The 57,671-nt window shown below is 33.5% G+C and carries 49 protein-coding genes (2 of these 49 cut by a window edge); 18 read left to right on the top strand and 31 right to left on the bottom strand.

The annotated features are described in order from the left end of the window. A protein-coding gene (locus tag H7355_RS09560; RefSeq protein WP_186646892.1) for a heavy metal translocating P-type ATPase crosses the window boundary here: on the bottom strand, window positions 1-596 show its beginning. It extends 1,858 nt beyond the left edge of the window; only the first 596 of its 2,454 coding nucleotides appear in the window; it begins with the start codon at window positions 594-596; the stop codon falls past the left edge of the window. Here H7355_RS09560 and H7355_RS09565 point away from each other — a divergent pair. After that, window positions 577-1,254, top strand: a complete 678-nt coding sequence (locus H7355_RS09565; RefSeq protein WP_186646894.1) for a sulfite exporter TauE/SafE family protein — start codon at window positions 577-579, stop codon at window positions 1,252-1,254. The genes H7355_RS09560 and H7355_RS09565 overlap by 20 nt on opposite strands. On the opposite strand, the gene H7355_RS09570 is transcribed toward H7355_RS09565, so the two are convergent. From H7355_RS09570 to ccoN, 3 genes are read right to left on the bottom strand one after another with little or no spacing between them, the layout of a single operon-like run. Next, complete coding sequence (locus tag H7355_RS09570; RefSeq protein WP_186646896.1) at window positions 1,251-1,826, bottom strand: cytochrome c; 576 nt, start codon at window positions 1,824-1,826, stop codon at window positions 1,251-1,253. The genes H7355_RS09565 and H7355_RS09570 overlap by 4 nt on opposite strands. Further along, a complete protein-coding gene (locus H7355_RS09575) occupies window positions 1,816-1,974 on the bottom strand; it encodes a hypothetical protein (RefSeq protein WP_186646898.1) in 159 nt (52 codons plus the stop codon). The genes H7355_RS09570 and H7355_RS09575 overlap by 11 nt, the downstream gene beginning before the upstream one ends. Next, the gene (gene ccoN / locus H7355_RS09580; RefSeq protein ID WP_186646900.1) at window positions 1,971-4,118 is read right to left on the bottom strand and encodes a cytochrome-c oxidase, cbb3-type subunit I; all 2,148 of its coding nucleotides are present in this window, start codon (window positions 4,116-4,118) and stop codon (window positions 1,971-1,973) included. The genes H7355_RS09575 and ccoN overlap by 4 nt, the downstream gene beginning before the upstream one ends. A 377-nt stretch (window positions 4,119-4,495) precedes the next feature. Here ccoN and H7355_RS09585 point away from each other — a divergent pair, with 377 nt between their 5' ends. Beyond that, window positions 4,496-6,037 carry an ATP-binding protein gene (locus tag H7355_RS09585; RefSeq protein WP_186646902.1) on the top strand — a complete coding sequence of 514 codons (1,542 nt, stop codon included), beginning with the start codon at window positions 4,496-4,498 and terminating at the stop codon, window positions 6,035-6,037. Between the two features lie 785 nt (window positions 6,038-6,822). On the opposite strand, the gene H7355_RS09590 is transcribed toward H7355_RS09585, so the two are convergent. The 5 genes from H7355_RS09590 to H7355_RS09610 all read right to left on the bottom strand — a co-directional run bounded on the left by H7355_RS09590 (window position 6,823) and on the right by H7355_RS09610 (window position 11,478). Next, window positions 6,823-7,977, bottom strand: coding sequence for a branched-chain amino acid transport system II carrier protein (locus H7355_RS09590; protein ID WP_186646904.1), 1,155 nt, complete (start codon window positions 7,975-7,977; stop codon window positions 6,823-6,825). Window positions 7,978-8,108: 131 nt separating this feature from the next. Next, the gene (locus H7355_RS09595) at window positions 8,109-8,957 is read right to left on the bottom strand and encodes an alpha/beta fold hydrolase (protein WP_186646906.1); all 849 of its coding nucleotides are present in this window, start codon (window positions 8,955-8,957) and stop codon (window positions 8,109-8,111) included. A gap of 326 nt (window positions 8,958-9,283) precedes the next feature. Next, the gene (locus H7355_RS09600; protein ID WP_186646908.1) at window positions 9,284-9,907 is read right to left on the bottom strand and encodes an HNH endonuclease; all 624 of its coding nucleotides are present in this window, start codon (window positions 9,905-9,907) and stop codon (window positions 9,284-9,286) included. A 160-nt stretch (window positions 9,908-10,067) separates the two neighbouring features. Beyond that, window positions 10,068-10,301: a hypothetical protein gene (locus tag H7355_RS09605; protein ID WP_186646910.1), complete on the bottom strand. Its 234-nt coding sequence runs from the start codon at window positions 10,299-10,301 to the stop codon at window positions 10,068-10,070. Next, window positions 10,285-11,478, bottom strand: coding sequence for a tRNA-dihydrouridine synthase family protein (locus H7355_RS09610; protein WP_186646912.1), 1,194 nt, complete (start codon window positions 11,476-11,478; stop codon window positions 10,285-10,287). The genes H7355_RS09605 and H7355_RS09610 overlap by 17 nt, the downstream gene beginning before the upstream one ends. A gap of 94 nt (window positions 11,479-11,572) precedes the next feature. Here H7355_RS09610 and H7355_RS09615 point away from each other — a divergent pair, with 94 nt between their 5' ends. From H7355_RS09615 to H7355_RS09625, 3 genes are read left to right on the top strand one after another with little or no spacing between them, the layout of a single operon-like run. Then, window positions 11,573-12,622, top strand: coding sequence for an NAD-dependent epimerase/dehydratase family protein (locus tag H7355_RS09615; RefSeq protein WP_186646914.1), 1,050 nt, complete (start codon window positions 11,573-11,575; stop codon window positions 12,620-12,622). A 15-nt stretch (window positions 12,623-12,637) separates the two neighbouring features. Continuing rightward, window positions 12,638-13,759: a lysophospholipid acyltransferase family protein gene (locus H7355_RS09620; protein WP_186646916.1), complete on the top strand. Its 1,122-nt coding sequence runs from the start codon at window positions 12,638-12,640 to the stop codon at window positions 13,757-13,759. 9 nt (window positions 13,760-13,768) lie between these two features. Next, on the top strand, window positions 13,769-14,620 hold the full coding sequence (locus H7355_RS09625; protein WP_186646918.1) for a ParA family protein: 852 nt from the start codon (window positions 13,769-13,771) through the stop codon (window positions 14,618-14,620). A 3-nt stretch (window positions 14,621-14,623) separates the two neighbouring features. On the opposite strand, the gene rlmD is transcribed toward H7355_RS09625, so the two are convergent. The 3 genes from rlmD to H7355_RS09640 all read right to left on the bottom strand — a co-directional run bounded on the left by rlmD (window position 14,624) and on the right by H7355_RS09640 (window position 17,977). Continuing rightward, window positions 14,624-16,051: a 23S rRNA (uracil(1939)-C(5))-methyltransferase RlmD gene (gene rlmD / locus H7355_RS09630; RefSeq protein ID WP_186646920.1), complete on the bottom strand. Its 1,428-nt coding sequence runs from the start codon at window positions 16,049-16,051 to the stop codon at window positions 14,624-14,626. A 131-nt stretch (window positions 16,052-16,182) separates the two neighbouring features. Further along, window positions 16,183-17,133 (bottom strand): hypothetical protein, encoded by a 951-nt coding sequence (locus H7355_RS09635; protein WP_186646922.1) that lies wholly within the window; start codon window positions 17,131-17,133, stop codon window positions 16,183-16,185. Between the two features lie 55 nt (window positions 17,134-17,188). Further along, on the bottom strand, window positions 17,189-17,977 hold the full coding sequence (locus H7355_RS09640; RefSeq protein WP_186646924.1) for an ImmA/IrrE family metallo-endopeptidase: 789 nt from the start codon (window positions 17,975-17,977) through the stop codon (window positions 17,189-17,191). A 221-nt stretch (window positions 17,978-18,198) separates the two neighbouring features. Between H7355_RS09640 and H7355_RS09645 the strand changes: the two genes are divergently transcribed. The 4 genes from H7355_RS09645 to H7355_RS09660 all read left to right on the top strand — a co-directional run bounded on the left by H7355_RS09645 (window position 18,199) and on the right by H7355_RS09660 (window position 23,699). Next, the gene (locus H7355_RS09645) at window positions 18,199-19,044 is read left to right on the top strand and encodes a flagellin N-terminal helical domain-containing protein (RefSeq protein ID WP_130609970.1); all 846 of its coding nucleotides are present in this window, start codon (window positions 18,199-18,201) and stop codon (window positions 19,042-19,044) included. A gap of 8 nt (window positions 19,045-19,052) precedes the next feature. Beyond that, window positions 19,053-19,736, top strand: coding sequence for a hypothetical protein (locus H7355_RS09650; RefSeq protein WP_186646926.1), 684 nt, complete (start codon window positions 19,053-19,055; stop codon window positions 19,734-19,736). A gap of 99 nt (window positions 19,737-19,835) precedes the next feature. Beyond that, window positions 19,836-21,593: a gamma-glutamyltransferase gene (ggt, locus tag H7355_RS09655; protein ID WP_186646928.1), complete on the top strand. Its 1,758-nt coding sequence runs from the start codon at window positions 19,836-19,838 to the stop codon at window positions 21,591-21,593. Window positions 21,594-21,728: 135 nt separating this feature from the next. After that, the gene (locus H7355_RS09660; RefSeq protein ID WP_186646930.1) at window positions 21,729-23,699 is read left to right on the top strand and encodes a hypothetical protein; all 1,971 of its coding nucleotides are present in this window, start codon (window positions 21,729-21,731) and stop codon (window positions 23,697-23,699) included. 2 nt (window positions 23,700-23,701) lie between these two features. Here the strand turns inward: H7355_RS09660 and H7355_RS09665 are convergent, their stop codons facing one another. Next, complete coding sequence (locus H7355_RS09665) at window positions 23,702-25,210, bottom strand: methyl-accepting chemotaxis protein (RefSeq protein WP_186646932.1); 1,509 nt, start codon at window positions 25,208-25,210, stop codon at window positions 23,702-23,704. Window positions 25,211-25,271: 61 nt separating this feature from the next. Next, complete coding sequence (locus tag H7355_RS09670; RefSeq protein WP_186646935.1) at window positions 25,272-26,288, bottom strand: pyridoxal phosphate-dependent aminotransferase; 1,017 nt, start codon at window positions 26,286-26,288, stop codon at window positions 25,272-25,274. A gap of 137 nt (window positions 26,289-26,425) precedes the next feature. Here H7355_RS09670 and H7355_RS09675 point away from each other — a divergent pair, with 137 nt between their 5' ends. Beyond that, window positions 26,426-27,364: a DUF1338 domain-containing protein gene (locus H7355_RS09675; RefSeq protein WP_186646937.1), complete on the top strand. Its 939-nt coding sequence runs from the start codon at window positions 26,426-26,428 to the stop codon at window positions 27,362-27,364. Here the strand turns inward: H7355_RS09675 and murI are convergent. After that, complete coding sequence (murI, locus tag H7355_RS09680) at window positions 27,361-28,248, bottom strand: glutamate racemase (RefSeq protein WP_186646940.1); 888 nt, start codon at window positions 28,246-28,248, stop codon at window positions 27,361-27,363. The genes H7355_RS09675 and murI overlap by 4 nt on opposite strands. Then, window positions 28,245-29,117 (bottom strand): HAD family hydrolase, encoded by an 873-nt coding sequence (locus H7355_RS09685; protein ID WP_186646942.1) that lies wholly within the window; start codon window positions 29,115-29,117, stop codon window positions 28,245-28,247. The genes murI and H7355_RS09685 overlap by 4 nt, the downstream gene beginning before the upstream one ends. A gap of 77 nt (window positions 29,118-29,194) precedes the next feature. On the opposite strand from H7355_RS09685, the gene H7355_RS09690 reads away from it, so the two are divergent. Next, a complete protein-coding gene (locus tag H7355_RS09690) occupies window positions 29,195-29,947 on the top strand; it encodes a PilZ domain-containing protein (RefSeq protein ID WP_186646951.1) in 753 nt (250 codons plus the stop codon). 446 nt (window positions 29,948-30,393) lie between these two features. Here the strand turns inward: H7355_RS09690 and fliS are convergent, their stop codons facing one another. Both fliS and fliD read right to left on the bottom strand, forming a co-directional pair. Further along, window positions 30,394-30,957 carry a flagellar export chaperone FliS gene (gene fliS / locus H7355_RS09695; protein WP_186646953.1) on the bottom strand — a complete coding sequence of 188 codons (564 nt, stop codon included), beginning with the start codon at window positions 30,955-30,957 and terminating at the stop codon, window positions 30,394-30,396. A gap of 48 nt (window positions 30,958-31,005) precedes the next feature. Continuing rightward, complete coding sequence (gene fliD / locus H7355_RS09700) at window positions 31,006-32,355, bottom strand: flagellar filament capping protein FliD (RefSeq protein ID WP_186646955.1); 1,350 nt, start codon at window positions 32,353-32,355, stop codon at window positions 31,006-31,008. Between the two features lie 198 nt (window positions 32,356-32,553). On the opposite strand from fliD, the gene H7355_RS09705 reads away from it, so the two are divergent. The 6 genes from H7355_RS09705 (at window position 32,554) to H7355_RS09730 (ending at window position 39,296) form a co-directional block, all read left to right on the top strand. Then, window positions 32,554-33,720, top strand: a complete 1,167-nt coding sequence (locus tag H7355_RS09705) for a glycosyltransferase family 4 protein (protein WP_186646957.1) — start codon at window positions 32,554-32,556, stop codon at window positions 33,718-33,720. After that, window positions 33,721-34,857: a dTDP-4-amino-4,6-dideoxygalactose transaminase gene (gene rffA / locus H7355_RS09710; protein ID WP_186646959.1), complete on the top strand. Its 1,137-nt coding sequence runs from the start codon at window positions 33,721-33,723 to the stop codon at window positions 34,855-34,857. Window positions 34,858-34,956: 99 nt separating this feature from the next. Next, on the top strand, window positions 34,957-35,610 hold the full coding sequence (upp, locus tag H7355_RS09715) for a uracil phosphoribosyltransferase (protein WP_186646961.1): 654 nt from the start codon (window positions 34,957-34,959) through the stop codon (window positions 35,608-35,610). 21 nt (window positions 35,611-35,631) lie between these two features. After that, entirely contained in the window at window positions 35,632-36,237 is a 606-nt protein-coding gene (udk, locus tag H7355_RS09720; protein ID WP_186646963.1) for a uridine kinase, read from the top strand. 78 nt (window positions 36,238-36,315) lie between these two features. After that, a complete protein-coding gene (locus H7355_RS09725; RefSeq protein WP_186646965.1) occupies window positions 36,316-37,404 on the top strand; it encodes a thioredoxin domain-containing protein in 1,089 nt (362 codons plus the stop codon). 413 nt (window positions 37,405-37,817) lie between these two features. Further along, a complete protein-coding gene (locus H7355_RS09730) occupies window positions 37,818-39,296 on the top strand; it encodes a methyl-accepting chemotaxis protein (protein WP_186646966.1) in 1,479 nt (492 codons plus the stop codon). Window positions 39,297-39,402: 106 nt separating this feature from the next. Here H7355_RS09730 and H7355_RS09735 read toward each other — a convergent pair whose 3' ends face one another. The 6 genes from H7355_RS09735 to H7355_RS09760 form a co-directional block, all read right to left on the bottom strand. Further along, window positions 39,403-40,173 (bottom strand): hypothetical protein, encoded by a 771-nt coding sequence (locus H7355_RS09735; protein WP_186646969.1) that lies wholly within the window; start codon window positions 40,171-40,173, stop codon window positions 39,403-39,405. Between the two features lie 222 nt (window positions 40,174-40,395). Beyond that, window positions 40,396-41,487: an MFS transporter gene (locus H7355_RS09740; RefSeq protein WP_222435693.1), complete on the bottom strand. Its 1,092-nt coding sequence runs from the start codon at window positions 41,485-41,487 to the stop codon at window positions 40,396-40,398. Between the two features lie 388 nt (window positions 41,488-41,875). Continuing rightward, window positions 41,876-44,215 carry a chemotaxis-specific protein-glutamate methyltransferase CheB gene (gene cheB / locus H7355_RS09745; protein WP_186646973.1) on the bottom strand — a complete coding sequence of 780 codons (2,340 nt, stop codon included), beginning with the start codon at window positions 44,213-44,215 and terminating at the stop codon, window positions 41,876-41,878. After that, a complete protein-coding gene (locus H7355_RS09750) occupies window positions 44,215-46,449 on the bottom strand; it encodes a methyl-accepting chemotaxis protein (protein WP_186646975.1) in 2,235 nt (744 codons plus the stop codon). The genes cheB and H7355_RS09750 overlap by 1 nt, the downstream gene beginning before the upstream one ends. 9 nt (window positions 46,450-46,458) lie before the next feature. Beyond that, the gene (locus H7355_RS09755; RefSeq protein WP_186646977.1) at window positions 46,459-46,950 is read right to left on the bottom strand and encodes a chemotaxis protein CheW; all 492 of its coding nucleotides are present in this window, start codon (window positions 46,948-46,950) and stop codon (window positions 46,459-46,461) included. Further along, on the bottom strand, window positions 46,947-48,701 hold the full coding sequence (locus H7355_RS09760) for a chemotaxis protein CheA (RefSeq protein ID WP_186646979.1): 1,755 nt from the start codon (window positions 48,699-48,701) through the stop codon (window positions 46,947-46,949). Before H7355_RS09760 ends, H7355_RS09755 begins: the two co-directional genes overlap by 4 nt. Before the next feature lie 158 nt (window positions 48,702-48,859). Here H7355_RS09760 and H7355_RS09765 point away from each other — a divergent pair, with 158 nt between their 5' ends. After that, the gene (locus H7355_RS09765; protein WP_186646981.1) at window positions 48,860-50,458 is read left to right on the top strand and encodes a HAMP domain-containing methyl-accepting chemotaxis protein; all 1,599 of its coding nucleotides are present in this window, start codon (window positions 48,860-48,862) and stop codon (window positions 50,456-50,458) included. Window positions 50,459-50,461: 3 nt separating this feature from the next. On the opposite strand, the gene H7355_RS09770 is transcribed toward H7355_RS09765, so the two are convergent. From H7355_RS09770 to H7355_RS09800, 7 genes are all read right to left on the bottom strand, one after another. Then, the gene (locus tag H7355_RS09770) at window positions 50,462-51,958 is read right to left on the bottom strand and encodes an MlaD family protein (protein ID WP_186646984.1); all 1,497 of its coding nucleotides are present in this window, start codon (window positions 51,956-51,958) and stop codon (window positions 50,462-50,464) included. A 49-nt stretch (window positions 51,959-52,007) separates the two neighbouring features. After that, the gene (locus H7355_RS09775; RefSeq protein ID WP_186646986.1) at window positions 52,008-52,787 is read right to left on the bottom strand and encodes an ABC transporter ATP-binding protein; all 780 of its coding nucleotides are present in this window, start codon (window positions 52,785-52,787) and stop codon (window positions 52,008-52,010) included. 1 nt (window position 52,788) lies between these two features. After that, window positions 52,789-53,568: an MlaE family ABC transporter permease gene (locus H7355_RS09780; RefSeq protein WP_186646989.1), complete on the bottom strand. Its 780-nt coding sequence runs from the start codon at window positions 53,566-53,568 to the stop codon at window positions 52,789-52,791. Between the two features lie 8 nt (window positions 53,569-53,576). Next, window positions 53,577-54,677, bottom strand: coding sequence for an ArsA family ATPase (locus H7355_RS09785; protein WP_186646992.1), 1,101 nt, complete (start codon window positions 54,675-54,677; stop codon window positions 53,577-53,579). 28 nt (window positions 54,678-54,705) lie between these two features. Beyond that, window positions 54,706-55,701, bottom strand: coding sequence for an ArsA family ATPase (locus tag H7355_RS09790; protein ID WP_186646995.1), 996 nt, complete (start codon window positions 55,699-55,701; stop codon window positions 54,706-54,708). Continuing rightward, on the bottom strand, window positions 55,673-55,915 hold the full coding sequence (locus H7355_RS09795) for a Sec-independent protein translocase subunit TatA/TatB (RefSeq protein WP_186646997.1): 243 nt from the start codon (window positions 55,913-55,915) through the stop codon (window positions 55,673-55,675). The genes H7355_RS09790 and H7355_RS09795 overlap by 29 nt, the downstream gene beginning before the upstream one ends. Before the next feature lie 116 nt (window positions 55,916-56,031). Continuing rightward, window positions 56,032-57,671 carry the 3' portion of a heterodisulfide reductase-related iron-sulfur binding cluster gene (locus tag H7355_RS09800; RefSeq protein WP_186646999.1) on the bottom strand. It continues 442 nt past the right edge of the window, so the window shows 1,640 of its 2,082 coding nt (coding positions 443-2,082); its start codon lies off the right edge, out of view; the stop codon is at window positions 56,032-56,034.

The raw sequence follows: 57,671 nt of genomic DNA on the forward strand, positions 1-57,671 counted from the left end.
CGCTCTTTTTCATAGTTTGAGCGAAATTCTTTTGAAGATAAAAAAGGGAGCGGTAATACATCGTATCCAGCAGATATCAACATGCGAGCAGCTTTTTCAAGCGACTTTTCATCTTTATTAATAAAAGAAAAACTCACAGTTCTATCTATTAAATTGACTGATATATCTGAAATATTAGAGTCTCTAGAAAGAATTTTCTCAATTAACCAGATACAGGCTGCACACTTAATTTCAGGCACAAAAAATGCCCATTTATCGACTTTGTATTTAAATATGGAGTTTAAATTATTGTCGCGAAAAATTGAGAAGTGTGACTCATTAAAATCTTGCGCTTGCGTCGGTTGCTCACCAACGAGCTTCATAATTTCATAATATTTGTTTAAGTCTTGCGCTTTTAAAAAATAAAAAACTGAATAGCATCCCTTACAACAGAAAGAATAATTTACTCTTTTTTTATCCAAAGAATTTTGGCAGTGAAGACAAAATTCAGGCAATTTATTTTCTAAATTTATTTCTTGATCACTTCTATTTTGTGTTATTAATATATTGTTTTGTTCATATTGGGAGTCTTTTTTTATGAGTGAATTTTTAGACATTATCGTTCCTTTATCATCGGTCGCCATCTTTGGCTTTTCTGGATCTCTCCACTGCCTAGGAATGTGTTCTCCAATGGTTGCCACATGTCATAAAAAGACTTGGCAATATTTCATGTTTCGGTTGTTTTCTTACACAACTATCGGTGTTTTATCTGGATTTTTTGGATTGTTCTTTTTTGAAAAGTTCTTAGGTTTATCTGCTAGAAAAATCGCTTGGATAGTAGCAATCGTCTCTCTACTTCAAATCTGTTACCTTCTTAAAAAATCATCCTTTGATCAGTCTATAATTTCACAAAAAATCTTAAATAAATTAATGAAATACTCCCCCTTATCTTATTCAGCAACTCTTGGAATTGTCACTGCTTTACTACCGTGTGGATTTTTATATGCAGCTATACTTATGTGTATTTCATATGCTAACCCCGTTATCAGCGGCCTTGGAATGCTGACATTTTCAATCGTAACCTCACCAGTTCTTATTGGTGGTAAAGGTGTCTTTATTTTCCTGACTCGAAAAAATGTTCATATTGCAAAATATGTTTCAATATTATTACTTTTAATTGTTGCTATTTTTGCACTTATGCGAGGAGGTGTTTTTAAAGACTTCTTTAATCATTCACATGAACAGCCCACAGAACATAAGGTAAATTGCCATTAATGCAATTTACCGGGTTTCCCTTCAGGCTTTTTAGCTCCTGGAGGATTGGTTCCTTGAATGGAAGCAATATAAAGAACGAGGTCTTGAATTTTCTTCTCACCTAAAATTGCTTTCCAGCCAGGCATACCCTTTGCAGGTTCTCCGTCTTCTATTATCTTTTGAACGTCAGCATAAGTGTCGCCTGCTATCCAATAATCATCCGTCAGATTTGGACCTACGGTGCCTTGCCCGCTCATACCATGACAAGAAGCACAGTTTGAGGCATATATTTTCTTTCCATTCTCTATTTTTTCAGCATCCTTAAGAAAGTTTTTATAATCGAATGGAGCATCCCCACCGGCCTTTTCAGGGCTATCTTGCCCCATAGATATGAGATAATCTTTTTTAATTGTGCCGCCACCTTTATAAACTTGATAATATAATAAATAAGCAGCAGCAAAAATAATAGTACCGAAGAAAATACAATGGAACCAAAGCGGAATTGGATTGTCGAGTTCTTTAATACCATCGAAATCATGCTCTAAAAATTTTGCTTCTTTTTTATTTTTTTTATCTTCATTCTCAGTCGTCATTTTTTGGCAAATCTCCACAATGTTTTATATATTTTTTACTTAAAATTGAAGTCCAAATCATCCAAATTATATAAAGTAAAAATGTTCCCCCAAATACAATTGCAGTGAGAAATACATCTGAATGATCCGAGGCAAGCTCACGTATCATTTTTTACTTTCCTCTTTATTTTTTTGGGATTGTTCAAATGTATTTCCGTCGACACCAAGCCTTTGCAGATATGCAATCAGCGCAATCATTTCGGATTGTGAGCTGATATTAACTCCCTGCGAGACCAGACCTTTTTGGATTTCTTCTGCTTGTTTAATCAATAGAGCATTTGCATTTTCGATTTCTTCAGCAGAATAGGGAACACCCAATTTAGCCATGACTTTCATTTTGTCGCTTGTATAAGAAGTATTTAAAAGATCTTTTGCAAGCCAATCATATTTAGGCATAGTGCTGTCAGGAGTCATTGTGGTTGGATCCATCATATGATTATAATGCCACAAATCACCATATTTTTTACCCAGCCGATGTAAATCCGGACCTGTTTGTTTAGATCCCCAAAGATGCGGGAAGTCATATTCAAATTCACCAGCCTTAGAATAAGGACCATAGCGCATAACTTCTTCTTTAAATGTTCTAACCATTTGCGAGTGACAATTGCTACAACCTTCACGGATATAGATATCGCGACCTTCCAATTCAAGTGGAGAATAAGGTTTAAGAGTAGGAATTCTTTCTTCGGTTGAATGTGAAATTAAAATCGGAAGGATTTGAATAATTCCACCGACTGAAACAGCAATTAAAGATAGCATTCCCATTACGAGACCTAAATTTTCTGCTGCTTTTTGTAATGAACCAAAAGTGGTTTTATTGTGCTCGATATTTGAAAATGGTACCGCTTCTGCTTCGGTATCTGGTACCTTACCCGCCAAACGAATTGTTTTAAATAAAATATAAGAGCCAACGATAAAACCAATTAAATATAAACTGCCACCAATAGCACGGATATAGTGATATGGTAAAATTGCTTTAGCCATTTCCATATAATTTGGATAAGTTAACACACCATCCGTAATGCTTTCCCGAGCGAATCCTAAATAAATACCAGCTATCCACATAGGTACAATATAAACAAGTATACCAATAAAAGACACCCAGAAATGCACATTTGCTAATTCTTTACGATAAAGGGTGGTTTTATATATATTAGGAACCAGCCAATAAAGCATGGCAAAGATAAGGTAACCATTCCAGCCTAAAGCTCCGCCATGAACATGGGCAATGATCCAATCGGTGTAATGTGCAACACGATTGATATCTTTAAAAGAAAGAATAGGACCTTCTAATGTTGCGATAAGATAAAATATAATTGCAGCTAAAAAGAATTTAATGGAAGGATGATCCTTCATTTCTTTCCAAGCGCTTTTAATTGTTAAAATAAAGTTAATCCCACCTCCCCAAGATGGCGCGATTAGCATGACAGAAAAAACAACGCCCAAAGATTGCAGCCATTCTGGAAGAGCAGTGTATTGGAGATGGTGCGGACCTGCCCACATATAAATAAATATAAGCGACCAAAAGTGAAGTATAGAAAGGCGATAAGAATAAATAGGCCGATTGACTAATTTTGGAATATAATAATAACCCATTCCTAAGAAAGGTGTAGTTAGAACAAAGGCAACAGCATTGTGACCATACCACCATTGCACGAGGGCATCACGCACACCCGAATAAGCTGAATAGCTCTTAAAAAGTGATACTGGTAGAGAAATATGATTTACAATATGCAATAATGCAATTGAAATAATAGTTGCTATATAAAACCAGATAGAGACATACAAAACTTTTTCACGACGAACAGCAATAGTCATAAAATAATTAAAAGCAAAAACGACCCAAACGAGGGTAATTAAAATTGCTATTGGCCATTCAAGTTCTGCATATTCTTTTGATGTGCTGATACCCAAAGGAAGAGTGATCGCAGCTAAAACAATAATGAGCTGCCAACCCCAAAAATGTACCTTTGATAAAAAATCGCTATACATTCTCGTTTTTAACAGACGTTGAGATGAATGATATATTCCTGCAAAAACACCATTTAAACAGAAAGCAAAAATAATTGCATTTGTATGAAGAGGCCGTAATCTACCAAATGTTAACCATGGTATGTCAAAATTAAATGGCCGAAAAAAAAGTTGGATTGCTATTATAACTCCAACTAACATTCCGACAATGCCCCAAATGATTGTCGCTATTATAAACTTCTTAACAATATCATCATTGTATCGAAACCGTTCTAAACTCATCCGCAACTCCTACAACTCTTTTTAATCAATAAAAAGAAAAATACAATATCGATATTATATTTAATTATTTAAAAATATATTTCAAGGTAACTGGGAAATTATGTTTGACTTATTATTGTCAGAGCTGACGAAAATATGACATTATTATTGAGAATCATTCTCAATTGTTTTTTAATAACTTACCAATTTTTACAATTTTAAAAAATTATTGATTTTTTTCTATTAAATTAAAAACAAAAAAATGAACAAATTTTTACTTTTTGCTCAAAAAATGATCGGCTTATTTAAATTGATTCGAAAGTGGTAAATTTTATTTTCCAACTGATTTTCTGATCGGTTTTAATCAAATTAAATATATTTTATTCAAGAGGTTTTCATTGGCTAAAACATATTCATGCACTCTTGTAGGAGTTAAAGTCATTCAGGTTGAAATAGAAACCGTTGTCGGCAGCGGTTATTCAGGTCTTAATATTTTAGGGCTCAGCCCAGACATTACGAGAGATATGCGTGAGCGCATTCGCTCTGCATTAGAGTGCATTGGCATACCTATACCAGCACGTAGAGTTGTTGTGAATATTAGTCCAGCAAGTTCACTCAAATTAGCTCGCACACCAGCATCTCAGTTGGATTTCCCGGTCGCTGCCTCAATTATATATGCATTATTCCAAGACAATAAAAAAGGAGCAAAACTTTTACAACCAGAAAATGAATTTCTAGCTGGAGAAATTTCACTGTCTGGACATTTAAAAGCAATAGAAAATCCATTAGTCTATTTTGCAGCTCTGCATTCCATGAGCAAAGAACAAACAACTTTTTGTTTACCTTATACTAATAAGGAAAACCAATTATTAACTCCTACACAAAACTTAATTTTCTATAGATCCCTCAGTGAATGGATTGCAGCCCGGAAAACAAACAAATCTGAAAAAAGACACACGAATCATGCGCCTACAAATTTTCAGCATAAGGAAAATTCAAGTTTTTTATCCGTGAAAAAAGTATCAAATAATATAAATGTATTAGCAAAAAATCCCAAAATTTGTGTCGCCATTCTCATTGCAGCTTTAAGCCGATCCCATATTTTAATTGCAGGGGAGCCAGGGGTGGGTAAGAGTTTTTCACTTAATAAAATTATTAACTTTCTTTCCCCTCTGACTGAAAAAGAACAAATTGAAGTCAAACTTATCCATCCTTGCGATATTCAAAACGACAGACCCTTTCGTGCACCGCATCACTCTGCGAGTTCAGCAGCTCTCGTTGGTGGGCAAATGCTCAAACCAGGTGAAGCATCACTCGCCCATCATGGCATCTTGTTCCTAGATGAATTGGCTGAATTCTCTCGTACAAGCCTAGAATCTCTCAGAGAACCTCTCGACTCTGGACAAGTGAGTCTTGCGCGCTCTGGTGGACACATCACCTATCCCGCAAAATTTCAACTGTGTGCCACAACCAACCCCTGTGGGTGTGGTTATCTTTTCTCACGCAAGCGGCCTTGTCGTTGCAATCCAAGTGACAGCAAAAGGTATTTGCAAAAACTCAGTGGCCCATTGCTTGATCGCTTTTCTATTCAACTATGGGCTGAAAATCATATTGAAGAAAATAACTTAGATATTTTTTCTAAATATCTCATAAAAGTACTTAAAAAAGAAGGCACACATGCACTAAGCAAAAAATTTGTAGAATTACAGAGACAGGACTTAAGTGCAAAATTAAAGCAGGAAGTAAATCTTTGGCATGATCCAAATATTCAAGCGTATCCTGAATTTCAAAGCCTTTCGAATAGAGGGCAAATAAAAATCATAGAACTTATATTTTATTTCAACTTACTCTTTCCAGAATTGAAAGAATCAGAGCATTTTATCCATTCCGTTCTAAGTTATAGAGTTCTCAATAAAATGTTTACTGAAAATGTTTTTTAAATGTAGTTAATTTAAAACGTTTTTTTGGGTAATTAAATATATAAAAGACATCAAAAAAGCATGAAAAACTATTTACCCCAGTCATTGTAAAACATTAGATTAATAAAAATTAAACTTCTCAGACACAGAGTGCCATATTAAAAATAATTTTATGTCATATCATTTCATCAATAATAAATAGCATTTCATGCTGAACTCGATTATTAAAGCAATTCATAAAAATTGTCAAGAAAGACTTTAATTTAATAATTTTGTTTATAAATCGTCTTAACTCAAGTATAATTATTGTGCACTATCACAAGTTTATTGATAAACACAAAATGCTTTTAAAATAAACAAAATCAAGCTGAATTTATAAACTTAACTTGGTTTTTAAAAGAAAACAAAAAAAATTAATGTGATATTATTGATAACAGATAAACTACAAATCCAGATTTATCCTGGACTAAAAGTCTATTTGGCAAATTATTGCATATAAAAAGCGAAAAATTGTTATCTCCCAATATATAAACTTTTTTCAAACCATTTTCAGGAGTTAATAATTAGCTGTACACAATTCTGAAGATATCAATCATGCTATAACTGCTCATATCTTTAACTAAAAAACTCTAATAATATGGAGAATAAATTAGTCAAAAAAATTTTTAAATTAGAGTTATCTAGCAATATGAGACAGAAAATTAGCAAAAATATTTTGGATAATGTTTATTAAAATATTTAATCATACATAAAACGAAATTCTTAAAACAAAACTTAATTGAACTTATTTTATATGAAAGAAAAAACTAAGCTGCTTTTTTAGATCTATGATCTAATTTAGAAGATTTTCGGATTTTATAAAAATGAACAGCGATATTTAAAATTGTGAGTCCAATGACAAATGGATATAGCCAGGATAAAATTGGCGCCATGAGTGACATAATTCCTGTAAATCCAGTCATTGCTATTATAAATGTAACAATTAGACATAGAACAAGTGTTAGCTGACGCTTTTCTCGTAAAAAAGCAACTTTTTCACAAATAAAATCAACTGACACAGCAGTCAATGCCACAGCGGTCGTTAAACAAGATACGACTAAAGTGAATGAAATTAAATAATCAGATGTTTCGCCCAAAGCAATACTAGCAATTTCTGGCAGCATTTGTGTAGCGGGGAGATGAGATATTTGACTAGAGTATGCTGCACCTAAATAAACAAGTGCCATATAAACGACAAATAATAAAAACATTCCAATTGCCATTGCAATTAATGTCGGTTTAAATGGAATAATATCATTTTCTTTTGCTTTGAAATAATGAACGAGACTCACTCCAAAAAAGAGCGCAGCCATAAGATCCATAGTGTGATAACCTTCAAAAAAGCTTTCCTTAAATGAAGTTGCTGGTGAAACAGCTGCAGAACTGCTCACTATACCCTGTTGCGAGGTTATAGCGAAATAAAATGAACCACCGATCACGATTGCCAATGCACCCAATTTAAAAGGTGTAAAGTATTTTCCAACAACATCAACAAGTTTGCGATTACTAAAGGTTGCAAGCCATATAACAGCTACACACCCCAAGGCAAATAACCAAAGAGGAGTTTGTTCTGAAAAAGATTGCCATGCACCATAGCCCACTGCAATACAGCGGGGAATGACGCCAAATGGGCCTATAAGTAAAAGGATTAAGAAAGGAATAATCCATCCTGCTACTTTTCCAAGCCAACGGAAAAAAGCATCTTGTGAGCCTTTTAAACATGTCATTGCGACGAGACCTAAAAATGGGACCAAAACACCCGTAATTGCAAGTCCTAATGAGGAATAAAACCAATTAGTTGGACTCTTACTTCCTAAAAGGAGTGGAAACACGAGATTTCCAGAGCCAAAAAACATTGCAAATGCTGCAAAACCCGCTATAAATATTTTGATTTTTGCAACCGATCTAACTTGAGCAGACATGATAAAATCTCCAAAGAACTGGATGACTAGCCAAAACAAGTGGTCATAGAATCCTTTTATACACGTCTTGTCAACTTTTAAAATAGTGGAAAGTCTATGGCAGATGCTAACATCTCTTAAATATCATTGAGTTAAAGAGTGTTTTCCTGCGAAAAAAAATTAATAACGAGGTCGTTGAATTTTTTTGGATACTCGATCTGCGGTAAATGCCCGCAGTTTTCAAAAATAACAACTTGAGCATGCTTTATAAGCTCTTGTCCCGCATGGGCATGACTCACATAAATTATGGAGTCTTCTCTACCCCATATGATTAAAACGGGCATGTGTAATTTATGAATTTCTTTCTTAATGGTTTTTATTATTTTATTTTTAAAACCAAAAATATTTATAGCACTTCTATTTATCCATAATAAAGTTTTACCCATTTGCGGATGAAGTGACATATTATACAACAGATCAATTTTGTCTTTTTTTATAATATTTTTATCATATGTATTTTTACGTAATGCACTTGCTATGCCTCTTTTATTAGGTTTAACCAATATTTCACCCACAAAAGGTAGAGATAAAATTGAGAAATGTATAGGAATTTCTCTTTTGAATCCTGCACTTCCAACAAGAACTAAACTTTCAACCATTTCTGGATGCATTTGTGCAAGTTTAATTGAAATAAGTCCGCCCATAGAATGCCCAACGACTTTAACTTTTTTGATATGTAACTTTTGCAAAAAATCAAAAACAAATTGAGGGTGTTCATCTAATTGTGGTTTTGTCTTTGGTTTATCTGTTAAACCAAATCCAAGTAAATCAAGTGCAATAACTCTATGAGTCTTGGAAAATTCTAAGATATTTTCACTCCAAAATTCAACTGACAAAGCAAAACCGTGGAGTAATAAAATGACAGAAGATCCTTCACCTACCGACCAATAACGTGTTTTATATCCATTGACTTCGGTAAAACAATCTTGAAATAAATGCATGTTTTTTCTCCAAATAAATATTTGGTACATTATTTTATAATTAAAAAAAATAGAAGAAGCAAATATTTAAAAATTAAAAAACAAAAATTTAAGATTTATTTATATCCATAGGTATTAAAAGCCTCGTTCTTCAGGGCAAGCTAGAGAACCCACAGGAGCAAACGGTGAATGGTTGAATTGAAAACCTGTCGTGTTGGCGTAAAATACTAATTTAAATAAAATCTAAGTTAATCATACTCAGTAATAAAATTAATGAAAATTAATTTAATTTTTGCTTATATAAGAAATAATGTCCATATATGCAAGAGAGACTTAAAGTAAAATATTCAAAATTGAATACCCATACCGTGCTGAAATGCAGGAATAAAAACAGGAGATGAATCAAAGCCCACTGCAAATGCTCGATCTGCAACGGACAAATCAAGATAAGGCACCCAAACAACAGGTGAGTTTTTTGTAGTTAATCCATATCGCAATGGGAAAAGTGCAGTCGGATGCAAATGTGGTCTTGAAGGAGGTCTCTGCAAACGAATACCAAGTTCTTCAATTGTTTTTGCACCTTTTTTCATATTACATGTCTTGCAAGCAGTTACGATATTCTCCCAAGTCGTTTTTCCACCCTTTGCCGATGGAATAAGATGATCGAGAGTTAAATTTGAGCATGGTCCGCTCCAATTGCAATATTGACAACGAAATCCATCTCGTAAATAAATATTTTGTCTTGAAAAACGAGGACCATTTAATCTTTTTGTACGAGGTCGGCATCCCTCAAGACGCACAATCCAAGGAACTTTCCATGTCCGAGAAACACCGTGAAGAACCCGATCGGATTCTAGAATGACTGACACTCTGCCCGCATACAAAAGAACAAATCCAGCTTCCATTGTGACGACTTTCACGGGTTCATAACGCGCATCAAGAACAAGCACTTTTCTTTCAAAACTGCCCATAAACCATCCTGATTATATTGAAAAAAACAATCAGACTCGCCACTTTCTGATCATTTTAATGATATATAAAATGATGAAAACATATATTTTTATATGACTCTAAACTTACAATAATCTTATCGGTAGAGAATTAATAAATCAATAGTGTATGAGGTCAAAATTACGAACCGCTCAGAGGTGCATGTGTCGACAAAACAATATAAAGTCCAATAAATACTAATAAAAGAACGATAAAAAGAACGATAGATATAAATATTGCAGATCCAATTTTTTTCTTGTTTAACTGCTTTTGATATTGGTTCCATAAATTTATTGCATCGTCTTGATGGATATTTTTGCCGACTATTTCATGCTTATTAAGTTTATTTGTATCTTTATTACTTATCTCGTTCATTATTTTTTGCTCCGGAGTAGATCCAATCAAACTGTTCTTTGTATTCAAGAGGCAAAAGGATATTATTATTCCCACACAAACCCATAAAAATACAAGAGAAATCAGAAAAACACGACGTTCTGAGCAATGTGGGTTCCATAAACTTTTCTGGTAAAGAGCTTCTTAGAGAATTCCAAATCATTTTCACTCTCGCAAAACTTGCTCTTTCAACATGAAGTTTTTCTATTGAAATATAATCATCAAAGTTAGCTTGCGATAATTTGCGATACAAATTTTCCCAATGCTCTTCATTTGTACCACATGTTGATATAAAATCACCTCGTTCAATTAAATTTATCAATTTATGACTGTTACAAGCTAACATTTCTTGCAAAAGAGCAAAACAAGCCAGTGATTTTAAAAGAGCATGACTTGAAATTGAAATCGCACATCCTTCACGTAACTCCATAAATATCCACGGGTTACGCAAAGCTCCCCGGCCAACAATAAACTTTTTTACCAGAGGTGCTTGAGCTCGTAGCTGATTAAAACTTGCAAAATCAGTGATATCCCCAGAACCTACCACGGGAAAATCTGAATTTTTTGCAGCATAATCAATTAAGCTCCAACGAGCCTTCCCTGTGTAACGATCTTTTCGAGTCCGTGCATGTAAAGTCAATTGAGCTAATTTTGCCTCAGCTACTATTCTTAGCAATTCTGGAAATTCATCATCTGAAGTAAAGCCTGATCTCATTTTTATACTGAATTTTTGAACGCCAAACTTATTTTCTAACCCATGAATAAAATTATAAAAAACTTCAGTCTTTTCCAATAATCCACTTCCAGCATGGCTGCCAACAACTTTTGGTGAAGGACATCCACAATTGATATCAACAAAAGAAGTAGCGCTTAGCAGAGGGGCTGCAATTCGCTCTAAATCTTCTGGAGCAGTGCCCATCAGCTGAGGAATGAGCGAATAGTTGAAACATTTTTTTAGGTCAAAAATTTCTGCTGCATACGTTGAAGCGACTCGTTTCCAAGGGTAGTCTCGAGTGACACGTAAAAAAGGTGTCATGGCAAAATCCGGGTGAGATGTTTGTGAAAACCAAAGACGAGTGGCTAGGCAGGTCACACCTTCCATTGGTGCCAAACCTATGGAATTGTTGTTTATAATATTTTTATTTGGTGTCGATGGCACAGCATTCCTCTTTGAGATCTCTTTTACAAACAAAGCGTGGTATAGGTGAAAAAACTCTAAGCTTCAACAAGAAAGAGAAATAGGCTGACAAGGTATGGAAAATATACAAATACACGAGCGGATCGGCTTAACAGGTGCATCGAGTTTTTTAACAACTCTGGTTCTAAAACGTCTAGCAGAACTTTCAACAGTTAAAGAAGTTCATATTTTTGATATCCATTCCCCTTCAATTGCATCGAGTAAATTCATTTTTCATCGTGTGGATCTCACAAAAGACGAAGCAAGCGCAGAAATTGCCTCTACGTTATTACAGAATAATGTAACAGCTTTTATTCATGGTGCGCTCTTCTCTGGTCCTACACGAAAAAAAAGTTATCATCACGAAGTAGAATCCATTGGAACCTTTCATATATTAAATGCGGTTGCTGAAGCACAAATTCAGAAACTCGTTGTCCACAGTGCTACGTTTGTTTATGGCGCTCATCCTAAAAATCCAAATTTTATTCATGAAAATTATGAATTAAAAATGCAGGGGCCTTCCTTTGTAAAAACCCGCGTTGATGTTGAAAAACAGTTGGAAGATTTTACCATTAACTATCCAAACTGTGCAGTTTCTATTTTACGTTTTGCTCCAATATTGGGACCAAATTCGACAAATATACGTGCGCGTTATTTTATGACTGGAATTGTTCCAAAAGTGCTTGGTTATGATCCTCTTGTCCAATTTATCCATGAAGATGATGCCGTGCGGGCGCAAATTTTAGCCTTAACGAATAACATAAGAGGTGTGTTCAATATTGTAGGAAGAGGAGTTCTCCCTCTTAGTACAGGTATACATATGTCCGGCAAAATTCCAGTGCCTTTTTTTTCAGCAGTTTGTAAAACATTCTTTTCCGCTGGTTATTCTTCGAGAATTTGGGAATTACCGTCTGAAATCGTGCCTTTTTTTCAATTTTTGTGTGTTGCTGATAGTAAGAAAGCAGAAAAAGAATTGGGCTTTGTAGCTAAATATTCGAGTCGACAGGCATTAAAGTCCATGATTGAAGCAAACCGTTTGAGACAAATAGGTTTTTCTGTTCCTTCTTCTACTTTGGGAGAAGATGAAGAATATGCAACATCACAGGGTTTTCAAAGAATTTACTAAAAAGGTAACAAGCATATGAATACCAATGCAGTTCGAAAAGAAAAAAATAATTTAAATAATGACACGTTAACTCATTTTTCGAATCAAGTTTTTAATATTAGAAGAATGCTTATAGAGCAATTTAATAGAATCGAAAAGGATTTGCAAAATAAATTTTCTGACAACCAAGAAAAATTTGCTACAAAAGAAGAGCTGCAAAGTGTTATTGGTAAAATGCAGGAATTCCGTCAAGAAATCGAAAAAACATTCACTACAAATGAAAGCAATCCACTAGAACCTGCTGCTGATGAATTTTTTACAGGTTTAAATCCATTTAATTTACGCAGAAAATACCATGATTTTTCCTTAAGATTGCGCAGTGAAGAAGTTGATCCCTTTGGTTATGATCCTATTTTCGACAAATTTGTAAGTCCTTTACTGAATTTCTTTTACATTAAATACTGGCGTGTGGAAACCTATGGAATTTCAAATATTCCTTCCGATGGACCAGCTCTCCTCGTAGGAAACCACTCGGGTGGCCTTCCTTACGATGCCACAATGCTTAAAATTGCTATACAACGCGAACATCATATGCATAGAGATCTTCGCTTCATGGTTGAAGATTTCTTATTTCATTTTCCATTTTTAGGCTCACTTATGAATCGCTTTGGCGGAGTGAGAGCCAGCCAAGAAAATGCTCAACAACTGCTTGAAAACAATCACCCTGTGGTTGTTTTCCCTGAAGGGGTAAAAGGGCTTGGGAAATTATATCGCGATAAATATCATTTAGCACGCTTTGGTAGAGGTGGTTTCATCCGCCTATGTTTGCGCACACGATCTCCCCTTATACCAATTGCATTTATTGGGCCAGAAGAAATTCATCCAATGATTGCTAAAGAAACAGCTATATCTAAAATGCTTGGTCTTCCTTACACACCTATCACTTGGACTTTTCCTTGGCTTGGCCCTTTAGGAGCCATTCCGCTCCCCAGCAAATGGAGCATACATATTCTTCCCGCAATCGATTTTACGAATTTCGGACCTGGAGCCGAAAAAGATCGTGTTTTAGTTTATAAAATGAGTAGAATGGTAAAAGAACAAATACAAGACACCATTGTCGATAAATTAAAAAATAGACGGAGCATTTGGTTTGATTAAGGGGATAAAATGACACAGATTATAAGGGTGATTTACAATCAAAAAGGTGGAGTTGGTAAAACAACACTTGCTGTTAACTTAGCAGCGTGTGCTGCAAAATCTGGCAAAAGAACACTCTTAATCGATTCCGATCCACAAGGAAATGCAAGTTCCTATATTTTAGGTAACGAAAAATATCCAGATAATACATTGGCAGATTATTATGAAAGTTGTTTACATTTAAATATATTTAGACAATCTATATTTGAGTATATTACGTTGAATACAAAAATACCAAATTTGCATCTTGTTGCATGCAATCGTGAACTGGAAGATTTAAGAACTAAACTGGAAAATAAACATAAAATAATGAAATTACGTGAAGGCCTCAAAAATAACACCTATGAACAGGTTTATCTTGATCCCCCTCCTGCAAACGATTTTTTTAGTCTTGCTTGTTTAATTGCTGCTACTGAAATAATTATTCCAATAGATTGTGATGCCTTTAGCATTCGTGCAGCAACAGAAATAAAAAATACCATTGAAGAAGTCAGACAAGATCACAATCCTAACCTGAGAGTTTTAGGCATTGTAGTCAATCAATTTCAAAAAGGTACTAAACATTCATTAGGTATTATTCAAGATCTACAAAAAATAGGATTCCAAATATTGGAACCCTATATCCCATCAAGTGTAAAAATAAGAGAGTCGCATTCTGAAATAAAACCGATTGTAATTGGCCATCCTGAGCATGCAGTGAGTCAAGCAATTCAATCTCTGTTTTTTTCGATAGAAAATATCTCACAAATGAAAAATATCAGAAATGATACAAATGAAAAATCTACTTCTAAAGATAATAATTCATCAATGAGATTAGATTGATTTTTATTTTTTAGTTAAATAGCAGAGAACTTCATAATTGTTAGTACCAGGAGCTGTATCAAATGGTTCAAAAATTGTGGGTTCATAACCTGCTTTTTTAAAGGATTTTAAATCTCTAAAAAGAATATCAAAAAATGTAGATAAATAAACAACAGTTTTAGGTTCCAGTGCAACAATTTGCTCAATTGTTTTTCCTTCACAGCCTGAACGGGCTGGGTTTAAAATAACTGCTTCTGCTTTTTGCAATCGTTTTTCGGAATTTAACTTCTGCAAAACTTCATCGACTTTACCTTCATAAAAATCAACATTTTTAACTTCATTAATTTTTGCATTTCTCAAAGCATCTTTTATAGAAGATGCGGAATGATCAATTCCTATAACTTCCCGAGCGGATTGAGCGAGTGTCAATGAAATTCCACCAGCACCGGAATAGAGATCGACGACTGTTTCTTTACCTGTTAACTCAAGTAATTCTTCAATACGTGAATAAATCCTATTAGTAATCATAGGATTTATGGACATATAACTCGCAGCAGAAAACTTAAATACAAAATTACCGAATTTTTCTTCAAGTAAATCTTGTCCTACGATAAGTGTTAAATTATCATTTTGTTTTTCATCTTCATTTTGTGCACTTCGGCCAGGTGCGACCACTTGCATATATATGCCTTGAACATTCATATATTTTTCTGCAATATCTCTTGCTAATGGACGCAAAGTAGCTAAATCTGCTTTTGTTACGATAAATATTAAAATGGCTTGGCGTGTGTGTCTTGATGTTCTGATAACAACATTTTGTAAAAGCCCCGTCTTATTCTTAAGTGTATATACACTTACATTGTGGAGGCGAATCCCTGTGCGCAACCAACCCATGATGTCATTCATTGTGTTTGATTGAATAGGGCAACGACCAATATCAACCACTTCATTTAGAGATTGCCTATAAAAACCGAGGTCTATCCATCGCTTATTCCCTTCTTTTTGCGAAGAGCGACCACCAAAACTCATTCTTTCGGAAACCACGAGTTTTACATTGTGTCTATAACCAAGGCGATCTTCTGATTCTACACAATCTTTGATAACGATGTTGGAAAAATCAGTGCCTGCTTTTTGAACTCGAGACTTAAGATCTGCTGTTTTTTGCATCAATTGGCTTTTATATGAAATATCAAGAGAGGGACATGAGCCGCACTTTTCAAGCACCCGACACTGTTCTTCGTGCATAACTCTCTCAGAGACACCTGATTTTGTTGTAATAAGTCGAACAGGTTGAATATCAGAGTTGCGATCACTTCCTCGATCAGAGCGATTGTCTCGCGCGGATCTTGGCTCTCTCTCACGTCTATAGGTTTTATCGGAAAAGCCGCCACGCTTGTCAGGTCTGGTTGAAGAGGAACGACTGCTAAAACCTATTTTACTTAAGTCTTTCATAAAGAAAATATCACCAATATTAAAGTTTTCAAAAAACACACACCAAAAAACGAAAATTTATAATCAAAATACTTATATTAAACAACAAAAATAAGAAGATATGTGAGCTAATTTTTATACATTTCAAGAAATCAATTCATAGCTGAGCTGTTTGCGCCCGAAGAGCTATTTGCCTTTGGCTCAGTGTTTAAAATTGCATTCCAAGCCTCTGCTAAAAATCTATCCGCTTGTATTTCATTTTCAGAAAGAGCGGGAGGGGTCAAGTTCTTTTGCGCCAAAATCCATTTTGACAAAACAACAACGCCTTCTTGATATGTGGAGACTTTCGTATCGGAAAGCTCACGCATTTGCCGCATAAGACGATACATCTTTCTCCCTGTGACAGCCCGATCGTGCCATCTTAAAAAAGATGCGGGATCGAGTGCTTTTCCATCAGAAGTCGTTGCTGCTTCCTGCCACTTTTGCAGTTCGATTTCAATATTTTTCAATTTTTCAACTAGAGTGGAGAGTTTATGAGTGCTGTGTTTTAGGCTCTTTTCAAGTTCTATATTTTTTTGTTTCAGCTTAGAATTTTCATCTTTTAATCCATTTATTTCAGCTATTTTATTTTCATACTCTTGCAGGGACACTTTATTTTTATTTAAATCAAGCGCTGATTTAAGTTGTTGATCTAAAAAACGCATTTGTTCAATAAGTTTTGCATTTTCTTCAGTTAAACTGTAAAGTTTATTAACTGTTGACTCTGCCTGTCCTCTTAATTCCTTTTCTTTATTCCGTAACTCTTCTTTTGCCTTTTTGTTTTCATCTTTTAATTTTGAAACTTCTTTACGTAAATCAAGCAATTCAGAAGTATGATTTGAAGTGTGTTCATTCACTTGAACTTTAGGGGGTGTTATTTTCTTCTCTACATTTGCTATAACTTTAGGTATAACATGCGTAAGATCACGCGCTTCCAATGCCACTAGCTTATTATTTAGTTCAATAACTTTAAGTGAGACTTTTTGTTTTGATAAAACAAGCCAAGCGCATAATAAAAGAACAACGCCAGAAAATACAAGTGAGACAATTGCAAATATATCCATATCTGTTTCCAAGAGTTGAGTAGAAACACAGCTCTGAAAACCAATCAAAGAGCCGTTAGTTTCTGTATATCAGAAAATCTTTAAGCCGAATGTTCACAAGTGTGCGGCTCATCCAAAAAAGATCCATTAGCTGCTCAATCGTGTCACGAGCAGGATCACATTGACTACAAGCAATTTGTAACAAATGCGACGGCATAAGCAAGAAAAGAGAAAGAGCGTTTGCAAAAATTGGATTTTTATCTTGCGGAAGTTTCGATTTTAATGTTTCAGAGTTGAGCATGACCAAAGCAAACTCACGCATTAATAGAAAACGCAAGGCAGTACCAAATCGATCCCCTTTTTGCCATGTTATATAACACTTTCCATTTTCGTAACGAGAAAGTACGACTTCTTTTTGCCCTTCTTGTGCTTTTAATTCTACATCAGGTAAAATTTGAGACAACTCCGGTAAGAGTACAGGAACTGATTTAATATTTGCAAGTTCAATAATTCGATTTGCTTCTTGCATAAGTATGTTTCGCTCTACATCTGTGCATATAAATTCACCATATCCCTGATATTCGATAAGAGCGTCGTATAAAACGTTTTTTCCGAGAGAAATATCGATCAAATTTCGTGGATCAACTTCGAGCGCATGAGCCAATTGATTGATATTTTGAATGGATTTTATATTCTTACGCCCATATTTCCAGTGTGTACAATCTGCAGGATCAAAGCCAAGCAATGCACCTACATCTTGATCAGTTACTTTTTCAGGCGAACTTTTCCGTATTGTAAGAACTTCTTTGCAAAACCTAAATAACTCTGCACTATGCGGAAAACGATTATTTTCGACATTGATCATTACACGTGTCCTTTTTGAAAAAAACAAAATTTAAGAGTTGAATGAAGAAACCTTCATGAATTATAGCACGAAAATAGGACTTTCCTAATAAATCATAGAATTTGTATGGAGTTATATACCTACCACAGAATTGACACCAAACGCTTACAAATTAAGCATTTTTTGATAGCGTAAAAAAAGAGAACCTATTCCTATTGCATATATAAGAAGTGGAGAAGGCTATGGGCTATCGGATAATGACCAACGTCACCTCAATTACGAACCAGAGACATATGCGCAACACGCGTAAAATGCTGGATCAGAGTCTGGAAAGATTAGCCTCGGGCTTTAGAATTAACAAAGCCGCCGATGATGCCGCTGGCCTTGCAATCAGTGAAAAATTACGCTCAAAAATTAGAGGACTCCAACAAGCTCAACGAAATGCAAATGACGGTATCAGCCTTATTCAAACCGCAGAAGGCGGTATGAATGAAGTTCAAAATATGCTCATTCGTATGCGTGAGCTCGGAGTGCAAGCCGCATCTGATACAATTGGTCCTAAAGAACGCGTCTATCTTGATATCGAATATCAAGCACTCAAGGATGAAATTGATAGAATTGCATATGCGACTGAATTTAATGGAACTCAGTTACTCGATGGTACGGGTGGTATCCTTGAAATTCAAATCAACACAGGGGGCGACAACATTTTAGGCGTCGACCGCCTTGAATACAATTCATTTAAGGCTGATGTTAAAACAAATAGACTCGGTGTTTCAGAGTTGGCACTCGACACAAAACAAGGTGCTCAACATTCTCTTACTGCGATCGAATCAGCTATTGATTACGTAAGTGCTATCCGAGCCGATTTGGGAGCACTCCAAAACAGACTCGGTTCTACAATTAACAATATTGCAACAACAGTAGAAAATATAAGCGCTGCCAACAGCCGCATTAAAGATGTCGATATAGCAGAAGAAAGCTCTGAATTAACGCGAAACTCAATCTTACTTCAATCCGGTACCAGTGTCCTTCAACAAGCAAACCAAACAAGCCGCATGGCTCTCACACTCCTTGAAGGAAGATAAGGTAACATATGACAAATAAACTTCAACTGTCTCATGAAAATTTTGTATCGATCGCAAAGGACCTAATAAAAATAACGGACACGATTTTAAAAAACGTGGTTGTCAAAACAGAAAAAGCAGCTCTCGAAATAGGTAATAAAATGGAACATGTTTCCAGTCTTTCTTCAGATCAAGCGCAAACCGTAAAAGGTTTGATCACAAGCATGTATCAAGAAGGCACTCAAGAACATGAAGAAGTTGAAAAAATGGCAGCAGAAGCCAATTCAATTGCAGATAAAATATTTGAAAGTGCTTCAGCCGGTGATTTAGATGCAGCAAAAAAACTAGGAGAGAGTGACCGTTACAAAGAGATTGGGGCAAAAACGAGTGGTTTGTCAAAGCAACTTGAAAAACTCTCGGAGTCGGACAAAGAGCTCGCAAATATGATAGCACCTGTTATAATGGCGCTTCAATTTCAAGACAGCGTCAGGCAAAGTTTAGAAAATATAATAAAGTGTTTTGAAGAATTTACCAATTGTTCTGACTCAATTACACAACAAAAGCTTTCTGATGATTTGGCTAATAAATTTTGGTCTGTGCTCGAAAATAAATTCACTACGACAGATGAAAGAAATATTGTCCGCAAAACTGTCTATGGCGAAAATGCAAAACTCATAGAAGACAGTGGTAAAGATGACCCCTTCATGTTTTAAGTTTTTATAATACCTAAATTGATTAATTTATAAAATCAGGTAAAATAGTATTCAATTTTACTGATTTTTCGTTTTCAATTATCAAGGTAACAAATAATTATGCGCAAAAAATACATTAAAAAAACAGCAAATACGTCCCTTGTTCTGATCTTTTCTCTTTTATCTTTTCAAAATAAAAGTATTGCAAATAATTTTCCAATAGAAGAATCCTATCAAATATTCCAACCAGAATATTCTGAAAAAGGGATGGTTGCCTCACAAGAGAAAATTGCATCTGAAATAGGCGCACAAATATTAAAGCAAGGAGGAAACGCAGTCGATGCCGCCGTTGCGGTTGGCTATGCCCTCGCGGTCACTTTACCAAAAGCAGGAAATATTGGTGGTGGCGGATTCATGCTTATTTGGCTTAATAAAGAAAAGAAAGCAATTGTAATAAACTATAGAGAAAAAGCTCCTCTCGCAGCTCACAAAAACATGTTCCTAGATAAAGATGGTAAAGTAGATGAAGAAGAAATAACAGCTAGTTATAATGGCGCTGGTGTCCCTGGAACAGTTTATGGACTCAATTCAGCCTTACAAAAATACGGTACAATGCCCTTAAAAAAAGTTATGGCTCCCGCTATACAATTAGCACGTAATGGAATTTTGGTCACTCACGCTCTTTCTAAATCTCTTGCTGAAAATAAAAAACATTTACAAAAAAGTGAAGAGTCAACTAAAATATTTTTTAATAAAGACAAAGAACCATATAAACCGGGGGACATTTTATATCAAAAGGATTTAGCAAATACTCTTGAAGAAATAGCCTTGTTTGGAACAGATGCTTTTTATAAGGGTAAAATAGCGAAGAAAATAATTGATGATATTCAAGCTCATAAAGGAATAATGACCTTAAAAGACCTTGAGCAATACAAAGCTATAGAAACGTCACCGATTGAAGGTACATACAACGGATTTAAAGTTTTATCAGTTCCTCCACCCAGTTCAGGTGGTGTTACCTTAATCGAGATTTTAAATATTTTAGAAAATGTTGATTTTAAAAAAATTCCATTTCGCAGTGCAGAATACTTTCATATTATAAGTGAAGCTATGAATTATGCTTATTATGATCGAAACAATTCTTTAGGCGATCCAGATTTTGTTAAAAATCCAATTGAACATCTCACTTCAAAAAAATATGCGAAACAAATATTTCAGAGCATGAATTTAAAAAAACACACCCCTTCTGAAACTGTCCAAAAAGAAGGGATCCGTCGTGAAAGCAATCAGGAGGGAAACACTACCCATTATTCAATTGTAGATAAATTTGGAAATATGGTATCGAACACATATACGTTAAATCTATATTATGGAAATGGTAAAACTGTGAAAGGAACTGGTATTCTATTAAATAATGAAATGGATGACTTTACTGCAAAAGTAGGGGCAGCAAATTCTTTTGGTTTGGTTCAAGGTCCAAAAAATTCTATTGAACCGCAAAAAAGACCCTTAAGCTCTATGACTCCAACAATTTTATTAAATGATAAAAAAGAAGCTGTTCTTGCGACGGGAGCACCTGGAGGAAGCCGTATTATCACCCAAACTTTACTTATGATTACTGGATTTATCGATTATAATAAAAATATATCAACTCTTGCCGCTTACCCACGCTTTCACAGACAACTTTGGCCAGATAAGTTCTTTTATGAAGACGGTATCGCTTTTGAAACAATCGAGTCATTAAAAAAGATGGGGCATGAAGTTGAGAAAATCAGACCCTATGGTTCCTTACAAACTGTACAGAGAGATTCTGAGAATCACTTTTTAGGTAGCAGTGACCCACGTTCTGAAGGTGATGCAGCTGTGGGTGTATGGTGATTTATTTAGACTAAACTTACTTATAAATATACTCATGCTTCCTTTAAATCAATACTTTTGATTTTAATTTAAAAATCGATTATGCTCAGCAAAATTTATTTTTTTACTCAAATGTTTGAATAAAGGAAGGACAAAATGGATAATTTAAAAATTTCCCATGATATTCCTCTTATAAATAAGATATCTCTTGCATTACTCATTTTAAATGACAATGAGTTTAATGGTTTTATACCAATCAAATGGCAAATAGCTAAAGATTTTATAAAAGAAACCCATTTCTTTGCAACAAGCAAAGAAGATGAAGAATATTTACAAATTTTTAAAACAAAACTGGATGCTTTGGAGTGTGAGTTTAATCAAATTCTTTTGATATTCACGCAAAATAATAATTTTAATAAACAAAATGAGATAAACGTACTTCTTGATAAAATCAGCAATAAGCTCGATGATATTAAAGAACCACTTTTCGATTCCATCTTAGATGATAATAAAATTGATTTTAATATTTTCTTAAGATCAATTATGCTGATTTTAGGAACAATAGCCTTATTAGAACACAATAATAAAGAAAGCTTGGAGCGAAATTACTTCCAAGATCATTTAGCAATTCAAAATATTTGGCTAAAATCTTATCAATATATATGTAATTGTATAGAGTTCCTCTTTAATGAAAGAAGTAAAAATATAAACTTAAAGACAAGTTTACAAGATAAATACACATATATCTTGGAAGACAAATTTAATTTCTCTGAATTATTACAATTTAAAATGGAAGAGAACCTAAACATAACAGATAGAGTTGCTGCCTTTTGTAATTATTTAAAGCAAAGCCTAACCATAGAATATATTGAAACATCTGAGTTTATAAAGCTAATTCATATTTTAGATATTTTACGGCCAAGTTATTTTTATGATGAAGACAAAATTTTAAGTAAAAATAATTTAAGCACGATGAATTGGTGGAACGATTTTAAAGCGAATAAATTGAGCAAAAATTTATTTATTGAAAATCTAAATATTATCAATGAACAAAAAACCAATGATAATTATTTGGAAAAATATAAAGAGAGCAACCAAGAAAATGATGAAGATTCTATAACCGTAAATAGTTTAGCAGACTATTTTGAAAAGCTTGCAAATTTGAGCCAAATTTTCCCTATCCCCGATCACACTCAAATTGATAATAATTCTCACTTATTCAATAAATGGTATCAAGATGAATTTGCTCTTAAACATTGGATTAAAACAACAGACTTATTTAAAAACAAGATTAAAGCAAACCTTTCCGTCAATCTAGAAATTAAAATTAACTCTTACCTCTTTGAAGCAGAGGAAAAATTTGATTCATTATTAATAAATTTTAATCACACAAATGAATCAAACAAAAAAGATCAAGAGAAAATCATAAACGATATACTAACTTTATTAAACACTATTCAAGAACTTATTTATTGCAATCCAAAAAATCCACTCGCAACTCTGCCGTTTTTTGAAAGATATTTTATTTTACATCTTTCTATATTAGCGACTTCATTCACTATATTCGATAACTCTCATATTCAGCACAATCTCAAAGATCTTGTAAAAAATACAAATTTATATATTACTCTCTTACGGATTGGCTGTTATGAAAGAAGTCAAATGCTTTTAAAAGTACTTTCAAATAAAAGTTGGAATGAGAAGTTTTTTGTCGTGAATAAACAAAATGAACATGATTTAAATTCATATGAAATAGTTACTAAAAAAACAAAAAACTTTTCACATGCATTGAAACAAAAAAATTATCTTGAATACAAACGTTGCTATATAGATTTTTCCATGCTTGTATTTAATAAAGTAGCAAGATTACAATCTCTTTTGAAAGTATTCCCCGTCTTTTCAAATGAAAATATAATTAATACTTACAAACGCAGCGAAAAAATTGTACGCATGCAACTCGAAGCAGCCTTTATAAATTTACAAAATCAATTGAGCACTGAAGTATTGAACGATGTAAATTTAAAGAAAATTGATCTTGCTTTTACAGATTTACCTTTTGAAAGTTCTCCAAAAAGTGACTACTTTAAAACATATTTATCAGACGATATGGATATTAATTTATATTGAAATTAAGAGAGAGATACTTGCTCTTCGGTAAATTTACTTTGCCCCATATTTTTGACTTCCAAAGAATAACCATGGATCATCATATTCAACTGATTTACATAGTTTTGCAAAGAAAGTGATTGTTGTGTAAGATCCGAAGCAATTGAAGCCACTTTTTCTGAACCTGAAGCATTTTGCTGTGTGGATGTATCAATTTCGTTCATAGCTTTGCTAATCTGGACAATACCATTTGCTTGTTCATGTGAGGCCGAAGATATTTGTGTGTTGAGATCTGAGACCTTTTTAATCGATACTAAAATGCTATTTAAAACTTCAGCAGTTGAAGAAGCAATTTCCTCACCCTTTTTTATTTTGTCTACGCTGTCTTTGATTAAATTAGAAATATCTTTTGCTGCAGAAGCACTTTTTTGTGCTAAATTCCGAACAGCTTCTGCCACGACGGCAAATCCTCGTCCTTGTTCACCAGCTCTGGCGGCTTCAACGGCTGCATTTAATGCAAGTAAATTCGTCTGGAAAGCGATACTATCAATTACAGTTGTGATCTCTTCTATTTTCTTAGAGCTTTCGGAAATATCTGCCATCGATCGAGCCAATTTTTGCGTTTCAGTCTCACCCATTTCTGCTGTTTTATAACTTGTTTGCGATAGTTTTGCAGCCTGCTGAGCATTTTCTGCATTTAACTTTACCATGCTGGAAAGTTCTTCAACCGACGCTACGGTCTGTTCGAGTGCTGCCGCTGCTTCGGTGGTACCAGCAGAAACCTGTAAACTAACCGAAGACAAATATGTACTTGCTTGCGAAACATCCTTACCGGATTGAGCAATTTGATCGGAAAGAACGACTAAAGTTCGCAACAGTTTTTTTGAGACAGCAAAGCTAAAAACTATGGTAAATATTGTTCCGAAAATTCCTGCAAAAAGAGAAAACCACTTCGTTTTTTCTGCATCACTTAAAGATTTAGAAACAAATTCAGTATTTAAACTAACTGCCCTATTCTCCAATTCATCCAGATTTGCAATCACTGGTGTCACTTTCGCGTGAAATTCTCCTAACATTACTTTGCGCACTTCATCAAATTTTTCTAGCTGCAAGAGACTTGAAACACTTTTAAAAGTAACAGCTTCTATTTCTTTCCAAGAATCTTTTATTTTTCTCATTTTTTCTTTGCTTGTTTCTCTAGAACTAAATAAAATATAATCATCGCTTAGCTTATAAAGTTTATTTATCTGTTGCTGTGCTTCCTCAATCTTTTTATCCCTTGACTCTTTATTTTCTTGATTGGCATTAGCTAGCCATATTAAGCGCGCTGTATTGGCCACACCATAACGCATATCATTAATTATATTTAAGATTTGCATCCTCTGGCTGGCTATATAATTTAAATCATCATTTTGAGACTTTATTCCATGCCAACCCAAAAAACTAATCAAAACAATTAAGGTAATCGGAATTATTGTTAATATCAGCAATTGTCCACTGAGACCTTTGAACTTAAAATGAGATTTTTCCATTTTAATATCCTTTTGCAATTCTTTTGATATTCAGTTTAATAGTATTTTATTTATTATTATTTTAAAAAGATTTTTCGTCAAATTTTTTATCGATAATGCTTAAATAGTTTTCTATTTTTTTACATACATTTTCGGGCGCTAATCCAAAGCGAAGGTAAGGATTTTTATCTTTAATTAAAAACTTTGGCCGCACATAAGATTGACTTTCAGCCGATGAAAGAACTTGCTCTAAATCTGATATTTGTGGGAGCTTTACTAAGAAAAAAGAAGCTGAGGTTTTAAAGATTGAAATATTTTTAAACTTTAAGAGTTCTAAAGATTTTGCAAAAGTGAGCATTTCATTGCGATTGCTTTGATACCAGTCGATGTGCTGTAATGCTGTCCGACAGATTTGAATGGCTTGGGGCTGCAAACCCAAATTTAATTGAAATGCTTTAGGTAAATAGCCAATGGCAAAGCCAACTCTTAATCCCGGCAAACCAAAAAATTTTGAAAAGCTTCCTACAAACAATGAATTTTCAGAACAAAACAAAGGAGCAAATTCATGTTTAACAAAAGGTGCATAAACCATATCGAGTATAAAAAAATGCCTTGGGTAACGTTTAATCAATGAATAGAGTTCTTTTTCTTCAATTTCATGCCCCGTGGGATTGTTGGGAGACGTCAATAACACCACTGAAGGTTCTGAGGAGTCTAAATAATTTCTCAATTCATTAGAATTTAAACAAAAGGATTTTTCTTTTAACTGAGTTCGAATTTTCTTGAGTTGAAAGCCTAAACCTTCCGCTATGTGATTGTAATTTGCCCATGAGAAATCTTCTAAAACCACTGTTTTATATTTTAATTTCAACCATGCCAATGACTTTATAAGTGCATCTTCAGCGCCATGGGTTAAAGTTATTTTTTGCAAATCAACTTTAAATAAAGAGGCGAGTGCTTTTTGCAATTGCCCATGATCGGCACTCGCAGCATAACGTGAGTGTCCCTGTTGATTATAAAATTGAAACAAATTCAGGACTTCTGCATGATGGTCAAAATAATATTCATTCCGATCGAGAGCAATAATTGCTTGAGACAAATTCAAATTCCTCAGACATAAAATAAAAGACTTTTCCTAGCCAAAGCCCAAAGCTTGCGCTAAATTACTAACATAACTTTTACATGCTCACAAAGGACTAAACCTTTTTTTTTGCATCTATTTCTGAGGGATATCGTATGCTTAAATTACAAGAAAAAATAATTAATAAATTAATCAAACAACTCTGGCTCAATTATAAATCTAAGGTTCAACAGGTTAAAAAGATTGAAAATGCTGTTCGCTCTGAAGGTGATCACTGGAGCGAAGACCATATGGCCTTTCGCACTCTTCCTGGACCGTACTGTGGATTGGAAACTCTAAGACAGGTCTTTGAAATTCTTGGCTACAAACAAGCAGATGAATACCATTTTAAAGATAAAAAATTAATGGCAATTTCGATGAACCCTCCAAATAATAAAGAAGAGCACAGTGCGAAAATTCCGCCCAAAGTATTTTTGAGTGTTCTCGAACCAGAAAGTTTTTCACAGGAATTTCAAAAATGCATTTTAAAATATACTAACGATTTAAGTGAATCACCCATTCTTAAATTAAGAAATGAATTTAATTCATTAAAAACAAGACCAGAGAATATTGATCAATTTGTACAAGCATTAACACTTTATTTAAGCAATGGTCCACTTTGGCGCATACCAAGTTATAAAGATTACGAACTGCTTAGAAAAGAAAGCGAATATGCGGCGTGGACATTGGTCTATGGCAACACACCAAATCATTTTACCTTAAGTATACACTTGATGAAAAAATTTAAGTCACTCAAAAACTTTAACCAATTTATTCAAAAGGAACTCGGAATTGCTATGAACACCTCTGGCGGAGGCCTTATAAAAGGATCAGCCGAAGTGCAATTAGAGCAAAGCGCAACTCTAGCCGAAGAATTACTTGTTCCTTTTCAAGATGGATTTCACAAAATTCCATATGCATTTGTAGAGTTTGCCTATCGTCATCCACTCAGTGGTAAGAAAAAAGATGGTATTTGGAGCAGTTATTACCAAGGTTTTGTAACTGACAACGCAGATAAAATTTTTGAATCAACCAATTTAAGGAAACAGGCTTAACTTTGGATTTCTGCTACTTCAACTTTAGGTAAGGCAATTGTTGTAAAAAACCGAGCAATATTTTCAAAATGGGACGGAGCATCCGTACAAAAAACATGTTTAATCCCCTGACTGTATATTCCAGATGAGTTATTTTTATGTAAAAATTGTGAAACATAATTAACAATAGGCAAAGAGGATTCAACTAAATAAATAGGATCCTCTAAATTATTTTTACCTAATATTAAGACCCAATCCCCATCGATCGTTTTATATATGATTGTTTTACCTAGTCGACGCTCAATAGATGCTGCTATAGCATGGACAAGGCGTGGATAATGTGTACAAGCCAACATAACAATTTTTGTATCATCGGGGATATCCCATAAATACATATCTGCTGCTGCATCAGCCATAGGTCCTGATGAAATTCCTTCTTCAACTAACGGAACAAATAATGGACAAGCTCTTTCCCAGACATTATTTATATTATATAAAGAAAGCTCTTCTTTAAAACGGCCACTTTTAATCGTAAAGCGCGTACCTAGTACAGCAACACTCCGGGATTTATTTTCTAAAATAGATCCCACAAATCGACAAAAGCCTTCGACAATACCAACAATTGGTATATTAAATATTTTTTGAATTTCTTTCGCTGCAACACTCGAAGCAGTTCCGCAAGCAACAATTAATAAATTGGCATTGCGATTTAATAGAAATAAAGCTGCTTCTGAAGAATATTTTATAATAGTTTCTGCACTTTTATTTCCATAAGGACAGCGCGCATTATCACCTAAATACTGAGTATTTAAATTTGGAAATCTTTTTAAAACGTTTTCCCAAACTGTCAAACCACCTTGACTCGAATCAAAAAAAGCAATATTTGGTCTGTGATTATTTTTCATAAAGAAACAATACTTTTAAATAAATTTTCAACTCTCACTGCTGCGTTTTGCCCAAACAATAAATTTTCTCTTTTATGTGAAGCATCTTTAAGCTCTTTTTCAGTTATCTTTTTTTGAGAAATTTTTTCTAAGATCGAGTTATTAAATAAGTTAACTAAACTTGCTTGCCAATTCATCTCACGCGCCGCCCTAACATTTGCAGGAGTGTCATCAATAAAGTAAATATCATTTGGATCGAGTGTAGCATTAAATTTTTTTTGCACAAAACGATTTGCTTCATATTGTGCGATTTCATAAATTTTTTTCTGAGGTTTTTCACAACCTAAATCTTGACTAAAAATACACACATCAAAAAAATCACGAACAGGTAGTCTTTTTTCAATCATGACTTCGTGCCAAGTCGTGGCATTACTCAAGACACCGATAGCAAAATTCATATCGCGTAATTTCTTAGCAAGTTCATACACCTTAGAACGCAAAGCACCCACAACCAAACTGTCAGCATGTTTCAAATCGAGAATGGATAGAGGAGATTTTTCTATAGAAATATTAGCATCTTGTCTATAGGCATTCATAAGAGCTTGAGCGTAAGAAAAAGCACCCATCTGCCCTGTGCACCAATCACTCAGCACATGATTTGCACGCAATATATCTAATACGTTATAATGATTGATTTTTGAACCAACTGGAAAGATTTTTTCGCAGGCTTTAAAGGAAATATCCCAGTCTAAATCAAGCAGTACGCTCCCAATATCAAAAAAAACAAATCCTGCATATCCTTTGTTATTTAAACAAATTTTATACTTTTTATCATTAAATTCAGTAACTAATTCAATAAGATCAGCTTCTGTTACGGCAGGCCACAACATGATTCCTCCTCAAGAGCACACAAAATTACCCCGATAAATCTATACGAAAGTAATCTAACTTTAACAAAGAGAACATTATGTCCATTGCAAAAAAACTTCAAAAAAAAACTCCTAAGCCTCTATCACAAAAAATAAAATTATTACTCACTGATGAAAGTCCAATAACGGGACGGATAGAAAAATCTTCCCTCAATCAAGCTGGTATACATGTAGAACTGACAAACAATTTAAATAGTATGCTTGAAATCTTATCAAAAGAAGATTTTGATATCGCAATGCTTGATTATCACTCATACAATTGTCATGGTATCTATGAAATAGAAAAAGCTAAAAAAATAAGCCGCAACCAAAAAATAAAGTTTATTGTTACGAGTGTTGAGAATTTTGAAGAGATAAAAGACAAAGCATATACTCTCAACACCGATCTTTTTTTGCCAAAACCTCTTCCGCGTGAAAAAGTAATCGAAGAAATAAAAAAGATAGCACAAGTGAATTACCGACGTTCTGAAAGAATTAAATATAAATTAAAAGCAATTGTGCGCTTTAAAAATAAAGAGTTTGAAACTTATTCCATTGACCTTTCTGCAGATGGTATCCATCTCTCGGATATGGATAAAAAAATTCTACCGAACGTTGGTTTTGACTTAGAAATTGAATTCACACTGCCAAATCTTGATAAAAAAATATTGGTTAAAGGAACAGTGGTCAGAATCACCGAGGAAGGATTTGGGGTAAAATTCCAAATTATGAGCTTAAATGACAAAAAGCTAATCAATAGATTTGTCTTAGAAAATAGTTTAGAATTTCGTTCAAGTCATTATTATTTATAATTTAAAAATATGCACATACCTGTCCTAAAAGTTTTGAAAATGTGCTCTTATTCTTCTCAATAATGAATGATTTCAAACAGCATATTTATCATAAGTTTTAAACGATTTCGATATAAAAAATAAGCCAAAAACCCCAATGCTTGCGAAAATAAAGAAGGGAATAAATCCACCAAAGACAAAGAGTAGCCCACCAAGAGCAGCCGATATTGCCTCCGACACAACTTGCAGATTTTCGTTTCATATATAAAATTATTTTTCTTAAATTTCAGATAAATTCAAGAAACTTTTTATTTATAAAATGATATATAAATTCATTAAGTATATAATAAAAAATAAATAATTTATATTTCATATTTTGTCAAATTACTTTCAATAATTTTTTTTTATAAGATTTAATTTTTATTTTTTGCTATATTTTTTTAAAATTATAAAATTGTTAAATAATATTATTTTTTACTTACAACATTCCCACCCAAAACTGGCTGTTTCACCTCAGCAGACAAATTAACCGCAGCAGCCCCATTGGCCTTCAGGGGTTGTGTATTTTTTGTGACATCCATTTTTGTCGATTGTGAATTGGAAGATAAATACATTGCGTAAAGCTCTGGCTGTAACTTTGGACTCGGCACCCCATCAGGTCGTGGATTATTGACAACATCCGTCCATGCTTCGAATAATGTCATAAGAAGTTTTTCTACCACTTCAAGATCTTCGACTTTATTATACATATTTGCTTCAATTAATTTATCCATCATAAAGATATATAGACTTTCAAGGTCTGCAGAGAGTTGACCGCCGACTTCATGGTCAAGGGTGTTGATCAATTCAGAAATAATCGCCAGCGCTTTGCTTATATTTTTTCCTTTTTCAGCAATTTTTTTCTCAACCATCTTTGTCTTAGCAAGTCTGACAAATTTAATACAACCTTCATAAAGCATAAGTAATACTTTTTCTGGTTTTGCTGTTGTTACGTTAGTCGCTTGATAAGCTTTAAATGCTTTCGAATTCATGCAATCCCATCCTTGAAAATAAGAACAAGGATTATGATAGAGCAAAAATCAACCCATACCTGCTAGTTTTTGCTGCAATACTTGTCCTTGTGCATTCATTCCACTGATAAGCTGCTCTACCACTGCAAATTTTCGCCTGATCCCTTCAGCTCGCTGAGTTGCCAGCCTTTCCTTTGTAGCAAGATCTTTGTCAAAAGTTTCGAGAATTCTTTTATATTCCCTATCTTTTGAAGAGATCACTCCACTTTGCTGATTTTGCATTCCGCGCACAGCGTCCGACATGCGAATTCCAAGACCCGTTGAATCATCTGTTTGGATAAACAGCTTTGAAACTCCAACATAATCTTCGGACAATGCTTGCTTAGCTTTAGATTCGTCATATTTTAAAGCGCCAGTTTTCGGGTCGGTAGAAATTCCTACATCTGCTAATGTTTGATATTTTTTATTTGGAATAGAATATTGCAATGCAGATTGTAGCGAGCGACGCAGAGATCTTAGACTGTTATCCTTAGAAAGAATACCGGCTTTATTTGTATCTGGATTGACTTGAAATTGCTTATCGATAAAATCATTTGCTTTATTGTAAGCTTCCACAAATTTCTTTATACTTTCTAGACTTTTTTCGACATCATAGTCAATTTTGATATTTACTTTTGTCCCTGGTTCCGCTTTTTTTACATCCAAGACCAACCCTGGAAATAATTCAGTTACTTTATTTGTTTCGTTATAGACTTTGACATCCTCAAAAGTCATTTCTAAATTTCTGCCTGTGACTTGCTCTTTAAATTCCATATATGTTGTGTCGGGATCGATATATATTTTTGCTTCTTTTCCCGACTTTTCTGACATGACAAGCAGACGGTAATTGTCTTCTTCGGAGTCCTCTATCCCCTCCTTTGTTTTAATAACAATTGCCCGCGCACCTTCACCCATTGAGTTTATTTGAGTGGCAACATCTGACAAAGAAGATTTGTCAGGATCGATATCGACATCAAAATGTCTCCCATCTTCAAATTCGATTGTCATATAGCCAAAACCAACGGGAGTTTCATCTTTATCTGGAAAAGTCTGTGTCAATAGCTTTTGCGTATGAGCTAAATTCCGCACTTCGAGTTCGTATGTTCCTATCGGAGCATTGTTATCCACTGTGCCATCAACGATATCCGGATGAGAACTGGTTAATTTTAATTTATTAAAATCCGCTTTTGTACGTAATGCATTTAAAGCAGTTCCAAGTGCACTGATATGGTTTTTGAGCTCACCAAATAATTTTTGCTCATTAACCACTTCTTTTTTACGTGCTTCTAGCTGTTTGATCGGCTCGCGTTCCATTTCTACGAGCTGATCAACCATTTTGGGATCAATACCCGATCCCGTATTGATTCTTATTCCAGCCATAAAAATGATTCTCCCCTAAAAATTGTGCCAAAGTAATAGATTTATTGAGGAGTTTTTATTGCCGTATTAGACAAAAAATGTCAAAACTTGTGCAAAATTTTCTCTTTATATAGTATCACTCACTTTGTGAATTTATTATGTTCATCATATGGGTATAATAAAGGCTTGAATAAGGAAGTCTTTCTACTAGGAAAAAGAATGCAAGATCATACGAACGTATTACACATCAACACCTCTCACTCTTGGGGAGGGCTTGAACTTTATACCATTAACCTCATTAAGAAGATCCATGAGTCTGGCAAACCCACTGCTCTCTATTGCATTCCTGGCTCAAAAATTGCCAAAGAAGCAGAAAAAATTGGAATAAAGATATTCTATGCGCACAAACAGGCACGTATAAGTCTAAAAGATATCTTTAATTTAATTAGAATAATAAAAAAATACAAATATAATATCGTTCATACCCACACCCGCCATGATGTATGGCTCGTTTCATTGACACTCTTTTTTTGTAAAAATGTGAAACAAATCTTTAGTTTGTATATGAGTGCACCTTCGAAAAAAAGCCTTATCCATCGTCTTATTTATGGACAAGTTTCTGCTATAGCTTCTTCTTCAGAACTCTTAAATGAAAATATTAAGGTCAATTATCCTGTCAAACCTGAACAAATCTATTTATTAAGATATGGCAGAGATCTCAATAAATTTAACAAAACTTCACATGACGCCGAAGTTTTGCGCAAAAAATGGAACACAAACAAAGACGATATTGTTGTCGCAACGATGTGTCGTCTTGATCCTGCTAAAGGAGTGAAAGAAATTGCTGAAGCCATTCTCCACTTAAAACCAGAAATCAAAAGTAAAGTTAAAATATGGATTATGGGTGAACCCACTTTATTGCAAACTTCACCTGACGGCCTCCCAATTTATGAGCCTAAAGCTTATGAACTATATAAATGGCTTGAAGAATTTGTAAGTTTACCGAATGTGGAAAATCGTATTCAATTGATACCATTTCAGTCAGATTACATACCATTTTTAAATGCCATGGATATTTTTGTTTTAGGAACTTATGAAGAAACTTATTCCCTTTCTGTGATCGATGCTATGAGCATGGGACTTCCAGTTATTGGCACAAATACGGGTGGAACTCCTGAACAGGTTAAGCATTTAGAACGTGGAATTCTAATTCCACCAAAAAGTCCTATCGATATTGCTAATGCAATCACTCAATATATTGAAAACCCTAAACTGATATGTGAACATGGTGCCAATGCAAAAATCTGGGCGCTTAATGAACACAATTGGGACAAAAAATTAAACAATTTGAACAATATTTATAATGAAGTTTGGAGGAATAAATAAATGAAAATTCCACTATCAAAAGCACATATACCAAAACAAGTTTATGAAAATATCCATCAGGTGCTGACCTCTGGAAAATTATCAGGTGATGGCGAATTCTGTCATACTGTCGAAAAAAAGTTTAGCCAAATTCTTTCTATTAAACACGCATTACTCACATCGTCGTGCACACATGCCCTCGAAATGGCTATGTTACTTTTGGAAGCAAAAGAAGGTGATGAAGTCATTCTCCCTTCTTTTACATTCACTTCAACTGCCAACGCTATTTTAGTAGCAGGACTCAAACCTGTTTTTTGTGAAATCGATCCTCTGACAATGAATATGGATATGCGTGATGTGGAAGCTAAAGTAACAAATAAAACCAAAGCAATTATTCCTGTTCACTATGCGGGTGTGGCATGTGAAATGGAAAAACTAAACGATATTTGTGCCAACAAAAATATTATGATTGTCGAAGATGCTGCCCATGCGATTGGTGCAAAATGGCGAGGAAAACATCTTGGTACTCTAGGAGATATGGCTGCATTAAGTTTTCACGAAACAAAAAATGTTATTTGTGGTGAAGGAGGAGCTCTCCTGACAAACAATGATTATCTTGCAGATAAAGCTCTTATTATCCGCGAAAAAGGCACGAACCGATCACAATTTCTCCGAGGTCAAGTTGACAAATACACATGGATAGATAAAGGCTCAAGTTATATTCTAGCAGAACCGTTAGCGGCTATTCTCGATGCTGAACTTAATATTATGCATGAATTAAACAAAAAAAGAGAAACTGTTTATCAATACTATATGCAAGAATTAAAACCACTCGCAGATAAAGAAATTCTTAAACTTCCATATATTCCAGCTGATTGTGAAAGCAATTACCATTTATTTCATATAATTATGCGCAACGAAAGTGACAAACACTCTCTTATTGCCCATTTACGCAATAAAAATATTGGAGCAACATTTCATTATATTCCGTTGCACAGTGCCCCAGCAGGTCTTAAACTTGGGTTTAAAGTTGGTGATTTACCTTTGACAGAAGAATATTCTCAAAGACTTTTACGCCTGCCTTTATATCCGGATTTATCACAAAGCGAAATTCAATTTATAATTGAAGAAATTTATAATTGGAGCAAATTGCAATAAATTATTTTTTCTGAATTTTCTCTATGCAAGAGTTCTCGATATGATAAAATTATAAAATCTATTTTTTATCATATTTGAAGATTTGCAACGGAGTAAAAAATGTCAAAGCACTCTCAGAAAGAGCAATATAAAAATGTCAATATCATAAATCACCCATTGCTTACGCACTCTCTGTCCACCTTACGAAAAAAAGAAACAAACTCAAGCGAATTTCGTAGAATATTAGCTGAAATGAGTCGCTTGATGGCTTATGAATGCTCACGTGACCTGTCTATGAAAACATATCCGATTGATACACCGCTCGAGAAAACTGATTGTTCCTTTATTTGTGAAGATGTTACTATAGTTTCCGTCATGCGCGCTGGTATGGGCATGCTCGACGGTTTTATGCAAATGTTTCCCCTTTCTAAAGTAGGCCATATTGGAATTTATCGCGATAAATTTTTAAACAATACTGTTGAATATTATTTTCGCTTACCTGACGATATAGAAGGTAATAAAATCTTTTTATTGGATCCACTCCTTGCAACGGGGGCTACAGTTGTAGCAGCTATAGAACGACTTAAGCAATATGGAGTAAAGGAAGTCCGCTTTAATTGTTTGCTTGCCTCACCAGAAGGCCTAGAAATTCTTCAAAATGTCCACCCTGATGTGCAAATTTATTGTCTTTCAATAGAAAGAACTATGAATGAGAAAGGCTATCTGCTACCTGGTTTGGGAGACGCGGGAGATCGCATCTATGGAACTTTATAAATGAGTAAATAGAGGTGGAATTTGTTAAAAAAAATAAAAATTATTGCTATCTCAGGAGGAAGCGGTTCTGGTAAAACAACAGCCGCACGACGTTTACAAAAAATGATTGGAATAGATAATTGCAAAATCCTGAGTCAAGATAATTATTATATCGACCAAAGTAAAAACTTTAAAGGAGATGGATCAGTTAACTTTGACCACCCCGATGCTATCGATTTTAATTTAATGGCAGATCATTTATCCGATCTTATTAATAATAAAACAATTCAAATTCCAATTTATGATTTTACAACCCATAAACGAAAAAATGAAACTATTTCTTTTCAATCTACCAAAGTTATCATTGTTGATGGCATTCTTATTCTCTCCCAAGAAAAACTAAGATCTTTTTTTGATGCTTCGTTATTTCTTGATATTCCAGAACAAATCCGCTTTGAACGCAGGTTGAGACGCGATGTGGAAGAGCGAGGTCGGAGCCCTGAAGGAGTTAAAATACAATTTTATTCATTGGTAAAACCTATGCATGACGCATTTGTACAACCATCAATTGAGTTTGCTACATATATTGCTAATAATGAAACCACACTCAACAATGCACTTGATGAAATAAAAAAATTTGTCAATTAATTTTTAAATAAGTTTATTTCGATTACAACTTAAGGTATGTCCTTAATTGAGTCTTTTTACTCTACATTTGGAGGCAATATGTTTTCGAGCTCATTACGATTCTTTAAATTAAAAAAATTGCAGAATCTTTCTGCATTAACATTAGTTTCGCTCGCTCTTGTGGGTTGTCAAACACGTACTTCCAAAAACGTTTTAAATAATGACGATGTACTTGGTTCCTTCGATTCTAAAAAAATCAAAATCTCAGAACTCTCTGCAGCTGAGCGTAACGAACTTTTCAATGCACAAAAAAAACTTTATGAAACTGCTGAGTTTATTTTACAGAAACATTATATGGAAGAATGGTTCGCCAATTATCAAAAACAGAATAAACTCGCTACACTTGATGAAGCAAAAGATGATTTTTATAAAAAGAATATAAATATTAAAGATGAAGTTGTTAAAAACTTCATCTCACAAAATTCTGCCAATCCACAAATGCAACAAATTCCAGAAAATGAAAGAGAAAAGCTTGTTAAGCGTTATCTGACTCAATTGGAAAAAGAAAAAGCGGAACAAAAAATCTTGCAACAAGCTAATGAAGAAGGAAAAATCAAGGTTATTGCTCTTGAAAGACCAAAAGAACCTGTGGTTAAATTTTCCGATCTTGGCTACAAATACGATCCATCATTGAAAAATCCTAAAATAACAATTGTTGAAGCAGCTGATTATCAATGCCCTTATTGTGTACAAGCACATGGTCCTATCCAAAAAATTCTTGATGAATATAAAGGTAAAATTCAATTTGTGTTCCGTGATTTCCCATTGACACAAATTCATCCACAAGCTTTACCAGCAGCGATTGCTGCAAAGTGTGCCAACGAACAGGGTAAATACTGGGAAATGCACAAATTGCTTTTCTCCCGTGCGCCTATGGCTCCATTAACAGCTGACGTCTATACAAAATTTGCTGAAGAGTTGAAACTCAATGTACCTGCATTCAACACCTGCCTTGCAGATGATAAAAAAGAACATGCGAAGTCTATTATGGCAGATCTGGAAGAAATGAGTTCACTAGGAGTCAATGCAACTCCTTCGATTTATATTAACGGTGAAAAATATGAGAGCAATTTAAGCTTTGAAAGTTTAAAGAAAGAAATAGACACACGTCTTGCATCTGCTAAATAGACATAAATGATCAGCAAAAAAGAGATTTACGTTTATGTAAATCTCTTTTTTTTTGTAATTTTTCATATTTTTAAAAATAAATTAGAAACACATTCATCAAGTATTGTTATTTAAAAAACATCCAAATGTCAAAAAAATCTCTTTGCATTTCATACAGCGAAAAAAACCCCTAAGAGCTAAATACAGAATTTAAAAAATATGCAATTATATAACCATAAATACTTATACTCATTTAGGTAATTTTAAAATGCGCAAATTTTTTTTAAATTCAATTTTAAAAAAACATAAAATATATATTTTTAATCAGTATAATATACATATAAATTTAAACTTTCAATTTTTTATTTCATCAAATTTAAAATACAAATATTACTATAAAATATTAATTATTACCCATCAATAAAGGATTAAATATGTTAGATAAATTAAGTATTAAAAGAAAAATAATTTATTGGAATATTTTCATAATCATTCTTTTTACCCTAACGTTAATATATTTAGGCAATGCTTCCATAAATAGACTTATAGATGAAAAAAAAATACAAATAAAAAATTTAAGTGAAGCACTCGCAGCAGTTGTTGTTCATTATGTAAAATTAGAAAAGGAAGGAAAATTATCTCATGAAGAAGCTATTTCAAGAGTAAAGGCTTCTGTAAATGCTGCGCGGTATGATGGTGATAATTACTTTTTTATTGGCGATTATGATATGCGGCAAATTGTGAATCCCAAACGTCCGAAAGATGATGGAGTTATTCAAAGTTCTGCTCAATATAAAAAATTTGTAGAAATCTCGTTAAAAAATACGGGACCAGAATTTTTATCTTATTTCACTACAAGACCTGGTTCAACAGAAGAAATACCAAAACTGACATACTTAATTCCAATACCAGAGTGGAAATGGTACATAGGGACAGGAATATATATTGATGATGTTGACAGAGCAAAAAATAAAAATTTAATTCAACTCATGACCATAACAACAATTATAACGGTTTTATTAATGTTTGGTGGAATAAAAATTGCAAATTTTATTTCTAAACCACTGTCCTATCTTACAAATTTACTAAAAAAATCATCTGAGAATATGGAAGAAGAGTCGACTCAATTGACAAAAATGAGCGAGGATGTTGGAAAATCTTCAAATGAACAAGCCAGCGCAATTCAAGGAACTGCAGCTGCAATTTCTGAAGTCACAAGTATGATAGCAAGGACTTCTACTCTTACTTTAAATTCAGAAAAATTATCACAAACCATAAATAACCGGACTGAAATGGGCAATACAGCCGTTAAAGATATGGTCTCAGCTATGGCCGCAATACAAGAGGCAGGCCAAAGACTGTCAGAAATTGAAGCGATTATTATTCAAATCGAAAATAAAGCAATGATCATAAATGACATTGTTTCAAAAACAGAATTGCTTTCCTTGAATGCATCTATCGAGTCTGCTCGCGCAGGAGAACATGGGAAAGGTTTCGCAGTCGTTGCAGAAGAAGTAGGCAATTTAGCAAAAACAAGTGGAAAATCTTCAAATGAAATTCGGGATCTCTTAAATAAAAGCAGGGAGAAAGTTAAAAGTATATTAGAACTAACCTTAAGCAGAGTTACGGAAGGGCAAAGTAAAACTATAGAAGTATCAAACATTTTTGATCAAATTATAATTGATGTGAAAGAGATAAATACACAAATGAGTCAGATAACTGAAGCCACCAAAGAACAAGAGATTGGTGTTAAACAGATATCGGAAGCGATGACAAAAATTGATTTATCTGCAATTAACAATTTGAAGAGCGCAGAAAATTCTATTCGGTCATCTTCTAAAGTATTAGAAATCAGTCATGAATTAAAAACTATTTCTACTAAAACCGAAGATATTGTTCAAGGAAAAAAATAATAAATATCTACAAATTTATTATTAATATAACTTTTATCAATAATAATTAAAATTTTTCAGAATTAATTTGACACCGCAGATAAATCAGTCGTTTAAATGGATAAATCTAAATTTCTTCAAAAAACTTTTTTGACTCAATGATTTTGTAGTTCAGTCTATATTCTTTTTGTCTTATGTTATTCGTATTCATTACAGATTGATAATAAAAACTCCATTTATTTTTTTCCCGAAAGCCTATCACAATTGCCCCACCGACAAAATTCGCCGCATCATTAGAAGGAATTGATTTTATACGATAATAAAAATTAGAAGCATGATTCATACTATTAAAATATTCTTCTTTATATAAGGATCTCAAGAGTTCTAGATTTCCTTTTGATTTATACTTTACAGTAAAGATGTCCATCAAGCGTGCAAGCGATTTTTGAGTATTAAAACTTTGCCAATTCGGAGGTTTATTTATTAAATCAGCTGCACTTTTAATATCGTCCATACTTGAATTTAATGCATTTGCATGACAAACGACAATTTTTTTAGTAAAAAGATTTCGACAAATATAAAATGAACAGCCATTCATTCGAGCTGTTACAAAAGTATTGATAGCACCTGTATTTGGCAACTCCATTGCTGTTACACTATTTTCTTTAAAAGGTAAATAAAAAGTATCATTTAATAAGTTTTCATCTTTCATCTCAATAAAATGCGCGCCTGAAAAATCATCTTTTTTCAAAGTTGATTTAAATACATTGCTATTGTTAAACAATAAATTACCATCAAATAATTTTGTTACATTTTTAATTAATTTCAGGCCAACTGTTGAATTTTCTATAATATCTATTATTGGTATATTTTCCAATGCTCGATAATTTATATTCATAAATATTCTTTCCCCAAAACATCAATTAAAAAATAATTATGTGTAAAAAATATGATTTAAAATATAAAAATAAGTATTTTATATTTCAAAGAATTATATTAAATCAAATTGAATCGTGCGGTTTATGTCAAAACCTAAGATAACCATAACTATTTTAAATATTATTACAATAGAAAATATTTTTGCTATTTTTTTGAGCGTTAGATCGAAGCAGCTCAGTACTTATTTAAGGTAGAAAATTGCAATAAATGGCCCTAAAAATTTACCCACACTTGAAGCTATTAAGTGAAGAGAGATTAACTGAAATTTATTGATGTCATAGTTTCTGCTGTAAAATAGCGCTGCTGAGTTAATATATGTGCCTGAATTTGAAATTCCGAGTAATATAAATAATATGAGTATCTCCATAACACTCCGAGAATTGCTTAATAATATAACAATTAAAATAAAAATATGGCTAAAAAGACTTGTAAAGAACGTAACCTTTTCGCCTATATAGTAGGAGAATTTGAGCCATAATTTTTGAGAAAAAGCATGACAGAAAGCCTCTATTGCAAGAAAAATTCCAATAATACTCACATCGAATCCATTGCTTTTTAACGCTGGAGGTATCGTCGTGTACCAAAAACTAAAAACCGTTAAATCGAGAATGAATAATACGATACAAAGATTCAAATGTTTAAAATTTTTATTCTTAAAAAACTGCATGAGCGAAAATCTTACTTTTTCTTCATTTCTTTTTGCTGTATCAATGAAAAAAGATAATAGAATAGATGTGAAAGCCATAAAATATATCGCAATATTACTTATTTCTTTACTTTTGTGACTTGATGTCACAAGGCAGCCTATGAAAAACCCAAGTGAGATGCCTAAAATTTTTAAAAAATTGAGCATCATAAGTTGATTTTTCAATGTGCTTTTATCGGATGTATTCGTTGCATATGAGAGGCTCGCAACTTCTATGGAAGAAGAAGAAAGCCCCATAATTATAGCAAATACAAAACAAAATGGGATCGAATGATAAAAATTAAAGACATAAAAAAGTAAATTAATAATCGAAATTATGATGGCAATATATTTAATATATTGTATAGAAAAATGATATAATCTATAAGAACATATTAAGAAGAATAAACTCACAAGCGAGGTGATTGAATATAAATTCAGCACCACCAGAGGTAGATTATTTGCAATTGCAAAGAGTGGATAGGAGATAGAGAAAATAATATAATAAACTCGAAAAATAAGACTCACAATATAAAAGTTATTTTTATGAAGAAAATTTATTGCTGTACTGTGTATGCGTAAACCCATCTTTTTAATTTCACTTTTCTATAAATGAATCTTTAGGCAGATTATGTTCTTTATAAAAACCTCTTTGAGCAATTAGGAAAAATTGTTAGCATAAAAATATTTTTAAGTAAATATTTTATTTATTAAAATAAACCGAATGTCGCATATGATAAAGTTATGTAGCATAAATCAGCAGCGGTCATTTAAAATCGAGCGTTTGTCGTATAAACAGCAGAGCGTCGAATAGCATAATTTAGAGGGGAGAGTAAGAGAATGGCTCCGAAGGGCATTTGCGGCCAGCAACTCTGCCCAGAGGAGTCTTCTCTGACTCAAACCCGTCGAATTTAATAAATTTCAAAATGATGATTTTTGCACCACCCGTCGAATTTATCCAAATAAAAAATGATGATTAATCAGACACCTTAGTTAAATTGATTATTTTATTTGCAATATTCTCAAGCGGTTCAACAAAATCGACTGCATTTAACTTAATAGCTTCACGAGGCATACCAAAAACCACACAAGTTTCTTCATTTTGTGCAATTGTTTTAGCCCCAGTTTCTTTTAATTGCTTTAACCCTTGGGCACCATCAACTCCCATGCCGGTTAATATAATCCCTAACATTTTTTGTAATCTTAATTGTGCTAATGAATAAAATAATACATCTACAGAAGGTCTATGCCCATTCACCACAGCTGCACCAGTCGTTTGAATTTGCAAATTATTCATATGTTTTCTTACGATCATGTGATAATTTCCAGGTGCTATATAAACTTTATTGGGCATTAAAATATCTTTGTCTGTTGCTTCAACTACATCAAAAGGACATATATTATTTAGTCTATCTGCAAGAGCTTTTGAAAAAACTTCAGGGATATGTTGAACAATCAAAATAGGTGGTATTTGTGATGGAAGATGTTCTAAAATCAATTTTAAAGCTTCCGTCCCTCCTGTTGAAGAACCTATCGCTATTAAATACTGTTCATCCAAAACTTTATTTTCATTATAATTATAAACTCGATCTCTATGCAAAGAAATTTTCGCACTTTTTGCTAAAATAATTTTTTCTATTAATATTTTACCTTCTTCGACTATATTTCGTAACTCTGGTTTTTGAAAGAAATCCACCGCACCTAGCTCTAGAGCTTCCATGACAAGAGAGCCTTCTTCTAAATTCAGTGCGCTAACAACAACCGTTGGAATCTTATAACGAGGTATAATTAATCGCAAAATATCGATACCACTTAGATATGGCATGTTGATATCTAAAGTAATTACATCTGGTTTTAATAATTGAATTTGTTTATCAAGTTGTCGTGGGTCTTCCACTTCACCCACAACTTGAATATTGCTACTTTTTGCTAATATATTCTTAAGTTGTGCTCGAATGGTCGGTGAATCATCAACAATAAGAACACGAATCGTATTTTGTAATTCTTTTAAGACAAGAGGAGTTTTATTGTTTGTTTTATCTGTTACTTTATATTGTTTTAAAATCGTATCTATCTTAAAACAAATTTCTTCACTCGACTCATCCATATTTTTTAAATCTGGTTTTTCAACATAATCAGATGCTCCGAGATCAAGAGCTTCCTTTGCAATGTTAGTTCCATCTCTTTCAATAGAACTGACGACTAAAACCGGTGGGTGCTTTCCTTTCACAAATGAGGTTTTTAAATACTCTATGCCTGTTTCTCCGGGCATATGAATATCTAAAGTCATTATGTCAATTTTATTTGATTTTAAAACTGCGCGCGCTTGCTCAGTGCTGCTCACAGTTGCAACGACCTCAAAGCCATTTTCAATTGTAAGAATTTTTTTCATTAAAAGCAAAATTGTTGGAGAATCATCAACCACGAGCACTTTAATAAGCGACTTTTTAACATCTTGGAGAGTTATATTCAATTCTTTTTCTTCAAAAGTACTGTGTGAATATATTGCGTTTGAAAATAATTTTACAGGAAGATTAAGATTATTAATTGATTCACTGATACCTAAGACCAAAATTCCATGCGGTTCAAGTCGATGTAATAGATTTTTTATAATTTCTATAATTTGTTCATTATTAAAATAAATTAAAACGTTACGACAAAAAATAATATCAAACTTCTCGGATAAATATTTCTGACCGAGCTTTGTTAAATTTGCTTCCTCAAAAGTAACTGAGTTTTTAATGTGAATTTTTGGTTTAACATAGTCACGAATCTCACCTAGGCCCCTTAACCAATTCCCATGAATATAAAACATAGGGACTTGAGAAATATCTTTATAAATATAGACTCCGTTTTTTGCATACTCAATAGATTCATGATCCACATCTGTAGCTAAAATTTTAAAATCGCAGTTATTTAATTTGTTTTCTTGTTTTAGCTTATGAAAAAGCATAGACAGTGAATATGCCTCTTGCCCTTGGCTACAGGCAGCACTCCATATACGGATCGTTTTATCTTTTTTAACTTGTAATATATTTTTCAAATATTTTTTTTCGATATCTTCAAAATGAAAGTATTCTCTAAAAAAGAAGCTATGATGAGTTGTAAATATAGAAATAATTGCTTTTTTTTCTTGCGATATATTTTTTTCTAAATACTCCAAATATTCCTTAGGAGATTTCATTCCTAAATTCGTCAAGCGTTTTTGCAAACGTGATTCTATCATGGAAATATTGTTTTCAGATACTTGATTGCCAGTTTCCTCTTTTACAATATTTTTAATTTTAAGAATGAGATCATTCCATTCCGAATTCATCAAAGCTCCTCAAAACGATCATCGTCGTATTTTGGCACTCCATCCTTTTTTCTATTATCTTTTAGATTCTTTTCATTTTTGCCAAGTTTTATTTCATTAATATTTATTGATTGTTTACTTTTATTAAGTAATTCACTTTTAGTCATTTTTCTAAATTTTTCAATGCTTAATTTTTTATTGTCGGTTCTCTTAGGGGAAGATTTAGTTGAAGATGCAGCATCATTTATATCTATCGTTGATGATTTTTCATTATGTCCATACACAATATCCATCAATCCCTTCGTCAGGGCTTCAAGTTCATGACTTTGATTATAAAGAATTGTTGAAGTTTCCGATGATTTCTGGGCAATTTTAGAATTTTGATTTGTCAATGTATCAAGTTCGCTCATCGCATTATTTATTTCTGCAACCCCATTCGCTTGCTCTATCGACGAATTTGAAATTTCGTTAATCAATGAATTTACTTCTTCAGAGTTTGCAAAGATTTTTTCAAAGATCTCCATACACTCACGACTCACTTCTTCGCCAGATTGAACAGCCTCTTTGGAACTCAACATTATTCTTTCAACATTATTTTTTGTATCATCAATTATACTTCTTACTTTTTCCACACTATTTTCTAGTAATGCAGATATTTCACTTGAAGTATTTCCACTCATTTGCGCTAAATTTCCCACTTCCTCTGCCACAATAGAAAATCCTCTGCCATGCTCACCCGCCCTTGCAGCCTCAACGGAAGCATTGAAGGATAGTATTTTTGTTTGAAAGACAATTTCATCTATTAATTTTGCTTTATCCTCGATTTCAGATATAAACTTAACTATTTCTGATATTCTTTTATTTCCTTCAAAAACTTCAGATAAAACATTCTGATTGCTCGTTTTAATATTGCCAATAGAACGAACCATTTTATCGATTGCACTCTTTCCAGCAGTTATCTTTTTGCGATTTTCTTCTGATTTTCTTTTTGACATATTTGCCATCTCTGAAGTTTTATTCATCATTGCACTAATTTCATTCACTGCAGAGGCTGTTTCTTGTAAAGCAGATGTTTGTTGGATAGAAGCAGACGATAATTTTTGACTTTCCTCATTAACCTCAGCTGATGTTCTATTTAATTCTTGATTCCCATGCGCAAGTTTAGCGGCAAATTCCATAATAACTTTTGACAATCCGGTACTATAATAAATGCTAACAGCAATAGCTAAAAGCAAAACAGCTATTAATAAAAGAGCAAAAATAATTTTTGTCTTATTAATAGCTGACAAGGCCTCGCCTTTGTCGACTCTTACTAAAACTTTCCAATTCAATTTATCAGCAATTTTCATTCCTGTAACCAATTTATATGCAGTAAATTGAAACTCTTTCCGTCTTACATTTTCGGACTCTAAAACTCCTTCTTGGCCTTTTTGTGCATTTATGGCAGCAATTTGCTTTTCTTTTACAAGATTGAATTTGTTAAGAATTTTACCATCATGAACCACAATATTCTTATATCCATTTGTAGCAGGATGAAAGTCTAAAATAATGTTTCCTTCAGAATCTAATAAATTAATTTCGAGACTTTTTAAACCACTGTTTGCAAAACTGTCATAAACACGCGATATTGTATTTTCAAGCCAGAAAAAATTTGCATGATTACTAATAATTCCTACTGCTTCTCCTTTTATATTATAAATAAAAGCTGAAAATATTGTTCCATAATTTTTCTCTTGATATACTTTTTCTACCAGGTCATTGAAATTAGGATCTTGAAAATAAACGTTTGAAAAACCTTTTTTAGGATCTTCCAAAAAATTTCGAGCTAAAGTTTCTTTAAACCATTTTGCTTTTGAAAAATTCATTGCATACAATTTTTCGCTGTTATTTTTTTTTCCCTCTGGGGAGCTATCGTTCACTGCTAAGAGTTTTCCATTGAGATCACAAACTAAAATAAGATCGTAAATTCCATATAATTTACTAAATTGATTGAGTGTGTTCACGTGATCGCGCGAATAGCCATTTATATTTCTAAAATATTGAGCAAAAACCTTTATATCTCCATATCTCTCGTAGAACTGATCTTGAAATGAGTTTGATAAATCCTCAGCAGCAAGAAACAACTTACTTTTTACCATTTCTTCTTGTTGAGAAACATTCACAAAGATTAAAATTATTGCTGCTATAGAAACTATAATAATTCCACCTATACTTAAAACAAATATTTTAGCTCGTAAAGATAATTTCTCAAGCATGCAAACACCTCACGACCCGGAATTCTCTATGTGTAAAAGATCTTCAATACTTAATGATTTTGCTAAATTTATTAAAACTATGATTTGATTTTTATGTTCAATTATTCCATCTATATAATCATTTTTAATCGATGTTTGCATATTTGGTTTTGGCAATATTTTATCTTTTTCAATTTTTATTACATTATCAACTGAATCTACTAAAGCTCCCATTGTTATATTTTCTAAATCACAGACAATTACTGAGTTTTCCTCCTCACCTCTGCTCACAATATTCAACTTCTTACGCATATCTATAACGCTGATAACTTTGCCTCTTAAATTCATAATTCCACAAAAATAGCTCGGAGTATAAGGTATTTGAGTAAATTCTGGAATTCCTATGACTTCTTTTACTTGTAAAAGTGGAATGCTAAAATGCTCGTTACCTAAGCTAAAGCATAAATATCGATTTTCTCCTGAAGATAACGTTCTTAATTTGTTTAATTGATCATCACTCATAACGTTTGCCCACTTATACTTCTTTGAAGATTATTCTGAAAATTTTTACTATTAATTAATTGAGAAATCTCCAATATAGGTACTACTTTTCCATCACCCAGTATAACACTTCCAACAATTCCTGATTCACATCTCAATTCTTCACCAAGATTTTTTGTCACAACAGATTGTATAGATATAACTCTATCAACAATGGCTCCGATTTTATTTTCATTTGCTTGGACTATAAAAATAACTCTATCTTTTAACACATCATTTTTTTTCCGATGAATGTTTAAACCTAAAGAAAGATCAATAACAGATATTTCCTCATCTCTTAATTTAATGATATTTTCAATTCCGGTTAAATATGTTAAATTGCTTTTTCTTAAGCTTAAGCATTCTATCACCTGTTGGACAGGAATAATAAACTTTTGATTTGATATTTCAGCAATAAAGGCTTCCATAATTCCAACAGAAAGTGGAATTTTTATTTTAAACTCAGTGCCGATATTTATAGCTGAACTGATTTCTATCTTTCCATTCAGTTTCTCAATATTCGTTTTAACAACATCCATTCCTACTCCACGTCCGGAAATGTCAGTTGTTTCAGTTTTTGTAGAAAAGCCTGGGGCAAATATAAGCTCATAGCATTGACTGTCTGCTAACTTAACATCTTCGGAAATTACCCCTTTTTTAATTGCACTTTCATATAGTTGCACAGGATTTAATCCTTTGCCATCATCAGCCACTGTGATAACTAAATTACCTGATTCATGTGATGCATTGACAGTAATATTTCCTTCTAGCATTTTCCCTTTTGTAACTCGCTCTTCGTTTTCTTCAATGCCATGATCAATTGCATTGCGAATCATATGCATGAGTGGGTCCGATAATTCATCCAAAATAAATTTATCGAGTTCTGTATTTTCACCTACAAAAGTAACATTTACTATTTTTCCAAGTTGAGCCGAAGTGTCACGTGCTGTGCGTAGTAGTTTTTGAAATACAGGTTTAATAGGTACTAATCTCAAGCGCATAATTATTTCTTGAACTTCTTTCGTAGTTTTTTTTAATAGTCGATAATAATTCTTTAAATTTTGATTGCTTTCTTGTTTTATTTGTTCTTCTAACATACTCTCGATTATAACAATCTCGCCTATATAGTTTTGAAGCTTTTCGATTTTACTTAGAGAAACGCGAATTACTTCTTCAGATAATATCTTTTTAGAGGCTATTGTTTTTTGTTTTGTAAATTCTTCTATTTTGTTTAATAAGATATTGTTTTTTGCATCTTCGACTTCATTATCATCATATAGGACAAGAATATCACCTTCCTTTAAATCTTCACTAACACTTGGTGCATTTTCAATTGCTTGACCGGACTCTTCAGATTGAACTTGATCAATCTCTGCGATTATATTTTTTGTATCCACTTTATAATCTGAATTTATTTTTATCTGCTCTACTATATGTTTAAGTTTATCATTTGTTACTAACAGGACATTGATGATTTTTTGTGAGATGTTCAATTCTTTGTTTTTTAACTTAAGTAAAAATGACTCTAACCTGTGAAGAATTTCTGCTATATCACTAAAGCCAACGGCTTTTGCACTGCCTTTTAAATTATGGGCAAGGCGAAAGCAGCGGGCTAAAAGATCGCTTGGTGGGTTTTGACTGAACTGCAAATAGGCTTCTTCAGCTTCTTCTAAATTAATATCAGCCTCTCTTAGAAAAACCTTGCGCAGTTCTAATTCAAAATCGTCATCCATTTTAAGTTATCCTCAGGCAAATGGATTTAAAAATATTTGTAGTTAATATCGCTTGCAAATTTTAAAAGTTTAACTCTCCGCAAAAGAAACGGATGCAAAAATTGCAGCTCTTTAGTCAAATAGACTTTTACCGATTGTCCATTGTTGAGGGCGGGATTATGAAAAAGATAAAGTTAAATTTTAAAGTATCGCTGAAAAAAAGATTTTATTTACTCATGTTCATAGTATTTATAAATATGTTTATTATTGCAATATTTAGTTTATATTCCAATTATCAATCGAGTAAAAGCTTAACTTCTCTTTCTAATTTATATTTTCCTGCTATACAAAATTCTATACTAGCCGATATGATCCATGATGGTTTACGCGCTAACGTAAATTTGGCACTTTTTCAAATGTTGAATGGTTCAACTTCGGAAGACAAAGTCGAAATCGAAAAAGAAAATATGGAAATGACAACAAAATTTATTTCCTATATAGAAAACATTCAAAAAATGAATTTAGATGAAAACATTCAAACTAATATTGAAAGACTACTGCCAATTTTAAAGGAATATTCGAATACAAGTACAAGAGTTATTAATGCAGCTTTTTCATTAAACGGAAAAAAAGCTTTAGAAGAGAGCAATAAATTCAATATACTATTTAAAAAACTTGAAGTCGAACTCGATTTACTATCAGAATCGATTGAAAAGCTAAGCAATGGCAAAATTGAAGGCGCTAAAAATTCTGCCAATAATTTTCAACTTTTGAATTTAATCATTATACTTTTCTTTATGCTTTTAAGTGGGTTTATAAGTTTTATTTTTATTAAAAAAATAACTAATGTAACATTTCAAATAATTGAATCACTTAACCTACAAAGTCAAGAGATAAGAATGTCTGCAAGCAATATAAACGATACGTCACATGAGTTATACAATGCAGCAAAGTCGCAAAGTGATTCGTTACAAAAAACGAGTACTGCAATCCATGAAATAAATTCAATGGTAAAAAGAACATCTGAAAGTACATTCAATTCAAGTGTTCTCTCGAAAAGAAGTGAAGAAACTGTATTAAATGGAAAAAAAAGCGTTAACGAACTAATAAGCTGTATTGAAAAAGTGAAAGTCAATAACGTAAATATTATGGAAAAAGTCACTTCTAGCAATAAGAGGTTCACAGAAATTATTAAAGTTATTTCTAATATATCATCGCGAACAAAAGTTATTAATGAAATTGTTTTTAAAACAAAACTTCTTTCTTTTAATGCATCTGTTGAAGCCGCACGGGCAGGTGAGCATGGCAGAGGTTTTTCAGTAGTTGCAGAAGAAGTTGGAAGTCTTGCAATGATGAGTGGCGAAGCAGCAAAAGAAATAAATAAAATGCTTGCTGAAAGTATAGCAAAAGTCGAAGATATTATTTCTGTAACTAATTCAGAAGTATCTAAAATTATTGCTCTAGGTGATGAAAGTATTAATGAGAGCACAGAACTTGCAAATAATTGTACGAATGTAATGGAAAATACGGTTGAAAATGTTTCTTTAGTCAATAAATCTATAACTGATATTTCTTTAGCTGCTAAAGAACAAGAAGCTGGAATATCGGAAATTGTAAAAGCAATCACTGAAATTGAAATATTAACTCAGGCAAACGAATCTATCGCCAATCACTCATCCCAAGCAAGTCGTGACCTCACAGAAAAGGCAAATATAATTTTAGAAATCATTCATAATTTAAATTATATTATGAATGGAGAGCAAGTTGAAAAACTTTAATTTTTATTTCGCAATAGAAGCGATGCCTACCAAACCTTTTAAATCATCATCACTGATAGAAATCCCTGCACCTAAGAATGGCAATGGTTTTTCGCTGATAACGAGTCCATCAACCCCACCTGTGACAAAGAAATTTGGTGTTATAAAATAATTTACAAAAAGTTTTAAATTGATAAAGCCTCTGTTGCCATAAAGAGTGTCTGAAGGGATTGGCACACCATTAAATTGAGAAATTTCCATTGTACCTACTAATTTATCTTTAAATGCATAGAAATCTGTTGCTAGGCCTGCAGAACTTGAAAATAATCCTAGACGCAAACTCATAAAACCAAAACGCTGCGCCACTTGTAAATTGTAACGTAGTTTATCTACATCTTCAGGAACATTTTCTTGAGTATTCGTTACAGTTGTATTGCCAGTTGTAGTTGAAGTTTCGGTTTTATTTGTTACTTTACGAGCATAAGCAGCATTTGTAATTCCTAATAAGTAATATCTATCGGGACGGGTGGAGAGGAGTAGATTGAGTTCGTTGGTGTATTTATCACCAGGAACAGCATTCGCAAGTCTCGCCTCAGCACGATCCTGTACAGTGATTTTAAGTTGAGAAATTGGCCGAACGGCATCTTGAATGCTTTTTAAAGTGGCTTTAACTTCTTCTGCTGTCTCTTCTTTGGCAATCAATTGACCAAGAGTTCCTTCACCATTTTCAACTTTTGCAGCCATCCGTTTGATTGATGCCGCTGCAGCTTCAACGCTTGTTATAATACTTTCAATTTTTTCTCGATTTTCAGGGGTCGAAATTTGTCTTAACTCTGTTGTAAAAGTTTTTACATCAGCAATAATTTGATCAATTTTTGCATCATTTCTTTCAATCAATTTTGAAAGTCTCACAGAGGTATCTCTCAAACCTTGAATGGCTTCTTTTAAATTTTCTTTTTGTGAGCCAGTGATTTCTCTTAAATCGCGGGTAACACCTTCAATATTTGACACGATATTTTTAATAGAAGTCTCACCTTCACTTGTGCCAAGAACATTTGCTAAAGATCCGCTAATTTTTTTAATATCTCTTGCAATAGCATTGAGATTTGTCATCAGGGTTTCCATATCATTGGATTCTGGATTTCTGGGCATTTGATCCCCTGATTTCATTTCACCCGTGCCTTTTAAATTACGTACAATTTCTATATAAACGTCACCAAGAATTCCACGGGATTTTATTTCTATATAAGAACCACTTGGAATTTTAACGTTTGAATCAACATCGAAATTGACGCGCGCTCCATCTGGCAATATTTCAACAGAGGTGACTTCACCTACCTTTACTCCAGAAGCTCTTATTTGCGTTCTTTCAGCTACTCCTCCAACATTATTTAAAACTGTATGAAAATGTTGTTTTTTGCTGGCAAAAGGATTCCCACCCAAAACAAATGCCGTAGTTGTCAAAACCGAAGCTCCAACGAGCGCAAAGAGACCTACTTTTATTTCTGATGTCATTAACATTTATGAACGATCCTTAACTCAGATTTTGACACGCTGTTATAATTTTAATTTATGCGATAGGAACTGCCAATGGACCATTTCTGCCGCCAGATAAGAATTGCTTAACAAGAGCATCTTGACTCGCTTGAAATTCTTCGGGAGTACCTTCAAAATACACCTTTCCTTCATGCAGGAAAAAAATATATTCTGCAATATTCATCACTGATGTGATATCATGACTTATTACAACAGACGTTATTCCTTCAATTTTTTTCTGTGTGCTTTGAATTAAGTTATCGATGAGATCCGCTATTAATGGATCCATACTTGTTGTCGGCTCATCATAAAGTAACAACTTAGGTTTTAAAGCAAGCGCTCTCGCTAATCCTACTCTTTTTCTCTCACCAATCGATAATTCCGAAGGAAATTTTTCTTCAATATTTGCAAGCCCAACTATTTCTAACAAACTTTTAACTTCGTTTTTCATTTTCCCAATCGGTATTTTTGTATGATTTTGAATTGGAAAAGAAATGTTTTCAAATACATTTAAACTGTCAAATAAAGCGCCGTCTTGAAAAAGTGTGCCTATTTGCTGACGAATATTTTCCCATGCACGCTCATTCGCGTTGTGCATAGCTACACCATCGATCCACACTTCACCTTCATCAGGTTTTAATATACCAATAATATGCTTTAAAGTAACAGATTTGCCTTCACCACTTCGACCAATAATATATGAGATTTTTTTCTCTGGAATATTTAAATTTAATCCTCTGAGAACTTTATTCTTGCCAAAAGTTTTTTTTAAATTAATTAAAGTTACGATTGATTTTTCTTTTACTTTTTCCATTTTAAACCTGAAATAAAGTGATAATAAAGTCTCCCACTAAAATTGAGAGCAAGCCAGCAACAACCGCTTTAGTGGTTGCTTCACCGACCCCCTTAGCACCACCTCTCGCATTGAATCCTTTATAACAAGCAATGGTTGCAAAAATAAACCCGAAGAATAATGCTTTTACAAGTCCTTTGACAACATCACTCCACCATACGATCCATTGCAACTGCTGAAAAAATACCATTGTATCCACACGATAATAAAATATTGCAACAATGTAACAACCAACTACTCCAATGAATAAAAATATTCCCGCTAAAATAGGCATCATAATTACACTTGCAATAACCCTTGGTACAACTAGATAACTAATCGGATTAACACCCATAGCTTCCATTGCGTCAATCTGCTCATTTACACGCATGGTTGCTATTTCTGCTGCCATAGCAGCACCTGCTCGACCTATAACGATAAAACCACACATGACAGGCCCAAGTTCAAGCGCTAAAGATTTCCCTGTGGCAGCACCCATTAATCCTTCTGCACTAAATAAGCGAAAAATGACTCCCAATTGTAATCCTAAAACGGCTCCAACAAATAAAGCTGCTATTGATATAATAAGTGAACTTTTATTACCAACAAACTCAAGCTGTTTAATAATAAGGCCTATACGAAAAGGTGGAAATATTGACCAACGTAATACTTCTCGTAAAAATATTATAAATCTCCCTAAACCACCGATAGTAGAAAGGATAACATGACCTATATATCCGATTAAAGAAATTATTATTTTCATATCAAAAATTATCTCACTTCTTTTCTAATGACATCACCTAGAGAAGTTAAATCAGAAAGTCTTAATTCATTTTCTCTATCCAATGAAGCTGATATAGGGACTTCAATAACTATTTCTGCATAATTTATAAGTTCTTGAAATATTTTTTGCTGAGTCATTATATAATTTGCTAAATAATTTGAAAGCAATTTTTCAGAATCAATCAAAGCATTTTCATTATTTATAAACTCATTAAAGACAATTTCATTTTTTAAATGAATAGGAAATGCTCTATTAATAATTGCTAATTTAGGATTTATCCCCATATATTTCAATATTCGCCCTAATTCTTTGGTAACAAAAACGGCATCTTCACGGATCGAGCTAATTAAGATAAATTGAGTGTTTTCATCTTGCAGCCATTTTTGAGAGTATTTTAATCTTTTTATTGCTGTAATAAACACATCATCCAGCATGGTCAAAAATTCACCAAAATTAATTAAAAAACTTCGTCCACCAACGAGCGCCAAACCTTCTATAATTTTCCTAGCTCCGGTCTTTAAAGCTCTTGCAAAAAAACTTTGTTTTTCTTGCGCTCCACCCACAAACCATTTAAGCCATTCCACCAGTTTTCCATCAAGAAAGGCCATAATTTTTTCAGGTTTTGAAATAAAATCGATGGCATGAATCCCTGGAGCTGTGTCGATGACCAATTCTTCTACATCAGGATACTGCTCAACCCATTCTGCGATACGAATGGCTGCCAAAGTGTCTGTAGCAGAGGCCATTTTCTCTGCCAATGCGCTAAAATATGGATTTTCAAATAGTTTTTCTTGCTTATCAGCAGGCATACCTTTTTCTTCGACCCAGCGCGATAGACTCTCGCCGATTTGTAAAACAGCTGCACGTAACTCTCCTCTGCAGTTATTTCCGAGTGGAATAAGCACGCCACGCTCGGATAAATTGCTCACTCCAAGTGCAGATTGTAATCTTTTTGCAGGGTCAATACTCAACAGCCCTACTTTTTTTCCTGAGCTAGCGAGTGACAGAGCAAAAGAAGCAGATAAAGTCGTTTTTCCAACTCCACCCGCACCCAAAAAAACATGGAGCTTTGGAAAAGAAGAGCCCATTCTTTACCTCAATTAAAATTCAATTCACTTAAGCAAGAGTTGCATAATACTTTGCCAATGAATTTATGATTGTGAGAGACGTAGTTGATTTATACATCATGCCTATATCAGGTAAAGAAATAATTGGTATAGGTGGATGATTGTTTTGAGCCCAAAAAGATAGTTTTTTCTCAAAAATATCTCTTTTTGCTAGAGATGCTAAGATCAGTTCTAACTCTTCTTTTGAATTATCGTGTTTAAATCTTTCTTCCATTTTTATAAACCAATCTTCATTTTTAATATTTTCGAAGCCTTTAAAAAAATGTGGATTGATAGATTGATTTAAAAAAATTGCGTTCGGACTGCGATTTAATTGTTTAGTTATTTTTGGAATTGTTTCATAACACTCTTCAACTGGCAATTCCTCTGGTAAGGTAACAACAATAACCCCTGTCTTTTGTGGATCAGCGATTAATTTTGCGACTCGTTCACATTCGTTTGCCAATGGACCTGTGATACCAAAATTTGCAATTGCAGGAGCTATGCCAAATAAAGAAACAGCATGACCTGTCGCAGGCGCATCGACGATCACCCGATCGTAGCTATACCCTTTTTCGCATTGTGCTAACTCAACCAACCAAAATAAACGGCCTAAAAAAAACAGCTCCTGTACACCAGGCGCTGCATGTATTAATTTCTGCACGTGTTTATTTTCAATGATAACAGAATAAAGAAGCTTCATTTTCAAATGATCAACAAAATACTCTTTTATGGCTTCAGCTGCTGAATAGTTCATAACTTTAAAGCCGCTTGGCAATGCAGTTTCTTTGTGCGAACACTGTGGAGATGAATACAGAGGTGAAATGGAATCTTTTAATGCCCATTGAACAACAAGAACAGACTCTCCTTGTCCTGCAAAATAAGTCGCAAGAGATGTCGCAACCGTTGTTCTACCTACCCCGCCTTTACCCACAACAAATAAAAGCTTTTGAGATATTTGATTGGAGAATTGCATTTTATGACTTTGGTGAGTCTTTGTGCTCAACGTCAACCACCTGGGCTAAATTTTGATTTTGCACAGGAGTAGTGGGGGCTTTTAATTGTTTATCTTCAGGTTGAGCGCCATTGCTTAAACCTTTTTTAAAATTAGAAATTCCCTCGCCCAGTGATCTGCCGACAACAGCAAGTCGACTTCCACCAAAAAGCACAATAACAATTCCAAAAATAAGAGCTAATTCACCAAAGCTAAAGGAGTGCATAACCACCCTCCAAAAAAAGACTAAAAAGCGATCCATCCTAAGAAAAATGAGGCGCTTTCATAAAAAAGAAAGAACCGTCGGACACAGTTAACCTTAGCATAAAGATAAGTCAAATATCAATTCACCGGCATAGAAGCAGCATTCTTTGCTTCACTTGGCATAGCTAAAGCAATCGCTTCAGCTATGTCCATCACTTCAAGATTTTTTGTTTCTTCCAAGTTTTGAAACGCACTCTTGAAGTTAATCATGCAAAATGAGCACCCCGTGACCAATGTTTGCGCACCTGTGGCAGCAACGTGTTTCAAGCGATTTTCTACGATTTTACCGCCACCTTCACTTTCATACCACATATTTCCCCCACCCATACCACAACAGTTCGATGTCTCACGACTCGACTCCATTTCGGAAAGGCGTAAACCCGCAACGGCTTCAAGAATTTGTCGAGGGGCATCGTATTCCCCATTGTGCCGTCCTAAAAAACAAGGGTCATGAAAAGTAACAGATTTGTTTACTTCTACCGGTAATTTTAATTTCTGTGACTTATATAATTCAGTTAATAATTGTGAATGATGATAGACTTCATATTTTCCACCATATTCTTGGTAATCATTTTTTAAAGTATTAAAACAATGTGGACAATGAGTGACTATTTTTTTGAATTTTAATTTATTCAATTGTTCGACGTTGCTATTTGCAATTTCTGAAAAGGAATATTCATCACCTAAGCGCTTTACAGGTTCTCCATTACACTTTTCTGCTTTGCCCATAACAGCAAAATCGACACCGCAATATTTTAAAATATTAACGACAGCACGTGCGACTTTTTGATTGCCTAAATCATAGGAACCAGCACAACCGACATAGTAAAGATATTCAACTTCAGGTGTTTCTCCTGTTATAATCGGCAGATCGAGTCCTTCTGCCCATTTAAAGCGGTCAGCTTGAGGCAAACCCCATGGATTGCTATATTGTTTGATATTTTCTATTGCTTTTCCTGCTGAGGTCGGCACTTCGCCTAAAGATAAAGTTTGATAACGTCTCAGTTGCATAATAGTGCGCAGTTGATCAATACCCACTGGACACTCATTCACACAGCCACCACAATTTGTACAAGACCAAATCTCGTTGTGCGTGATTGTGCCATTTTCGAATAGAAAATATTTTTCATCGTCTTCTTTGGAAAATAATGCTTCGACGGTCATACTATTTTTTAATTTTAAAATAACTTCTCTTGGGTCAAGTGGTTTTCCCACGGCATTAGCAGGGCAGATATCCGTACAGCGTCTACACTCTGTACAACTGTCAAAACTTAATAAATCTTTCCAAGTAAAATCTTTTATATCACGTGCACCAAAATATTCTGCTTCTGCATTTTCAAAATCCATTTTTGCTAGCATAACTGTTGGTGTTAAACGTTGTGTGTATAAATTTAAGGAAGCAGTGACAATATGCATAGCACGGGTATAAGGTATAAACGCTACAAATGCCATGGTTGTTACCATATGAAAATACCACAAACTGGTATATAAAACATTTGCATTATCTGCAGACATTTCTTTAGGAAAAATAAAACTAATAGCGTTACCTAAAAATGCCCATTGCATATCGGGCGCATTTTCTTGGAATGCTAAACGAAAACCTTGTAATAAAAAGCCTTGAATAACCAATAAAAATAAAAATGAATAAAGTAATGTATATCCAGTGCTATGTTTAAAACCAAGATTTTTATCGCTTCTTCTAAAAATTCCCATTAATA

It is taken from the genome of Fluviispira vulneris (assembly GCF_014281055.1).
Taxonomy (GTDB): domain Bacteria; phylum Bdellovibrionota_B; class Oligoflexia; order Silvanigrellales; family Silvanigrellaceae; genus Silvanigrella; species Silvanigrella vulneris.

Excerpts from the sequence above, each read along its gene's own strand:
- H7355_RS09760 (WP_186646979.1), bottom strand. The coding sequence starts at position 48,701 with ATGGATGACGATTTTGAATTAGAACTGCGCAAGGTTTTTCTAAGAGAG.
- ccoN (WP_186646900.1), bottom strand. The coding sequence starts at position 4,118 with ATGAGTTTAGAACGGTTTCGATACAATGATGATATTGTTAAGAAGTTT.
- H7355_RS09735 (WP_186646969.1), bottom strand. The coding sequence starts at position 40,173 with ATGAATATAAATTATCGAGCATTGGAAAATATACCAATAATAGATATT.
- H7355_RS09740 (WP_222435693.1), bottom strand. The coding sequence starts at position 41,487 with ATGGGTTTACGCATACACAGTACAGCAATAAATTTTCTTCATAAAAAT.
- H7355_RS09770 (WP_186646984.1), bottom strand. The coding sequence starts at position 51,958 with ATGTTAATGACATCAGAAATAAAAGTAGGTCTCTTTGCGCTCGTTGGA.
- H7355_RS09675 (WP_186646937.1), top strand. The coding sequence starts at position 26,426 with ATGCTTAAATTACAAGAAAAAATAATTAATAAATTAATCAAACAACTC.
- H7355_RS09755 (WP_186646977.1), bottom strand. The coding sequence starts at position 46,950 with ATGAGTGATGATCAATTAAACAAATTAAGAACGTTATCTTCAGGAGAA.
- H7355_RS09775 (WP_186646986.1), bottom strand. The coding sequence starts at position 52,787 with ATGGAAAAAGTAAAAGAAAAATCAATCGTAACTTTAATTAATTTAAAA.
- rffA (WP_186646959.1), top strand. The coding sequence starts at position 33,721 with ATGAAAATTCCACTATCAAAAGCACATATACCAAAACAAGTTTATGAA.
- H7355_RS09650 (WP_186646926.1), top strand. The coding sequence starts at position 19,053 with ATGACAAATAAACTTCAACTGTCTCATGAAAATTTTGTATCGATCGCA.
- cheB (WP_186646973.1), bottom strand. The coding sequence starts at position 44,215 with ATGAATTCGGAATGGAATGATCTCATTCTTAAAATTAAAAATATTGTA.
- H7355_RS09665 (WP_186646932.1), bottom strand. The coding sequence starts at position 25,210 with ATGGAAAAATCTCATTTTAAGTTCAAAGGTCTCAGTGGACAATTGCTG.
- fliS (WP_186646953.1), bottom strand. The coding sequence starts at position 30,957 with ATGAATTCGAAAGCATTTAAAGCTTATCAAGCGACTAACGTAACAACA.
- H7355_RS09595 (WP_186646906.1), bottom strand. The coding sequence starts at position 8,957 with ATGCATTTATTTCAAGATTGTTTTACCGAAGTCAATGGATATAAAACA.
- rlmD (WP_186646920.1), bottom strand. The coding sequence starts at position 16,051 with ATGAAAGACTTAAGTAAAATAGGTTTTAGCAGTCGTTCCTCTTCAACC.
- H7355_RS09690 (WP_186646951.1), top strand. The coding sequence starts at position 29,195 with ATGTCCATTGCAAAAAAACTTCAAAAAAAAACTCCTAAGCCTCTATCA.
- H7355_RS09685 (WP_186646942.1), bottom strand. The coding sequence starts at position 29,117 with ATGTTGTGGCCTGCCGTAACAGAAGCTGATCTTATTGAATTAGTTACT.
- H7355_RS09575 (WP_186646898.1), bottom strand. The coding sequence starts at position 1,974 with ATGATACGTGAGCTTGCCTCGGATCATTCAGATGTATTTCTCACTGCA.
- H7355_RS09620 (WP_186646916.1), top strand. The coding sequence starts at position 12,638 with ATGAATACCAATGCAGTTCGAAAAGAAAAAAATAATTTAAATAATGAC.
- H7355_RS09780 (WP_186646989.1), bottom strand. The coding sequence starts at position 53,568 with ATGAAAATAATAATTTCTTTAATCGGATATATAGGTCATGTTATCCTT.
- H7355_RS09570 (WP_186646896.1), bottom strand. The coding sequence starts at position 1,826 with ATGACGACTGAGAATGAAGATAAAAAAAATAAAAAAGAAGCAAAATTT.
- H7355_RS09605 (WP_186646910.1), bottom strand. The coding sequence starts at position 10,301 with ATGAACGAGATAAGTAATAAAGATACAAATAAACTTAATAAGCATGAA.
- H7355_RS09645 (WP_130609970.1), top strand. The coding sequence starts at position 18,199 with ATGGGCTATCGGATAATGACCAACGTCACCTCAATTACGAACCAGAGA.
- H7355_RS09725 (WP_186646965.1), top strand. The coding sequence starts at position 36,316 with ATGTTTTCGAGCTCATTACGATTCTTTAAATTAAAAAAATTGCAGAAT.
- H7355_RS09590 (WP_186646904.1), bottom strand. The coding sequence starts at position 7,977 with ATGTCTGCTCAAGTTAGATCGGTTGCAAAAATCAAAATATTTATAGCG.
- H7355_RS09785 (WP_186646992.1), bottom strand. The coding sequence starts at position 54,677 with ATGGGCTCTTCTTTTCCAAAGCTCCATGTTTTTTTGGGTGCGGGTGGA.
- H7355_RS09600 (WP_186646908.1), bottom strand. The coding sequence starts at position 9,907 with ATGGGCAGTTTTGAAAGAAAAGTGCTTGTTCTTGATGCGCGTTATGAA.
- upp (WP_186646961.1), top strand. The coding sequence starts at position 34,957 with ATGTCAAAGCACTCTCAGAAAGAGCAATATAAAAATGTCAATATCATA.
- murI (WP_186646940.1), bottom strand. The coding sequence starts at position 28,248 with ATGAAAAATAATCACAGACCAAATATTGCTTTTTTTGATTCGAGTCAA.
- H7355_RS09705 (WP_186646957.1), top strand. The coding sequence starts at position 32,554 with ATGCAAGATCATACGAACGTATTACACATCAACACCTCTCACTCTTGG.
- H7355_RS09635 (WP_186646922.1), bottom strand. The coding sequence starts at position 17,133 with ATGGATATATTTGCAATTGTCTCACTTGTATTTTCTGGCGTTGTTCTT.
- H7355_RS09660 (WP_186646930.1), top strand. The coding sequence starts at position 21,729 with ATGGATAATTTAAAAATTTCCCATGATATTCCTCTTATAAATAAGATA.
- H7355_RS09750 (WP_186646975.1), bottom strand. The coding sequence starts at position 46,449 with ATGCTTGAGAAATTATCTTTACGAGCTAAAATATTTGTTTTAAGTATA.
- H7355_RS09795 (WP_186646997.1), bottom strand. The coding sequence starts at position 55,915 with ATGCACTCCTTTAGCTTTGGTGAATTAGCTCTTATTTTTGGAATTGTT.
- H7355_RS09625 (WP_186646918.1), top strand. The coding sequence starts at position 13,769 with ATGACACAGATTATAAGGGTGATTTACAATCAAAAAGGTGGAGTTGGT.
- H7355_RS09730 (WP_186646966.1), top strand. The coding sequence starts at position 37,818 with ATGTTAGATAAATTAAGTATTAAAAGAAAAATAATTTATTGGAATATT.
- H7355_RS09565 (WP_186646894.1), top strand. The coding sequence starts at position 577 with ATGAGTGAATTTTTAGACATTATCGTTCCTTTATCATCGGTCGCCATC.
- fliD (WP_186646955.1), bottom strand. The coding sequence starts at position 32,355 with ATGGCTGGAATAAGAATCAATACGGGATCGGGTATTGATCCCAAAATG.
- H7355_RS09615 (WP_186646914.1), top strand. The coding sequence starts at position 11,573 with ATGGAAAATATACAAATACACGAGCGGATCGGCTTAACAGGTGCATCG.
- H7355_RS09640 (WP_186646924.1), bottom strand. The coding sequence starts at position 17,977 with ATGATCAATGTCGAAAATAATCGTTTTCCGCATAGTGCAGAGTTATTT.
- ggt (WP_186646928.1), top strand. The coding sequence starts at position 19,836 with ATGCGCAAAAAATACATTAAAAAAACAGCAAATACGTCCCTTGTTCTG.
- H7355_RS09765 (WP_186646981.1), top strand. The coding sequence starts at position 48,860 with ATGAAAAAGATAAAGTTAAATTTTAAAGTATCGCTGAAAAAAAGATTT.